The organism is Shimia sp. (assembly GCF_022448905.1).
Taxonomy (GTDB): domain Bacteria; phylum Pseudomonadota; class Alphaproteobacteria; order Rhodobacterales; family Rhodobacteraceae; genus Shimia.
The window spans coordinates 1-57,671 of record NZ_JAKVCW010000021.1 but is presented as its reverse complement, the minus strand read 5'-3'; the positions used below and the strand labels follow the sequence as shown (position 1 = coordinate 57,671).

45 protein-coding genes and 1 tRNA gene are annotated in these 57,671 nt (G+C 56.4%); 22 read left to right on the top strand and 24 right to left on the bottom strand.

Annotated features, from left to right (window positions below; all coding sequences use genetic code 11):
- Nucleotides 1-123 precede the first annotated feature (123 nt).
- The 4 genes from MK208_RS19400 (at nt 124) to MK208_RS19385 (ending at nt 3,948) form a co-directional block, all read left to right on the top strand.
- A complete protein-coding gene (locus MK208_RS19400; protein ID WP_294119282.1) occupies nt 124-744 on the top strand; it encodes a YitT family protein in 621 nt (206 codons plus the stop codon).
- A gap of 15 nt (nt 745-759) precedes the next feature.
- The gene (locus MK208_RS19395; protein ID WP_294119280.1) at nt 760-1,095 is read left to right on the top strand and encodes an SMR family transporter; all 336 of its coding nucleotides are present in this window, start codon (nt 760-762) and stop codon (nt 1,093-1,095) included.
- Between the two features lie 70 nt (nt 1,096-1,165).
- Nucleotides 1,166-2,983, top strand: a complete 1,818-nt coding sequence (gene typA / locus MK208_RS19390; protein ID WP_294119279.1) for a translational GTPase TypA — start codon at nt 1,166-1,168, stop codon at nt 2,981-2,983.
- A 107-nt stretch (nt 2,984-3,090) separates the two neighbouring features.
- Nucleotides 3,091-3,948, top strand: coding sequence for a hypothetical protein (locus tag MK208_RS19385; protein ID WP_294119278.1), 858 nt, complete (start codon nt 3,091-3,093; stop codon nt 3,946-3,948).
- Nucleotides 3,949-4,013: 65 nt separating this feature from the next.
- On the opposite strand, the gene MK208_RS19380 is transcribed toward MK208_RS19385, so the two are convergent.
- The 6 genes from MK208_RS19380 to recA all read right to left on the bottom strand — a co-directional run bounded on the left by MK208_RS19380 (nt 4,014) and on the right by recA (nt 10,445).
- Entirely contained in the window at nt 4,014-4,796 is a 783-nt protein-coding gene (locus MK208_RS19380) for a class II glutamine amidotransferase (RefSeq protein ID WP_294119276.1), read from the bottom strand.
- A gap of 241 nt (nt 4,797-5,037) precedes the next feature.
- Nucleotides 5,038-5,667: a hypothetical protein gene (locus MK208_RS19375; protein ID WP_294119274.1), complete on the bottom strand. Its 630-nt coding sequence runs from the start codon at nt 5,665-5,667 to the stop codon at nt 5,038-5,040.
- Complete coding sequence (locus MK208_RS19370; RefSeq protein WP_164642773.1) at nt 5,660-5,947, bottom strand: DUF1330 domain-containing protein; 288 nt, start codon at nt 5,945-5,947, stop codon at nt 5,660-5,662. The genes MK208_RS19375 and MK208_RS19370 overlap by 8 nt, the downstream gene beginning before the upstream one ends.
- A gap of 78 nt (nt 5,948-6,025) precedes the next feature.
- A complete protein-coding gene (gene alaS / locus MK208_RS19365) occupies nt 6,026-8,698 on the bottom strand; it encodes an alanine--tRNA ligase (protein ID WP_294119268.1) in 2,673 nt (890 codons plus the stop codon).
- A 131-nt stretch (nt 8,699-8,829) separates the two neighbouring features.
- Nucleotides 8,830-9,375, bottom strand: coding sequence for a hypothetical protein (locus MK208_RS19360; RefSeq protein ID WP_294119267.1), 546 nt, complete (start codon nt 9,373-9,375; stop codon nt 8,830-8,832).
- The gene (gene recA, locus MK208_RS19355) at nt 9,372-10,445 is read right to left on the bottom strand and encodes a recombinase RecA (RefSeq protein ID WP_294119266.1); all 1,074 of its coding nucleotides are present in this window, start codon (nt 10,443-10,445) and stop codon (nt 9,372-9,374) included. The genes MK208_RS19360 and recA overlap by 4 nt, the downstream gene beginning before the upstream one ends.
- Before the next feature lie 195 nt (nt 10,446-10,640).
- On the opposite strand from recA, the gene MK208_RS19350 reads away from it, so the two are divergent.
- The gene (locus MK208_RS19350) at nt 10,641-11,240 is read left to right on the top strand and encodes a sulfotransferase family 2 domain-containing protein (RefSeq protein ID WP_294119263.1); all 600 of its coding nucleotides are present in this window, start codon (nt 10,641-10,643) and stop codon (nt 11,238-11,240) included.
- Here the strand turns inward: MK208_RS19350 and MK208_RS19345 are convergent.
- Nucleotides 11,237-13,546 (bottom strand): ATP-binding protein, encoded by a 2,310-nt coding sequence (locus MK208_RS19345; RefSeq protein ID WP_294119261.1) that lies wholly within the window; start codon nt 13,544-13,546, stop codon nt 11,237-11,239. The two genes, MK208_RS19350 and MK208_RS19345, sit on opposite strands and share 4 nt — an antisense overlap.
- Nucleotides 13,547-13,636: 90 nt before the next feature.
- Nucleotides 13,637-14,785: an RsmB/NOP family class I SAM-dependent RNA methyltransferase gene (locus MK208_RS19340; RefSeq protein ID WP_294119259.1), complete on the bottom strand. Its 1,149-nt coding sequence runs from the start codon at nt 14,783-14,785 to the stop codon at nt 13,637-13,639.
- 291 nt (nt 14,786-15,076) lie between these two features.
- On the opposite strand from MK208_RS19340, the gene MK208_RS19335 reads away from it, so the two are divergent.
- On the top strand, nt 15,077-16,987 hold the full coding sequence (locus tag MK208_RS19335; protein ID WP_294119258.1) for a methyl-accepting chemotaxis protein: 1,911 nt from the start codon (nt 15,077-15,079) through the stop codon (nt 16,985-16,987).
- A 94-nt stretch (nt 16,988-17,081) separates the two neighbouring features.
- On the opposite strand, the gene guaB is transcribed toward MK208_RS19335, so the two are convergent.
- Nucleotides 17,082-18,530: an IMP dehydrogenase gene (guaB, locus tag MK208_RS19330; RefSeq protein ID WP_294119257.1), complete on the bottom strand. Its 1,449-nt coding sequence runs from the start codon at nt 18,528-18,530 to the stop codon at nt 17,082-17,084.
- A gap of 273 nt (nt 18,531-18,803) precedes the next feature.
- Between guaB and MK208_RS19325 the strand changes: the two genes are divergently transcribed.
- Entirely contained in the window at nt 18,804-20,849 is a 2,046-nt protein-coding gene (locus MK208_RS19325) for an ASKHA domain-containing protein (protein ID WP_294119256.1), read from the top strand.
- A gap of 50 nt (nt 20,850-20,899) precedes the next feature.
- Nucleotides 20,900-20,973: transfer RNA gene (locus MK208_RS19320), tRNA-Gly, on the top strand.
- Nucleotides 20,974-21,060: 87 nt separating this feature from the next.
- Here the strand turns inward: MK208_RS19320 and pgi are convergent.
- From pgi to zwf, 3 genes are read right to left on the bottom strand one after another with little or no spacing between them, the layout of a single operon-like run.
- A complete protein-coding gene (gene pgi / locus MK208_RS19315) occupies nt 21,061-22,662 on the bottom strand; it encodes a glucose-6-phosphate isomerase (RefSeq protein ID WP_294119254.1) in 1,602 nt (533 codons plus the stop codon).
- A 6-nt stretch (nt 22,663-22,668) separates the two neighbouring features.
- Nucleotides 22,669-23,340: a 6-phosphogluconolactonase gene (gene pgl / locus MK208_RS19310; protein ID WP_294119253.1), complete on the bottom strand. Its 672-nt coding sequence runs from the start codon at nt 23,338-23,340 to the stop codon at nt 22,669-22,671.
- Nucleotides 23,337-24,791: a glucose-6-phosphate dehydrogenase gene (zwf, locus tag MK208_RS19305; RefSeq protein ID WP_294119251.1), complete on the bottom strand. Its 1,455-nt coding sequence runs from the start codon at nt 24,789-24,791 to the stop codon at nt 23,337-23,339. Before zwf ends, pgl begins: the two co-directional genes overlap by 4 nt.
- 183 nt (nt 24,792-24,974) lie before the next feature.
- Between zwf and MK208_RS19300 the strand changes: the two genes are divergently transcribed.
- Nucleotides 24,975-25,916, top strand: a complete 942-nt coding sequence (locus MK208_RS19300; protein ID WP_294119250.1) for a radical SAM protein — start codon at nt 24,975-24,977, stop codon at nt 25,914-25,916.
- 78 nt (nt 25,917-25,994) lie between these two features.
- On the opposite strand, the gene MK208_RS19295 is transcribed toward MK208_RS19300, so the two are convergent.
- A complete protein-coding gene (locus tag MK208_RS19295) occupies nt 25,995-28,295 on the bottom strand; it encodes a CARDB domain-containing protein (protein WP_294119249.1) in 2,301 nt (766 codons plus the stop codon).
- Between the two features lie 224 nt (nt 28,296-28,519).
- Here MK208_RS19295 and gyrA point away from each other — a divergent pair, with 224 nt between their 5' ends.
- Both gyrA and MK208_RS19285 read left to right on the top strand, forming a co-directional pair.
- Nucleotides 28,520-31,255 (top strand): DNA gyrase subunit A, encoded by a 2,736-nt coding sequence (gyrA, locus tag MK208_RS19290; protein ID WP_294119247.1) that lies wholly within the window; start codon nt 28,520-28,522, stop codon nt 31,253-31,255.
- A gap of 139 nt (nt 31,256-31,394) precedes the next feature.
- Nucleotides 31,395-32,960 carry a YARHG domain-containing protein gene (locus tag MK208_RS19285; RefSeq protein ID WP_294119245.1) on the top strand — a complete coding sequence of 522 codons (1,566 nt, stop codon included), beginning with the start codon at nt 31,395-31,397 and terminating at the stop codon, nt 32,958-32,960.
- 94 nt (nt 32,961-33,054) lie between these two features.
- Here MK208_RS19285 and MK208_RS19280 read toward each other — a convergent pair whose 3' ends face one another.
- The 3 genes from MK208_RS19280 to MK208_RS19270 form a co-directional block, all read right to left on the bottom strand.
- Nucleotides 33,055-34,530, bottom strand: a complete 1,476-nt coding sequence (locus MK208_RS19280; RefSeq protein ID WP_294119244.1) for a carboxypeptidase M32 — start codon at nt 34,528-34,530, stop codon at nt 33,055-33,057.
- A gap of 16 nt (nt 34,531-34,546) precedes the next feature.
- Nucleotides 34,547-35,698: a heme A synthase gene (gene ctaA / locus MK208_RS19275; protein ID WP_294119243.1), complete on the bottom strand. Its 1,152-nt coding sequence runs from the start codon at nt 35,696-35,698 to the stop codon at nt 34,547-34,549.
- Between the two features lie 106 nt (nt 35,699-35,804).
- Nucleotides 35,805-36,548: an RNA methyltransferase gene (locus MK208_RS19270; RefSeq protein WP_294119242.1), complete on the bottom strand. Its 744-nt coding sequence runs from the start codon at nt 36,546-36,548 to the stop codon at nt 35,805-35,807.
- Nucleotides 36,549-36,673: 125 nt separating this feature from the next.
- On the opposite strand from MK208_RS19270, the gene MK208_RS19265 reads away from it, so the two are divergent.
- The 5 genes from MK208_RS19265 to MK208_RS19245 all read left to right on the top strand — a co-directional run bounded on the left by MK208_RS19265 (nt 36,674) and on the right by MK208_RS19245 (nt 40,370).
- Nucleotides 36,674-37,003, top strand: coding sequence for a TfoX/Sxy family protein (locus MK208_RS19265; RefSeq protein WP_294119241.1), 330 nt, complete (start codon nt 36,674-36,676; stop codon nt 37,001-37,003).
- A gap of 83 nt (nt 37,004-37,086) precedes the next feature.
- Nucleotides 37,087-37,710 carry a thiamine phosphate synthase gene (locus MK208_RS19260; RefSeq protein ID WP_294119239.1) on the top strand — a complete coding sequence of 208 codons (624 nt, stop codon included), beginning with the start codon at nt 37,087-37,089 and terminating at the stop codon, nt 37,708-37,710.
- A gap of 15 nt (nt 37,711-37,725) precedes the next feature.
- Nucleotides 37,726-38,631 carry a PfkB family carbohydrate kinase gene (locus tag MK208_RS19255; protein ID WP_294119237.1) on the top strand — a complete coding sequence of 302 codons (906 nt, stop codon included), beginning with the start codon at nt 37,726-37,728 and terminating at the stop codon, nt 38,629-38,631.
- Nucleotides 38,628-39,545 carry a pseudouridine-5'-phosphate glycosidase gene (locus MK208_RS19250; protein WP_294119236.1) on the top strand — a complete coding sequence of 306 codons (918 nt, stop codon included), beginning with the start codon at nt 38,628-38,630 and terminating at the stop codon, nt 39,543-39,545. The genes MK208_RS19255 and MK208_RS19250 overlap by 4 nt, the downstream gene beginning before the upstream one ends.
- Nucleotides 39,546-39,686: 141 nt before the next feature.
- A complete protein-coding gene (locus MK208_RS19245; RefSeq protein ID WP_294119235.1) occupies nt 39,687-40,370 on the top strand; it encodes a DUF502 domain-containing protein in 684 nt (227 codons plus the stop codon).
- A gap of 117 nt (nt 40,371-40,487) precedes the next feature.
- Here the strand turns inward: MK208_RS19245 and MK208_RS19240 are convergent, their stop codons facing one another.
- Together MK208_RS19240 and MK208_RS19235 are read right to left on the bottom strand one after the other, a co-directional pair.
- Complete coding sequence (locus tag MK208_RS19240) at nt 40,488-41,516, bottom strand: patatin-like phospholipase family protein (RefSeq protein WP_294119234.1); 1,029 nt, start codon at nt 41,514-41,516, stop codon at nt 40,488-40,490.
- Between the two features lie 15 nt (nt 41,517-41,531).
- The gene (locus tag MK208_RS19235) at nt 41,532-42,305 is read right to left on the bottom strand and encodes a 3-hydroxybutyrate dehydrogenase (RefSeq protein ID WP_294119233.1); all 774 of its coding nucleotides are present in this window, start codon (nt 42,303-42,305) and stop codon (nt 41,532-41,534) included.
- A gap of 396 nt (nt 42,306-42,701) precedes the next feature.
- Here MK208_RS19235 and MK208_RS19230 point away from each other — a divergent pair, with 396 nt between their 5' ends.
- Entirely contained in the window at nt 42,702-44,417 is a 1,716-nt protein-coding gene (locus tag MK208_RS19230) for an extracellular solute-binding protein (RefSeq protein ID WP_294119303.1), read from the top strand.
- 101 nt (nt 44,418-44,518) lie between these two features.
- Here the strand turns inward: MK208_RS19230 and MK208_RS19225 are convergent, their stop codons facing one another.
- The 3 genes from MK208_RS19225 to MK208_RS19215 are packed head-to-tail and all read right to left on the bottom strand — an operon-like array spanning nt 44,519 to nt 47,886.
- Nucleotides 44,519-45,865, bottom strand: a complete 1,347-nt coding sequence (locus tag MK208_RS19225) for a cytochrome P450 (RefSeq protein WP_294119232.1) — start codon at nt 45,863-45,865, stop codon at nt 44,519-44,521.
- A complete protein-coding gene (locus tag MK208_RS19220) occupies nt 45,862-47,079 on the bottom strand; it encodes a hypothetical protein (RefSeq protein WP_294119231.1) in 1,218 nt (405 codons plus the stop codon). The genes MK208_RS19225 and MK208_RS19220 overlap by 4 nt, the downstream gene beginning before the upstream one ends.
- 54 nt (nt 47,080-47,133) lie before the next feature.
- On the bottom strand, nt 47,134-47,886 hold the full coding sequence (locus MK208_RS19215) for a cytochrome c biogenesis protein CcdA (RefSeq protein WP_294119228.1): 753 nt from the start codon (nt 47,884-47,886) through the stop codon (nt 47,134-47,136).
- Nucleotides 47,887-47,979: 93 nt separating this feature from the next.
- Between MK208_RS19215 and MK208_RS19210 the strand changes: the two genes are divergently transcribed.
- Complete coding sequence (locus MK208_RS19210; RefSeq protein ID WP_294119226.1) at nt 47,980-48,201, top strand: sulfurtransferase TusA family protein; 222 nt, start codon at nt 47,980-47,982, stop codon at nt 48,199-48,201.
- Between the two features lie 610 nt (nt 48,202-48,811).
- Here the strand turns inward: MK208_RS19210 and MK208_RS19205 are convergent.
- The 3 genes from MK208_RS19205 to MK208_RS19195 all read right to left on the bottom strand — a co-directional run bounded on the left by MK208_RS19205 (nt 48,812) and on the right by MK208_RS19195 (nt 52,076).
- Nucleotides 48,812-49,120 carry a hypothetical protein gene (locus MK208_RS19205; RefSeq protein WP_294119223.1) on the bottom strand — a complete coding sequence of 103 codons (309 nt, stop codon included), beginning with the start codon at nt 49,118-49,120 and terminating at the stop codon, nt 48,812-48,814.
- Between the two features lie 374 nt (nt 49,121-49,494).
- Nucleotides 49,495-50,481, bottom strand: a complete 987-nt coding sequence (locus tag MK208_RS19200) for a linear amide C-N hydrolase (RefSeq protein WP_294119220.1) — start codon at nt 50,479-50,481, stop codon at nt 49,495-49,497.
- 383 nt (nt 50,482-50,864) lie between these two features.
- Nucleotides 50,865-52,076 carry an META domain-containing protein gene (locus MK208_RS19195; protein WP_294119218.1) on the bottom strand — a complete coding sequence of 404 codons (1,212 nt, stop codon included), beginning with the start codon at nt 52,074-52,076 and terminating at the stop codon, nt 50,865-50,867.
- Between the two features lie 316 nt (nt 52,077-52,392).
- Here MK208_RS19195 and MK208_RS19190 point away from each other — a divergent pair, with 316 nt between their 5' ends.
- From MK208_RS19190 to MK208_RS19175, 4 genes are all read left to right on the top strand, one after another.
- A complete protein-coding gene (locus tag MK208_RS19190; protein WP_294119216.1) occupies nt 52,393-53,433 on the top strand; it encodes a PLP-dependent cysteine synthase family protein in 1,041 nt (346 codons plus the stop codon).
- A gap of 212 nt (nt 53,434-53,645) precedes the next feature.
- Nucleotides 53,646-54,734: a choloylglycine hydrolase family protein gene (locus tag MK208_RS19185; protein WP_294119214.1), complete on the top strand. Its 1,089-nt coding sequence runs from the start codon at nt 53,646-53,648 to the stop codon at nt 54,732-54,734.
- 370 nt (nt 54,735-55,104) lie between these two features.
- Complete coding sequence (locus tag MK208_RS19180) at nt 55,105-56,718, top strand: arylsulfatase (RefSeq protein WP_294119212.1); 1,614 nt, start codon at nt 55,105-55,107, stop codon at nt 56,716-56,718.
- 92 nt (nt 56,719-56,810) lie between these two features.
- Nucleotides 56,811-57,485, top strand: a complete 675-nt coding sequence (locus MK208_RS19175) for a DUF333 domain-containing protein (RefSeq protein WP_294119211.1) — start codon at nt 56,811-56,813, stop codon at nt 57,483-57,485.
- Nucleotides 57,486-57,671 lie beyond the last annotated feature (186 nt).

Sequence of the window (57,671 nt, the reverse complement as noted above, 5' to 3'; positions counted from 1 at the left end):
TCCTAAGGCGCGAGTGGCGCGCCTTAGGACCATCTTCACCATCCGTCAGGTAGACCCCCAGCGCATAGCGGCCTTGCGCCGCCCCCTCTAGACAGCTTCGCTGCGCTGCGGCAAATCCTACACATGGTAAGTTTTATTGAATCCCCAAGCCCTGATAAACACAGCCCTTTTGACGACATTCAAGGGTTGATCGTTGGCACACTTCTTGTCTCCCTTGCAGTAGAGTTCCTGCAGGCATGCGATCTCTTCACAGGTCAAATTGCCGGCCTCTCTCTGGTCACGGCTAAGGCAACGGGTATGAGCTTTGGCTCCGTATTCTTTTTGATGAACTTGCCATTTTATCTCATCGCCTATCTTCGCATGGGGCTGGCTTTTACGCTCAAAACTTTCGCCGCCGTAGGTCTTCTTTCTGTCTGGAGCGCAATCCTGCCTCAGTTTTTTACCCTGACAAACGTCCATCCACTGCTTGGCGCAGCACTCGCAGGCGTGACCGCCGGCGCAGGCCTCATCGTCCTGTTCCGCCACGGCGCCACCCTTGGCGGTGTCGGCATCGTGGCCGTGTGGCTGCAGGACGCCAAAGGCATCAAAGCAGGTTGGGTCCAACTTGGCTTTGACGTGCTGGTCTTTGGTCTGGCCTTGTCGTTTTTTGACCTCAACGCGGTCGTCTTCTCGCTCGTCGGTGCCGCGATTACCAATATTATGATCGCAACAAATCACCGGCGCGATCGCTATATCGCGCGCTAACCTCCAGGGACGCGTATGCCCAAAGCCTATCTGATCCTTCTGGTCGCCGTTGTGTTTGAAACCATCGGCACCGCTGCGCTGCAGGCCAGTCAGCAATTCACCAAGCCCATTCCCTCAATCATCGTGGTGATCGGTTATGGCCTCGCCTTCTACATGATGGCGCAAACCCTACGCTATCTGCCCGTTGGCATCACCTATGCGGTCTGGTCCGGCTTGGGTATCATTTCGATCTCGATCATCGCATATTTCGCCTTTGGTCAAAAACTTGATCTAGCCGCGATCCTCGGAATGGGGCTGATTGTAGCCGGAATCCTCGTGATCAACCTGTTTTCCAAGACCGCCGTTCACTAACTGGCATTAAAGGGCTGGCCTTTTGCCACAACCCACGTTAGGGCGAGCGCGAACAGGAAAGGCTGCCCTTATGGATCTTCGCAATATCGCCATCATCGCCCACGTTGACCACGGCAAAACCACGCTCGTGGACGAGCTGCTGAAACAGTCGGGCGCATTCCGGGAAAACCAGGAAGTGGCGGAACGCGCCATGGACAGCAACGATCTGGAGCGCGAACGCGGCATCACGATCTTTGCCAAGCCAACCTCCGTGGAATGGAAAGGCACCCGCATCAACATCGTGGACACCCCAGGCCACGCCGACTTCGGTGGCGAGGTTGAGCGCATCCTGAGCATGGTCGACGGTGTGGTTCTGCTAGTGGACGCCGCCGAAGGCCCAATGCCTCAGACCAAGTTTGTGACCTCCAAGGCCTTGGCTCTGGGCCTGCGACCCATTGTGGTGCTGAACAAAGTGGACAAACCAGACGCCGAACCTGATCGCGCATTGGATGAGTGCTTTGACCTTTTTGCCTCTCTGGATGCCAACGACGACCAACTCGACTTTCCACACATGTACGCTTCCGGCCGCAACGGCTGGGCAGATGCAGAACTCGACGGCCCACGTCAGGACCTGCACGCGCTGTTCAACCTGATTGTGAACCACGTGCCGGAGCCAAAACAGGTTCACCAGCAAGAAGATGACTTCCGCATGCTGGCCACCACTTTGGGGTCCGACCCATTTGTGGGCCGCATCCTGACCGGCCGTGTGGAATCCGGCACCTTGAAAGTGGGCGCCACTGTTCAGGCGATCTCCCGCATTGGCCAGAAAATCGAACAGTTCCGCGTCACTAAGATCCAAGCCTTCCGTGGCCTCGCCCAGCAAGACATCGAAGAAGCGCAAGCTGGCGACATCGTCTCTATCGCAGGTATGGCCAAAGCCACCGTGGCAGACACCATCTGTGCGCTGGCCGTAGACGAGCCGCTGGAAGCACAGCCAATCGATCCACCAACCATCACCGTGACCTTTGGCATCAACGACAGCCCGCTGGCGGGCCGTGACGGCAAAAAGGTTCAGTCCCGCGTGATCCGCGACCGCCTTTACAAAGAGGCCGAGTCCAACGTGGCGATCAAAATCGCAGACACCCCCGGTGGCGAAGCCTTTGAGGTTTCCGGCCGTGGCGAACTGCAGATGGGCGTTCTGATCGAAAACATGCGCCGCGAAGGCTTTGAGCTGTCGATCTCCCGTCCACAGGTGATCATGCGCGAAGAAAACGGTGTCCGCATGGAACCAGTCGAAGAAGCCACCATCGACGTGGATGACGAATACTCCGGCGCAGTCATCGAGAAGCTCACAGGCTCCCGCAAAGGCGAGTTGGTTGAAATGCGCCCAGGTGGTGCTGGCAAAACCCGCATCATCGCCCACGTGCCCTCGCGTGGCCTGATCGGCTACCACGGCGAGTTCCTCACCGACACCCGCGGCACCGGCGTTCTGAACCGCGTGTTCCACGGCTGGACCGAATACAAAGGTGCCATCCCCGGCCGTCGCGCAGGTGTGCTGATCTCCATGGAGAACGGCCAGTCTGTGGCCTACGCCCTTTGGAACCTCGAAGACCGCGGCAAGATGATGATTGGCGCCCAGGCCGACGTCTACACCGGCATGATCATCGGCGAGCACTCTCGTGACAACGACCTCGAAGTGAACCCGCTGAAAGGCAAGAAGCTCACCAACGTGCGCGCGTCTGGTTCTGATGAAGCGGTACGCCTGACAACGCCCATGACGCTGTCTCTGGAAGAGGCCATCGCCTACATCAACGACGACGAACTGGTGGAAGTCACACCAAACACAGTGCGTCTGCGCAAACGCTACCTGGACCCGCACGAGCGCAAGCGGATGTCCAAACAAAACTAAGAGCGTCCTGCTTCCGGATTCCCGGAATTGATCGAATTACAAAAGAACAGGCAGAGTTCCCACGCGGGTTCTGCCTGTTTTATATTTTTTCGATTTCTGAGGGTACTATGGGATTTTTAAGCAAAGACAAAATCAAGCAACGCCGTCAAGACAGGCGTGAGCGGCGAAAAATTCGACTGGCCAATGCTGTTGGCACCTACAATGATCTGATGGACGAAGGCCAAGAACGTATGAAGCGTGTCGTCGAGGAAGGTCCAAGTTTAAGGCGACGTGAAGAGCGAATTGTGCGCCGCCATGAGAGGGTCCTTGTCGTTTTTTCCGAATTTATTGAGGAAAACGAAAACAAGAAGATCAAAGAACGTCTCTACGGTTTCATTGAAAAATCCGGCATAGCCCTGCCTTACGCGATCTGCCGAGTCGCCTATGATCGCATCCTTACGGTAACCGGGTCTGGAGCAACCCTTACCGAGCTTACCGAAACGCTTCGTGACGCACTTTCTGACGCTGATGTAGATGAGGTCGACTTAATCTGGCACGGGCATGGAGTTGAAAAGGAAGGAGGGGGCACAAAATACTCCATGGGCGGAGGTTATGTCACCCGCTCTGACATCTGCGCGGCCATTGATGGCCTGAACGCAGACGATCGACTGCGCATGTTCTATACAACCGCCTGCTACGGCGCGGCCTTGGCGGAAGAAATGGTTGATGCCGGCTTTTCCGTTGGCGCCGGCGCCATCGCTGTCAACACAAACTCGACAATCGAATTCCCTTTGTTTCTCAAGAACTGGGCTGCGGGCATGCCATTTGGTCTGGCACTAGCCGATGGGTTTAAACAGTCACGCTGGCGCGCCACGGATCACTCCATAAAGATCTTGGCACAAGGCACGGTTTTGGCGGACACAGACTCTGTCAAGGAAACCTTTGGCGACCGGGCGACCAATATTCGCAGCAACGGCGATTTCTAAAACAAACAGCGGCTGGCAATACCTGCAAAACTGATGCCCTAGTTAAGTATTGCCAGCTGAAATCATCAAGTGAGCGGCCGGAACGGCTCAATCTCATAGCTGCCATCCTTGTGGAACCGACAGAACGATCCGGCCGGTATGGCTTCCCAGCCATCTTCCGCCTCCACCAAAGGCTCACTCACCACAGCGCGGCCGCTGCGAGTGTCGCTGGCGCGATGGTACACAGTCGGCGCACGATTGTCGGAGGCGTATCGAATGGCATACAGCGTGTCGCCATCACTAAATGCCGCTGCCAGCCGCATATGCGGCGTGGTGCCCCGCTCGCGGCTCATGCGCTCCAGGATGCCCACGGCAATCTGCATGGATTCTTTTGGATGGTCATCCATGCCTTCGGTCAACCCCATGAGGAACAACACCTCACTGTCCGTCGCCCCCTTGCGCTCTGGATACAGCTCATCCGGGATCAACATATCCGCGCGCCGTCGAAAGGTCTCAAACCCACCAACCTGACCGTTGTGCATAAAAGACCACCGCCCCACCGCAAATGGATGACAGTTGTTGCGGCTGGTGGCGGTGCCAGTGGAGGCCCGCACATGCGCCAGAAACAGCCCGGACTCGACCTGTGCCGTAAGCGACCTCAAGTTCGGGTCAGACCACGCTGGCAAAATGTCCCGATACAGCCCTGGTTCTTGCCGGCTGCCATACCACGCCAAACCAACGCCGTCGCCGTTGGTCTGGGTTTTGCACTCTGTCGCTTGCATGCTTTGCTGGATCAACGAGTGATCTGGCCGCGTCACAACATCTTCTAAATAACACGGTGCCCCAATATAGGCGGCCCAACGACACATCTGATTAAGCTCCTAGCCTGCGGCGCCCTAATCAATACGAATAGGCCACCAGATTTCACGATCATATACGCGAGAGCAAAACGGGAAAAAAGCCCTACACAGCACCAAAAGACAGAACAGCCTCCTATTTCTTACACAATATTCAAAACATTCTATCCAAAAAGCGAAATTTGCCGCGTGCTTATCGGCCAAACCTTCAAATTCAGCCTCAGCCCTACCCCCCCCCCTAAACAGCAGACACCTAACCCAAAAGCAAAGTGCAGGCCCGCGCTCTGACAGCGACAATTGCCAAGCCGGTATTGGCGGCAGGAAGAAGGCGAACAGCTTTTATGTCTGTTTCTATGTCAGTTGCATCAAAACCCACGCGCGTAAGACCAACAAAATGCCTGTAGTTGCGCTGCCCAAGAACGCCGCCTTGTTCGTCAAGTAGCTGCACAACCACGGAAATGCCTTTTTGTGTTTCCCGCTTTGGGTCCTCTGCCCAGAACTCTATGCCAAGCTGACAAACCGGTTTTTCCAGCCAAACAGCAAGCGGGCGTGGTGTAAGATCGAAATCACTCCAATCCGTAGACGGCAAACGCGCTGACATTCCAGGTTTGGTATGAACTTTTGCATTTAGAGCAATCAAGCCACCGGGCGCAGTGGGTATGGCAAGACCGCCATCAACCACTACCAACTCAGTTCCAATCGCTATACCGGATGCATAGACCGGTTCGTCATAAATCTGACCACGGTACCAAAATCCATCAACCGGCAATCTCTGGGTCGCGGGGCCCTGAATGTCATCAATAGCTACATCTTTAACAGTATCAGCGACGCCAAAATTGGCGCCGCACAACCACATTGCTAGGGCCAGAACAGTTCTATTCACTAGTCTCGACAACCATCAACTCGCGCTCGCTTGCGCCGCGCGCATGATTTAGCGCCTCTTGATACTCAGGGCTGTGATAGCAAGCGACCGCCGTGTCAACATCCGGAAAACGGGCTACCACATTACGGGGCCGCTCTTTGCCTTCCAGCTGCACAAATTTGCCGCCACGGGCAATAAACTCACCACCGTGTTTGGCAATCGCCGGACCAGCCAGCTCCGCATATTTTCCGTAAGCGTCCGCATCAGTCACGGTCACATGTGCAATCCAAAGCGCACCCATTAGGCTCTCCAATACTGTTGTCCTGCCCGACACTCTACGTGAATTGCCGGACAGGCCAAGAAGATTTTGACCAAATGGTCAGCCTGCAATCACCGCTTCAGCTGCGGCAAAGGCTTCGTCTGCTTTGGAGGCATCTTTGGCGCCGCCTTGCGCCATATCTGGACGACCACCGCCGCCTTTGCCACCCATTGGGCCAACGGCAGCACGTACCAGATCGACGGCACTCAAATCGCCTTTGAGGTCATCCGTCACGCCAGCCGCCACGGCAACTTTGCCATCGGTGTCCGCCACCAATAGAACCGCGCCGCTTTCCAGTCGTGCTTTGTGCTCATCAATCAACGGAGGCAGGTCTTTACCAGACACGCCAGAGAGCACCTGTGCAAAGAACTTCACGCCATTAATCTCTTTTGCCTCAGGGCCAGCGCCCTGCCCGGCGCCACCAGACATCGCCAATTCGCGGCGCAGCGTCGCAACTTCGTTTTGCAGCGCTTTCCGCTCGTCAAGCAGCGCCTTCACGCGATCAACAATCTCACCAGGCTGCGCTTTGAGTGTGCCTGCCACTTCGGTCACACGTTTGGCTTCACGCTCCAGATGTGCAAAGGCCACCTCACCGGTCAGCGCCTCGATCCGGCGCACACCGGCCGAAGATGCGCTATCCGAAAGCAGCACAAACACACCAATGTCGCCGGTCTGTTTCACATGGGTACCGCCGCAAAGCTCGATGGAATAGGTGTCACCGTTGTGACCCTTGCCGGTGTTGGCGCGGCCCATGGACACAACACGCACCTCGTCGCCATACTTCTCGCCAAACAGTGCCTGCGCGCCAATCTCACGCGCATCATCCGGCGTCATCACACGGGTTTCCACCGGCGTGTTCTGACGGATATACGCGTTCACGTCCAAACCAACCTTGGTCAACTCTTCCGGGCTCAGCGCTTTGTTGTGGCTGAAGTCAAATCGCAGGCGATCATCCGCATTCAGCGAGCCGCGCTGTGCCACGTAATCGCCAAGCGCCTCGCGCAGTGCTTCATGCAGCAAGTGCGTTGCGGAGTGGTTCGCGCGAATGGACGTGCGGCGTGCGTGATCCACGATCATCGCCACCGGGTCCCCTTTGGAAATGGTGCCGCGCGCGACTTTGACCAAATGCCCAATCAGCTTGCCATCGGCAAACTTCTGCACCTCGGACACATGCGCCAGTTCATCGCGGTTTTCCAAACGCTCAACCAGGCCATGGTCCGCCACCTGACCACCGCTTTCCGCATAAAACGGCGTCTGGTTCATCACCAGCCAGCCTTCTTCGCCTTCCGCCAGCGCATCCACAAGCACCCCTTCTTTCATGACTGCCAGCACCTGCCCTTCGGCAGTCTCGGTGTCATAGCCGAGGAACTCGGACGATCCGGTCTCATCCGCAACATCAAACCAAACAGCATTCTCCGCGGTATCGCCAGAGCCTTTGTGGGCGGCACGTGCTTTGGCTTTCTGCTCGGCCATCGCCGCATCAAAACCGTCCGTATCCACGGTACGCCCCTTTTCGCGCAGCGCGTCCTGAGTCAGATCAAGCGGGAAGCCATAGGTGTCATAGAGTTTGAACGCAGCTTCACCAGCCAGCGGCGCGCCTTCCTCCAAACCATCCAGCTCGTCGTCCAGCAGCTTCAAACCACGGTCCAGCGTCTGCTTAAACTTGGTCTCTTCCTGCTTCAGCGTCTCTTCGATCAACGCCTGCGCCTGCCCCAACTCAGGGTAGGCCTGCCCCATCTGCTGAACCAAAGACGGCACCAGCTGATGCATCACGGGATCTTTCGCACCCAAAAGATGCGCATGGCGCATCGCCCGACGCATGATCCGGCGCAGCACATAGCCACGGCCATCGTTGGACGGCATCACGCCGTCCGCCATCAGGAAAGACGTAGACCGCAGGTGATCCGCAATGACGCGGTGATGTACATTCTGCTCCCCGTAGGGATCGGTCGAGGTCACATTGGCCGACGCCTCAATCAGCGCTTTGAACAGATCGGTATCGTAGTTGTCATGGCTGCCCTGCAGCAACGCACCAATCCGCTCCAGCCCCATGCCGGTGTCAATCGACTGCATGTCCAGCGCGGTCATCGAGCCGTCTTCGAACTGCTCGTTCTGCATGAACACCACGTTCCAGATCTCAATGAACCGGTCACCGTCTTCTTCCGGGCTGCCGGGAGGTCCACCCCAAATGTGATCACCGTGATCAAAGAAGATTTCGGTGCAAGGCCCACATGGACCCGTAGGGCCCATCTGCCAGAAATTATCCGAGGTCGCGATCCGAATGATACGATCCTCCGGAACTCCGACTTTCTTCCAAATTTCAAAGGCTTCGTCGTCGGTGTGATACACCGTCGTGTAGAGCTTGTCCTTTGGGATATCGAATTCCTTGGTGATCAGCTCCCAAGCAAACGGGATCGCGTCATCTTTGAAATAGTCGCCAAAGGAGAAGTTGCCGAGCATCTCAAAAAACGTGTGGTGACGCGCTGTGTAGCCAACGTTGTCCAGATCGTTGTGCTTGCCGCCGGCCCGCACGCATTTCTGCGATGTGGTTGCGCGGTTGTAGTCCCGCTTTTCAACGCCGGTGAAAAGGTTTTTGAACTGCACCATGCCGGAGTTCACAAACATCAGCGTCGGGTCATTGCGCGGCACCAGCGGGCTGGAATCCACCACCTCGTGGCCCTGCTTGGCAAAGTAATTCAGAAAGGTCGACCGGATGTCGTTTAGGCTGGCCATGGGCAGATCTCTTAACGTGGGTTTCGGTATCGAAGCGGGTTTATAACCCCCACGCGCGCCTGTCCACATGACAATGCGCCTAACCTAGTGGGACTTGGGCAAAATGCATACCTGACCAACCGTCAAGCCCCTCAAGCCTTGTGCAAAACATCCCCTGTGCGGATCACGCCATCCTGTTCCACGCTGCACAAAATACCCCGCAACCGGAGCGTGCGGTGATCCGGATTGCGGATCCAGTCATAAGCGGCCGGTCCATACCGCGCTTTCCACTTCACACAGGCATCATTGAACACCTCCGACACACGCAGCACAGCAGAGCCAACTTGCAGTACCTGACCGGTTGGTAAGTTCACCTCTGAGGTGTCAATATCGGCTGCAAAGGTATCACCAGGGTGCAAAACCTCGGCGCCAGGTGTCCACACCAAATCCAGCACACGTTGGGGAATGATGCACACCTGAATGCCCGGATGCGGCGCACCATCCTCCGTGCGCAACCACGGCTGCGTCATCCACCGCTCACCAGGAATGCCCCGCGCTTTTGTCAGCGTGATTTCATCCACAAACTGGCGCTCATTGCGCGCTGGACGCAGACACAAATGCGCAATGGCCGCCCCGTCTTTCGGAGCGGCCAACACATGCGGCAAAGCCCGCATCAAATCTTCGGAAGAAAGCGTCAATCTTCCAGCAACTCTTCATCACCGGGCGGCATGTCAAAGTCCAGCCCATGCGCGGCACGGATCTTGTCTTCGATTTCCAGCGCCATACGAGTGTTTTCCTTCAGGAAGGTGGTGGCATTTGCACGCCCCTGCCCGATCCGCTCGTCGCCATAACTGAACCAGCTGCCGGATTTCTCGACGACACCAGCCTTCACACCCAGATCAAGCAGTTCACCCATTTTGGAAATGCCCTCGCCGTACAGGATATCAAACTCAACCTGTTTGAACGGTGGCGCCACCTTGTTCTTCACCACCTTCACTCGAGTTGCGTTACCAACAACCTCATCGCGATCCTTGATCGCGCCAATCCGGCGGATATCCAGACGCACAGAGCTGTAGAACTTCAGCGCGTTACCGCCGGTTGTGGTCTCTGGCGAACCAAACATCACGCCAATTTTCATCCGGATCTGGTTGATGAAAATCACCATACAGTTGGAGCGCGCGATCGAACCGGTCAGTTTCCGCATCGCCTGACTCATCAGACGCGCCTGCACACCCACGTTGCTGTCACCCATGTCGCCTTCGAGTTCGGATTTCGGCGTCAGCGCCGCCACCGAATCGACCACAACCATGTTCACTGCGCCAGACCGTACCAACGTGTCGGTGATCTCCAGCGCTTGCTCGCCGGTATCTGGCTGCGAAATCAGCAGCTCATCCAGGTTCACGCCCAGCTTGTTGGCGTACTGAGGGTCCAGCGCGTGTTCCGCATCCACAAAGGCACAGACGCCGCCTTTTTTCTGCTCTTCAGCAATGCAATGCAGCGTCAGCGTGGTTTTGCCGGAGCTTTCCGGGCCGTAAATCTCGATGATCCGTCCCTTGGGAAGACCACCAATCCCCAGCGCAATATCCAGGCTCAGCGAGCCAGTTGACGTCGCTTCAATCTCTTGCGCGGGGTTGTCCGCGCCCAGCTTCATGATCGAGCCTTTGCCGAACTGCCGCTCGATTTGGGCCAGCGCACTGTCCAGCGCCTTCTGTTTGTCAGGGGATGAGGATTTCTTGGAGGTCATTGTCAAAAGATCTGCCGTTGCCATTTGCTTGCTTCCTTATTCCACACCCGCACGCGGGCGGCAATCACTGCCTGTGTTCACCTCTTGTTCCAAATTCTTATGAGATCAAAACGAGAACAAATCAAGAGAAAATAATAGGAACATTTTCCATCCCATTCCGTTAAGAAGTGGTTTACAAGAAGAAATCAATTTGAGTTCAACCACACCGAAGGCGCGCAAATGCTTGTTTTCTGGAAACAAAAACTGGTGTTTCTCTCTGTTCCAAAAACCGGAACAACCGCTATTGAGGAGGCATTAGCGCCCTCCGCAGACATGGTGATTTCCAACCCGCCAGAGCTCAAACACGCGCCGGTGTATCGATACAACCGCTTTTTCCGCCCCATGTTTGAGCGGGCTTGCAACACCGATGACCTCGAACTCATGGCCGTGATGCGCGAACCCGTCAGTTGGCTCGCCAGTTGGTACCGATACCGCCGCCGCGATTTTATGCGCGGGCATGCAAACTCTACCCATGAGGTGAGCTTTGAGGAATTTGTGCAGGAGTATATGAAGGGCGACAAGAAAGCGCCCTTTGCCAACGTTGGTAGCCAGGCCAAGTTTCTGGAGCCTCGCCCCAATGGCGTGAAAGTCAACCACATGTTCCGCTATGAAGACCAGCCGCGTCTGCTCGACTTTCTGGAGCAGCGCTTGCAACGCAAGATCCAGCTGGAACGCCGGAACAGCTCGCCAGACATCCCGCTCGATTTGCCCGAAGCCACTATGCAAAAGCTGCGCCGAAAATGTGCAGCCGAGTTTGAGCTCTACGAAAGCCTAACTTAAGAGCTGGAGATCCGCGCTTGAACCGCCTCCGTTAAGTCACTGAGAGAAAACGGCTTTGGCAAGAAGCTTGAGTTCTCAATTCTTGCCTGATCGTCAGAGAAACTGTCTTCTGCGTAGCCGGATACAAAGATCACCGGCACATTGGGATATTCCTCCCGCGCCTGACGCACCCAGCTTGGCCCGTCCATGCCTGGCATGATGACGTCGCTGACAAAAACATCGATCTTTGGGTGATCCATGTCCAGCACTTCCAGCGCCTCTTCACCAGACGCTGCCTCAAGCACGGTGAACCCGCGCATTTTGAGCGCACGCGTTGCAAAGGACCGCACAGGCGCCTCATCTTCCACAAGCAACACAACCCCGCTGTGCTCCACTTCCGGCAAATCCGGCCGTTTACCCGCCTCCGGCGCCACCACCTGCTCTGCGCCCGAACCATGGGCCGGGAACATCAACGTGAACGTCGTGCCTACGCCCTCGGTGCTGTCCACAAAAATATAGCCGCCTGTCTGTTTCACAATCCCATAAGCGGTGCTCAGACCCAAGCCAGTGCCCTCGCCGGTCTTCTTAGTGGTGAAGAACGGTTCAAACACCTTTTGCAACTTGTCCTGCGCGATGCCGATGCCTTGATCTGCCACGGTCACCGACACGTAATTGCCCACCGGCACCACCACGCGATCGCGCTCAAGCGGCGCATCGAGCTCTACACTTTCTGTGATCACACGGATTTCCCCACCATCCGGCATCGCGTCGCGTGCATTCACCACAAGATTCATCAGCACCTGTTCCAGCTGCCGCTTGTCCGCTCTGATCGCTGGCAACACCGGATCGTTGTTCAACGTCAACGTCACACGCTCGCCTACAAGACGGTTCAACAGGTGGGTCAGGTCAGCCAGGGTATTGCGTAGGTCTAGCACCTCAGGACGCAGGTTTTGTTTGCGCGAAAACGCCAGCAATTGGCCCACAAGCGCCGCTGCACGATTGGCGTTCTGATTGATCTGGATGAGGTCTGCATAGTCCGCATCCCCCTGATCGTGCCGCAGCAACAACAGGTCACAATGGCCTGAAATTGCTGTCAAAAGGTTGTTAAAATCATGTGCCACACCACCGGCCAACTGGCCAATCGCTTGCATTTTCTGGCTCTGAACAAACTGCGCCTCCAGCGACTTCAGCTCAGTAGCATCACTCAGCACCGCAATCAAAGAGGTCTCGCCCCCTTCCACCACGCGGTTCAGGCTGACCTGAACAATCACTTCCTTGTCTTCACGCTTCAAACGCAGAAACTCCGACTGGTTTACAGCCTTGCCCTGCGCCGCTTCCATCAGCCAATCTACTATCGAGCGCCCAAGCCCCTCCATCAGGTCGCCAATCACGGTTTTGGGGGTGATCTCCATATTGACCAAAGACCGCGCCGCGCGGTTCGCCAGTGCCACATCACCTGCTGGCGTCACCTTAAGGATCGCAACAGGCAGTTCGTCAAACTGCACCGCCCCGTCGCGCATCACCGGCACTTCCGTTGGCAATAGGTAGATCTCACGTCGTCCTGCTGTGGCTTCAAACTCCGCCACCAGGCACTGCTGCTCGCCACTTGAGGTGTGCACCACTGTGGCGCTGCGCAGATCGGTAACATCCGGACCAAACACATCGGCGATGGTCTTTTTACGCTCCCCCAACAGGTGCCGCGCGGCCGGGTTCATAAACAAAACTGTCCCGGATCGGCCCACGGTCAGCATCGGCAACCGCGGCGCCCCGCCCGCATGCTGCGCGTCTGCTACCGGATTAGACCGTTGGATGCTCCACAACAAAACGCCAAATTCCAAAGTCTTCACAGTCAACCGCATCATGCTGTCACGCAAGGACAGTTCTTCTTCGCATTGACCGTCCACAAGGCTGCCCGCAATCAAATCGCGCACCTTGCCCTCCGCATCGAGCACCTGATCGGCGAGCGCCTCAACCATCGTGTCACGCGCGCCCATACCCGCCTCCATGGCGGCTTTGTTGGCGTAGATCACCTGTCCTTCTGGGTTGGACACAAATGTCAGGTCAGAGGCATCTTCAAACATACGACGCAGCAAAGCGACCGCGCGCATTTGTGCGGCTTTCCGGCGCAGCGACACCATCAAGCTGATTGCCGCACCTAGGCCAAGAAGCCCGCTGGCAAACACCATCGCCACACGCATGGGACCGGGTTGCAAAAGAACAGCCGTCACCACCATGACCAAGGCTGCCAAGGCAAGCAATCCGGCATGATGAGGTGTGTGACCCAAATGGCGGGGAGAAGGCCCCTTGGCCTCTGTCGATTCGGACACGTCTGCACCTATTCTTTTACGTCTTCGTTAATATGCGTCAAATTATCTTAAACACGCCTTAACGAAGACAGAAGAAAAAGCGTAAGCCCTCTATATTTTACGCAAAATTGCCCCGAAGAATCCGTCGCCACCTTCGGAAAGCAAAAACTGGCGCTGCCAATCAATCTCCCAAGACGGATTGTTCTGCACAAACTGCTCAATCTGTGCTGTGTTTTCGGCTGTCAAAACCGAACACGTGGCATAGACAAGCGCGCCATCTGATGCCACGAGCTCTTTGGACTGCTCCAGGATCTCCGCTTGGACCCGCTCCAGCTCAGCCAGATCCTCAGGCCGAAACCGCCACTTCGCGTCCGGCGTGCGCCGCCAAGTGCCACTGCCAGAGCACGGCACATCGCAAAGCACCAAATCATACGGCGCTTTGTCCTTTGGCGTTTTCACGACCTGCACCTTTACGCCAGCTCTTTTGGCGCGCGCGGGCAGGTCCGTCATACGATGCTCCAGGGCGTCATGTGCAAAAAACTGTGCTTCGGCACGCCCCGCCATGGCCAGGGTTTTACCGCCTCCTCCTGCGCAATAATCCAGCACTTTCATGCCTTTAGAAAACGAAAGTGCCGCAACCGATGCCTGGCTGGAGGCATCCTGCAATTCCACCAAACCATCAAGATAGGCTGCATTGTTCTTGATCCGTCGCGCCCCTTCCGTGACCTCAAGGGCCGTGTCCACCAACGCCATTGTGAGCGTTTCGATGCCATCCTCGGCCAACAACTCTTGCGCCTGCGCCACAGTGGCTTTGCGCAAATTCACCCGCAGGATCACCGGCGCTCGCCCGCGCAGGGCTGCGACATTGTCCTCAAACGCCGCCCCCAAACTGTCGCGCATTGGGGTCTCAAGCCAATCAGGTACGTCCAGCGGCGGATCGCCGACTGGCACCGATTGCTCATCCGCTGAAAGCGCAGCCGGCGCATAGCCTTCCCCGGTGAAGACAGCGTCCAAATCCGCCTGATCCTGACGCAGCACGCCGATCATCAGCCCGCGCCCAGTCAGACCGCCCCCGACAAAGGCCGCCGAGTTCCGCCGACGCAACGCATCAAACACATGATCTCGCACCGCAGCCCGGTCTTTGGAGCCCGCAAAACGACTGCGCCTTGCCCAGCCGGTCAGCGCTTTTTCCGCCGGTGCTCCCACTAAAACCTGGTCCAAAATTTCAATCGCGGCTTGAACGCGTGCTGCTGGCGTCATGTGACCATCCCACTCAATTTCCCACCGTTCGGAACCAACATTCATGCCGTCTCGGATGGTGGCCTGCTCTACATCAATGACGACCTGAACTGCAACTCTTCGCGAATTGCCTAAATTTTAGGCGTAAATCAATTTTAGAGTGATTCCACGCTTCCCGAATCACGCCACGGGCGCAAAATGCCCTTACCCCTCACAAATAAGACGGGCGCATAAGGCTTCATTAAACTCGACCATTCTACCTCGACATCTGAAACGCCAACAACCAGAGTGTAGCCTGTCATGCCAGCCTTCTTGACGAAACTTTCTACGCGGATAAGCGCGATCGCCGTTGCGGCGCTTGCCCTCGCCGTTGTCCTGACCCTTTTGTTGCAAAACCACATGCGCAACACCGTGGAAACCATGTACAATAAAAAGCTCCTCGAGATCACCGAGACCGCCACAAGCCTGCTTGTGGCGCTGGAGGAAGGGGTTCAGTCAGGAAAATACACGCCAGAACAGGCGCGTGAGCTTGGCCGCGAACAGCTCGAAGCACTGTCTTATGGTGACAACGGATATATGTTTGCCTTTGACACCGACTATATCATGACCGCACACCCATTCCGCCCCCAATGGATCGGTCACAGCCAGGCAGAACTCGAAGACCCGAACGGTGTGAAAATCTTCCAGGAAATGCGCAAGGTTGCAGTGGAAAACGGCAGCGGCACCCTGATCTACCACTTCCAGAAGCCGGACAGCGACCTTCAGGAAGCCAAAATTGGTTTTGCCTTCCACTATGAGCCCTGGAACTGGATTGTTGGCACCGGTGCTTATCTCTCCGACATCGAGGCAGAGATGGCAAAGATTCGCAACAAGGCCCTGACCATTCTTGGCGGTATCCTTGTTGTGCTCTCTTTGGTCTCGTACTTCATCATCCGCAGCGTAACCGGCCCAATGGGCGCTCTGCGGACACGCATGGCAGATTTGGCCGAAGGCGACACCGATGCCGATATTCCTTTCACCGAGACCAAGAACGAACTGGGGGACATGGCCCGCACTCTCGATGTGTTCCGCACTGCGCTGCTGCGTCAGCGTGAACTGGAAGCCAACCAGAAAGAAGCCGCGGCGGCCCAGTCCGAAGTGGTCGAGACCCTGTCCGAGCACCTTGCCAGCCTGTCCGGCGGCGATCTGACATCGCAAATCAAGGTGGCCTTCCCGGAGGAATACGAAAAGCTGCGCGCAGACTTCAACGCCTCCATCACCAACCTCAGCACCACTGTCAACGACGTGGTTGACGCGTCTCAGTCGATCCACAATGGGGCTTCTGAAATCAGCCAGGCATCTGACGATCTGTCAAAACGCACGGAGAGCCAGGCCGCCACGCTGGAAGAGACTGCAGCTGCGCTGGATGACCTGACCCGCTCCGTGAAAGCCGCCGCGGACGGCGCGCGCGACGTGGAAGGCACCATGCAAACTGCCAAAACCGAAGCCGAGGAAAGCGGCGAAGTGGTGCGCAATGCCGTCTCTGCCATGACCGAGATCGAGCAAAGCTCCACCCACATTTCCCAGATCATCTCTGTGATTGACGACATCGCCTTCCAGACCAACCTCTTAGCCCTGAACGCCGGTGTCGAAGCCGCCCGCGCAGGTGACGCCGGTCGAGGCTTTGCGGTTGTGGCCTCCGAAGTGCGCAAGCTAGCGCACTCCTCCTCTGAGGCGGCCAACGAAATCAAAGCCCTGATCGACAAGTCATCCGAGCAAGTCGAGCGTGGTGTGAGCCTTGTGGGTCAAACCGGCGATGCGCTGAGCGTGATCGTGGAACGTGTGGTCCACATCTCCGGGATGGTGTCTTCAATCGCCGACGGTGCCACCGAACAGTCGCAAAGCCTGGCAGAAATCAACGCCGGCGTGATGCAGCTGGATCAGGTGACCCAGAAAAACGCCGCCATGGTAGAGGAATCCACCGCCGCGACGCACCTGCTGAAATCCGATGCCGTTGGCCTGGCCAACATGGTTGGTCACTTCAAGTTGGACGGCAAAGCCAAAGCCGACAAACCGGCGGCGCCTGCGAAGGTGACTGAGACGGATTGGCAAGAAGACAAACAGGCGGATCAGCCGAAGTCCAAGCCTGCCGCTAAAAAGCCGGAGGCCCCAAAGCCAGCCCCCGCCGCGCCGAGCTTCACATCAAACGGCAACGCCGCTGAGGAAACCTGGACGGATTTCTAATCCATCCCCTGAAAATCAATCAAAAAAGGGCTGAACCCGCGAAGGTTCAGCCCTTTCGTTTTGCGTCACTTAAACAGCGTCTCAGGCGGCAGTTTTATCCAACCCGGTAGTTTGGCGCTTCGCGGGTGATCTGCACATCATGCACGTGGCTTTCTTTCAAACCCGCGCCGGTGATTTTCACAAACTTACAGTTCTTACGCATCTCGGCCACGGTTGCATTGCCAGTGTAGCCCATCGCCGCGCGCAGACCGCCAACCAGCTGATGCACCACAGTGCCCGCAGGCCCCTTGTAAGGCACCTGCCCTTCAATGCCTTCTGGCACAAGCTTGTCGCTGGCCGCATCCTTCTGGAAATACCGATCCGCAGAGCCACGCGCCATGGCACCAAGAGAGCCCATGCCACGGTACGACTTAAACGAACGACCCTGGTACAGGATCACCTCGCCCGGGCTTTCATCGGTGCCTGCAATCATCGAGCCAACCATCGCACAGGACGCGCCCGCCGCAATCGCTTTGGCAAAATCGCCAGAGAACTTGATGCCACCATCCGCAATCACCGGCACATCGCCTGCAGCGGTTGCGCAGTCGTCAATCGCGGTCAGCTGCGGCACGCCCACGCCAGCCACCATACGTGTGGTACAAATCGAGCCAGGGCCGATGCCCACTTTCACCGCATCCGCGCCCGCATCGATCAACGCTTTGGTTGCTTCCCCTGTCGCAACGTTACCCGCAATCACCTGTACGGAGTTGGACAGGTTTTTCACGCGCTTCACAGCCTCCAGAACCCCTTCTGAGTGGCCGTGCGCGGTGTCGATCACCACAATGTCCACACCGGCATCAATCAGCATTTCAGAACGCGCAAAGCCGCTGTCCCCAACAGAAGACGCCGCCGCCACCCGCAGTCGGCCCAGATCGTCTTTACAGGCCGTTGGGTTCAGCACGGCTTGCTCTGTGTCTTTCAAGGTCAACAGACCGGTCAGCTTGCCGTTGCCATCATGCACCAACAGCTTTTCGATCCGACGCGCCCGCATCAGGCTTTTTGCCTCTTCCAGATCCGCAGGTTCCGCCAGCATCGCCAGATCCGCCGTGGTCATCATCGCATGCACCGGCGTGTCATCAGACTGCGCAAACCGCATGTCACGGTTGGTCACAATGCCCACCACACGGCCCTGCTCATCCACCACCGGGAAGCCGGTGAAGCGATAGCGCTCGATCAACGCCTTGGCATCTGCCAGCGTCTGGTTTGGGGTCAACGTTACTGGGTTATATACAATGCCACTCTCGAAACGTTTCACCCGGCGCACTTCCCGCGCCTGTTGATCTGCGTCCAGGTTCTTGTGGATCACGCCCATGCCACCGGCCTGCGCCATGGCAATCGCCATCCGGCTTTCGGTGACCGTGTCCATCGCGGAACTCAGCAGCGGAATGTTGAGATCGATGGATTTTGTGACCTTCGTACGCGTGTCCGCCGTGGACGGCAGAACTGCAGACGCGGCTGGAACCAGTAGAACATCATCGAAAGTGAGGGCCTCACGAATCTCCATCGCAAATCTCCTGTTGCGGGGCTTCATTTGGCACGTCCCTATCGCATGGCCTTGCGCTGTGGAAAACCCCTAAACCGCGCGGAAATGCACCAGTCTCCTCTTTCTGCCCAAAATAGCTTCGCCCAAGGCCCTTCATCAGACTTTCCTGACTCATCGATCAATATTTGCCTCTCCATATGCCGCGCATGAACCAACCCATGCCGTTCCTTGCCTTTCGCCGCAATTTTCGGCAGCTATGCTGCCAGCCAAGCGAACAGACTTGAGGCCTTCTCTATGAGCAGCGACCCACTTGTAATCTTCACCCCTTCCGGCAAACGCGGACATTTTCCGGCGGGCACGCCCATCCTGACAGCTGCGCGCCAACTTGGCGTCGATCTGGACAGCGTCTGTGGTGGCCGTGGGGTTTGCTCAAAATGTCAGATAACTCCTGCCTATGGCGAATTCCCCAAACACGGCGTGACCGTTTCAGAGGACGCATTGTCGGAATGGAATGCGGTAGAACAACGCTACGATGACAAACGCGGTCTGATCAAAGGCCGCCGTCTTGGGTGTCAGGCCACCGTGCAAGGCGATATTGTGATCGACGTGCCGCCAGAGAGCCAGGTGCACAAACAGGTGGTGCGCAAACGCGCCGAGGTGCGCGACATCACTCTGAACCCCACTGTGCACCTGACTTATGTCGAAGTCGAAGAACCCGACATGCACAAACCGTCTGGCGATCTGGAGCGCTTGCTGACCGCGCTCAAAGCCGCCACCGGTCATGCAAAAATCTCGGTGGACACCCATCTCCTGCGCCCGCTACAGCCAATCCTGCGCAAAGGCAATTGGGCGGTAACCGCCGCAGTTCACCAAGACCACACCGGAGCTCCACCCCGCCTGATCGCCCTCTGGCCCGGCTACTTCGAAGGGCCTGTGTACGGCCTCGCCGTCGATCTCGGCTCCACCACAATCGCGGGCCACCTCTGTGATCTGACCTCGGGCGAGGTCGTGGCTTCCTCCGGCCTGATGAACCCGCAAATTCGGTTTGGCGAAGACCTCATGAGCCGCGTCAGCTACGCCATGATGAACAAGGGCGGCGATCTGGAAATGACCGAAGCGGTGCGCGACGGCTTGAACCAGTTGGTCACCGACATCGCCAAAGAGGCCGACATCGCGCCCACACAAATCCTCGACGCGGTCTTTGTCATGAACCCGGTGATGCACCACCTGTTCCTTGGCATCGACCCGTTTGAATTGGGCCAGGCCCCCTTCGCGCTCGCCACATCAGACGCGCTCTCCCTGCCCGCATCCGATCTTGGCCTCAACATCGCCCCCGGCACCCGCGCCTACCTGCTGCCATGCATCGCCGGTCACGTCGGCGCAGACGCCGCCGGTGTGGCACTCTCTGAGGCGCCAGACAAATCCGACGACCTCGCGCTCGTGGTCGACGTGGGCACCAACGCTGAAATCCTGCTGGGTGACAAAAACGGCGTACTGGCGTGCTCCTCCCCAACGGGCCCAGCCTTTGAGGGCGCGCAGATCAGCGCCGGCCAACGCGCCGCGCCCGGCGCGATCGAACGTGTGGAAATTGATCCCGTCACCAAAGAGCCGCGTTTCCGCGTGATTGGCTGTGACCTCTGGTCAGATGACGACGGCTTCACAGCTGCTATCGCCGCAACCGGCATTACCGGCATCTGCGGCTCCGGCATCATCGAAGTCATTGCCGAAATGCGCCTCGCGGGCATCGTTGATGCCTCTGGCCTGATTGGCTCGGCTGAGCAAACTGGCACCTCCCGCTGCTTTGCGGACGGCCGCACCAATTCCTACACGCTGTGGGAAGGTGACGCCGACCAAAAACCTATCACCGTCACCAACGCCGACATCCGCGCCATCCAGATGGCCAAGGCCGCGCTCTACTCCGGCGCGCGCCTGCTGATGGACAAACGCGGCGTGGATCAGGTGGACCGCGTGGTGCTCGCTGGCGCCTTTGGCGCGCATATCTCTGCCAAACACGCCATGGTTCTGGGCATGATCCCTGACTGCCCGCTCGACAAAGTCACCTCCGCAGGCAACGCTGCCGGCACAGGCGCCCGCATCGCGCTTTTGAACCAAGACTCCCGTGGCGACATCGAAACCCTCGTGCGCAAAATCGAGAAGATCGAAACCGCCGTGGAGCCGCGCTTCCAGGAGCATTTTGTGAACGCCTCCGCCCTGCCCAATTCCGCCGATCCCTTCCCGATCCTGCGCGGCGTGGTCGACCTACCAGACGTCAGTTTCAACACTGGCGGCGGCGGAGATGACGCCGCGGGCGGTCGCCGCCGCCGCCGGCGTCGCGGCTAGGTAAATCGCGCTTGACCCTCCCGCAGCGCTGTCCTACCAACAGGCGTGCTGCGGGTATGGTGAAAAGGTATCACACGAGCTTCCCAAGCTCTGGTTACGGGTTCGATTCCCGTTACCCGCTCCACGAAATCAATGACTTAAATTGCAAATTTAAAGCAAAACGCCGCATCCCATAGGAACGCGGCGCTGTTAGCAGTTCTTTGAAATGCGCTTAATCACGCATGCTCAGTATGTGATCGAGCAACGCAATTGTCGACGCGCTTGATCCGTCCGGCGCGCCTTTGCCTTCTATCGCTGGCACCAAACCATTGGCCAGTTCTTTGCCAAGCTCCACCCCCCATTGGTCGTAAGAGTTGATGCCATAGATCACGCCTTCGACAAACACCCGATGCTCATACATCGCCACAATCTGCCCCAGCACGTAAGGCGTCAGGCGCGGATAGACCAAAGTGGTCGACGGGCGGTTGCCTTCAAACACGCGGTGTTTGGCCAACTGATCCAGTTTAGCGCCTGATACGCCCTTTTCCTCCAGCTGCGCTCGCGCTTCCGCCTCCGTGCGGCCTTTCAACAAAGCTTCCGACTGCGCCAGACAATTGGCCACCAAAGCGCGGTGATGCTCGCTCAAAGCAGGCTCATGCCCTTCGGCGCCCACCATAAACTCACACGGCACAACCTGCTGCCCTTGGTGGATCAACTGATAAAACGCGTGCTGACCATTGGTTCCAGGTTCGCCCCAGACCACCGGCCCGGCCACGCGATCCAGCCGCGCCCCATCCAAGGCCACGCCCTTGCCGTTGCTCTCCATCTCAAGCTGCTGCAGATATGCAGGCAACCGCGCCAACCGTTGCTCATAAGGCAAAACGGCCCGTGTGCCATGCCCACAAATTTGCTGATGCCAAATGCCAACCAACGCCAACAACACCGGCAGGTTTTCCTCAAGCGGCGCAACGCAGAAGTGTTGGTCCATCGCCTGGGCTCCCTCAAGGAAGCTCTCAAACGCCTTTGGCCCAATCGCCAGCATCAGCGAAAAGCCAATTGGTCCCCAAACCGAGTAGCGCCCGCCGACCCAATCTTCAAAGCCAAACACCCGCTCCGCCGGAATGCCAAACAACGCACAACGATCCACGGCGGAGGAAATCGCCACAAACCGCCTCAGCGCGTCCGGGCCACCGGCCCAATCCATCACCGTGCGCGCATTCATCAAAGTTTCTTGCGTGGTAAACGTCTTGGACGCCACAATCACCAACGTGCTTTCCGGATCAAGCCCTGCAAGCGTATCGGTCGCATCTGCACCATCGACATTGGAAATAAAGTGGCACTTTGGACCATCTCCATAGGGCTCAAGCGCCATAACCGCCATCAAAGGTCCAAGGTCAGAGCCGCCAATCCCGATGTTCACCACATCCGTGATACGCTTGCCGTTGCCCGGGAAGCTGCCATCGCGCACCGCGCTGGCCAGCTTAGCCATCCGCGCACGGGTTTCGCGAACCTCCGGCAACACATCCAGACCGTCCACAACCAAAGGATCGTCTCCCAGGTTGCGCAGCGCCGTGTGCAGCACGGACCGGTCCTCTGTGACGTTGATCCTCTCGCCCGCAAACATCGCCGTCCGTTTGGCCGCCACACCCGCAGCCTCCGCCAGTCGGATCAAGGCCGCCTTGGCATCGGCATCAATCGAGGTCTTACTGTAGTCAAACAGCAACCCATCTGTCTTCAGGGTAAATTCCTGCGCCCGGTTCTCATCGGCTTCAAAAAGCGCCGAAATCTGACGCGATGCCGCGCCTTCGCGTAGCGCGTCCAGTTCAGTCCACATACCCAATCACTCCGTCCAATGTACTTCAGCACCGGTGGAAATAGATTTGATCGGCGCCTCTTCTTTTGGCAGTTTCTGCGCGGCCTGCAAAGCTTCACGCTTGTCCGCACCTTTGATCAGAATATGCTTGCGCACCGCCGCATCCAGCACCCGCGCAGACAGCGTGATCCGCACATCCGGCAAATCTTCACGTCGGATGGGCACCAATACCGGCGCGTCCGAGGCCAATGCCGCCTTAAGCCCATCCGCTTTGGGGAACAATGACGCCGTGTGCATATCCGCGCCCATACCCAGCAAGGCCACATCCACCGGCAGCGCCCCCAGAATGGTGGTCTCCAACTCAGCCAACACGGCCTCTGGCGCCTCAGCTGGCGCATACAGCGGCAAATACCGCGCCGCCACAGCCCGGTTGGTCAAAAGGCGTGATTTCACCAACGCAGAGTTGGACCGCTCGTGATCCTCTGGCACCCAGCGTTCGTCCGTCAGGATCACATCCACGCGGTCCCAATCCAGATCCGCCGCACTCAGCGCATCAAAAATCGGCCCTGGCGTGGTCCCTCCTGGCACTGCAAGCACCACACGGTCTTTGTTGTGCAGCGCTTCCGCCAAATCATCCGCCAGCACGCTGGCAACATCCATCGCCATCATCTCTGCATCGGGGTAGGTGTTGAAGTTCATTTGCCCAATCCTCTCCAGTTTCGCCCGTCCCGGCGCATCATCACGGCCGCGTCATCCGGCCCATAAGAAAACGCGTCATAAGGCTTTGGTACATCGCCCCGCGCTTCCCATCCGCGAATGATCGGGTCGGTCCAGGCCCAGGCCGCTTCCACCTCATCATCGCGCATAAACAGTGTTTGGTTGCCACGGATCACATCCATGATCAGCCGCTCGTAAGCATCCGCTGTGCCTTGCCCTTTTGGCCCCAAAGCCTCGGCAAAACTCATATCCAGCGGCACATCCACCAACCGCATCCCCCCTGGCCCCGGCTCCTTGATGGTCACATTTAATGTAATTCCTTCATTGGGTTGCAGCTGAATGCTCAACTCATTGCGATGCCGTCCAGCTTCATCGCCAAAGATCGAATGGGGCGTATCTTTGAACACCACAGTGATCTCGCTATCGCGCTCAGACAACCGTTTGCCTGTACGCAGGTAAAACGGCGTGCCAGCCCACCGCCAGTTGTTCACCTGACACTTCAGAGCAATGAAGCTCTCGGTCTTGGAGCGTGGATTTTCAACATCTTCACGATAGCTGTCCGCCCCATCCGCGGCTGTATATTGCCCGCGTACAATGTGGTGCGGCGCAACTGTATCCAACGCACGGATCACCTTCAGCTTCTCATCACGCACCGCATCCGGCTCAAACTGCGACGGAGGCTCCATGGCAATCAAACACAGAAGCTGCATCAAGTGGTTCTGCACCATATCGCGCATTGCCCCCGAGCGCTCATAATACTCGCCACGTCCTGCCACACCGACGCTTTCGGCTACGGTGATCTGGATATGGTCGATGTATTGCGCGTTCCACAGCGGCTCAAACAGCATATTGCCAAAGCGCACCGCCATCAGGTTCTGCACCGTCTCTTTGCCAAGATAGTGGTCGATGCGGTAAATCTGGCTCTCGTCAAAATACTGCGCCAACTCGCGGTTCAATGCCTGCGCTGTTTCAAGGTCATGACCAAATGGCTTTTCCACTACGATCCGCGTGTCTTCTTGTGTTAAGCCATGCCGCTTCAACCCTTTGGCCAGATCCGAATACACACCAGGTCCAACCGAAAAATAGAACGCCCGCACCGACTCCGGCTTGAGCAGCGCCGCCAACTCGTTCCAGCCGCCCTCGCCGCGCGCATCCACGGCAACATAATGCAAATGGGCGCAAAAACCGTCCACGGCTCGGGCATCTTGCGCCGCCTCGCCTGCAAACTCGCGCAACGCTTCGGCGACAGACGTGCGATACGCATCTTCGGTCAATTCACTGCGCGCCGCACCGATCACTTGACTGCCGTCGGGCATCTGACCGGAACAATACCGCTTGAACAAGGCCGGCAGAATTTTTCGCCGCGCCAAATCCCCCGTTCCTCCAAAGATCACAAGATCAAACGTTTCCACGGGAATGATACGCGAAACCATGGGGCCTCTTTCCTTTTCGGCAGTCCGGGTTTTACCGGAATATCGTTAGCGCTAACGACCTCATAACACCGCCACTCTAACACCGCAACCTCACATCACAACTGTGTCAAACACCTCGTCACCGCTTTACTTGCCCATATCTGTCTGACTAGTACCGAGGAAGGACAGGAACATGGCAGGCACATGAAAGATCACGTAAATATCGGGAAGTTCAACGATCCCTTTATCACCGCCAAAGGTGAAACTCGCGCTCATGTCGCACTCACGGACCCGCAAACGCTCTGGTTCAACACCGGCACGCTCTGCAACATTCAGTGCGAGAACTGCTACATCCTTTCGTCTCCCACCAATGACGCGCTGCTCTACATCACTGCTGACGAGGTCTCCGACTACCTAGATCAGCTCGATACGCGCAATTGGGGTGTGCGCGAAATCGCCTTCACCGGCGGCGAGCCGTTTATGAACCCGGAGATGATCGACATCACACGCCGATCGTTGGAACGCGGGTACGAAGTGTTGATCCTCACAAACGCCATGCAACCTCTCATGCGAAAACGTGTGCGGGAAGGCCTCCTGGACCTGCGTGAAACCTATCGCGACAAGCTGACCTTCCGTATTTCGATCGATCACTGGAGTGCTGAACACCACGACACGGAACGAGGTGTTGGCTCGTTTGAGCGCATGTTACTCGGCATGCAATGGCTGCGCGATGAAGGCTTTCAGATGACTGCCGCCGGCCGCAGCATTTGGGGAGAAAGCGAAGCGGACGCCCGCCAAGGCTATGCCGAGCTTTTCAATAGTCTCAACATTCCAATCGACGCCCTAAATCCGGCGCAAACGATGTTATTTCCAGAAATGGATGAAAGCGTCGAAGTTCCTGAAATTACAACTGAGTGCTGGGGGATCTTAAACAAATCTCCAAATGAAGTTATGTGCGCAAGTTCCCGCATGGTCGTGCGTCGCAAGGGTTCAGAGCGCGCTTCGGTTGTGGCCTGCACACTGCTGCCATACGTCGAGGAATTTGACCTCGGCCCAACCTTAAAAGACGCGGAAAAGCCAGTGCTGCTCAACCACCCGCACTGCGCCAAATTCTGCGTCCTTGGCGGCGCGTCCTGTTCGGCCTAACAGGACGAGTAAAAATCCAAACACAAAAACGGCACAGCTCCACCAACGTATATTCTCTGGCGGAGCTGTGATCCTTTTCTACGCTAAGTCAAAGACTTCTGATCCAAAGTTGTTGAACTCATTGAATTCCTCGAGGCTATTGCTGTGATCAAGGATCGCTGTGAAAACATAGCTTTCATTCGCGTTCGCCCCCGCAGCGAACAGTGCCTCGCTAAGATCATCCAACTGAATGACTTGCGTATCTCCGCCTGCAAACAACGTGGTGTTGCCAGTTTCCAAAACCAAAACCGGGCCTCCGTTCTCTGCACTTGCGACGATCTGATAGTCCACTGGCCCACTCAACACATCGTTCCCGCCAAGAGACGCTTTAAAAACAAACGACTCACTTCCGTCAGCCTGCAGCACTGAACGCGCTTCGGTCACATACGCGTCCGGTAGAATGACCGGAGCGTAAAGCTCCGCTACCCCGGTATTGTTGTTTTCATTTGTCTCGCTGATCGTGTTCTGTGGATCAAGCGTCACGCGGAACTCATAGGTCTCGTTTAAAGCATCCTGCCCCAAACCATAAATCTGCGCAGCTACATCCGGAATAGTGATTGAACCTGAACTGTTGCCCACCGGGGCCGCGATCACGCCTGTCGCGAAAACGGTCCCTACCGTTTCGCCCGGCGCAATAAGTTCGACTTGATAGTTCACCGCACCGTGGAACGCGCGCAAATCAACAATTGAATAGTCAAATTGCAACGACGCCTGCATGACGCCATCCAACACCCCTTCCTCGGTGATCGACACCTGCTGAACAGCCAAGTCAGCAGGCATATCCGGCAACGGCTGGCCTACAAATGTCATTGTATTGTTCGTCTCATCCGTCTCTGCGATGATGTTCCCGCTGTCCAAACGGACTTCGTAAGTCAGGCTTTGCCCAATGAGCTCCGGGTAATTGGCGTATATTTCGTCGTGGTTGAACTGTGCCCGCACCTGCGCGCTCTGCCCTGGGTTCAACTTAGACAACCCGCCTTCCTTAACTTGCAAAAGCTCTGTCCCATCAGGGGCAAAGGCAACAATCGTGTATTTTGCCCCATAGCCCATGGAACCTACATCGTCGTTTGCATAGAAGAAGCGTATCTCGGCGATATGGCTATCGCCCTGCGTTCCTCTATCACCATAGCCGTTCGCGTAATTGTCGACGAACGCCAAATCTGGACCAATGACAGGCAGCGGATCTCCGACAAAAGTCAATGTGTTGTTGGTTTCGTCGGTTTCAGAGACAAGGCTACCACTGTCCAAACGCACTTCATACGTCAATCTTTGCCCTACAAGTTCTGGGTGATTGGCATAGATCTGATCATGATTGAAGTAGGCCCGGATCTGCTTGTTTTGTCCCGGGGCGAGCTTGCCCACGACCCCTTCTTTTACAACCATCAGCTCAGTACCGTCGGGAGCAAACGCAAGGATTGAATAGTGTGCAGAAGCTTCCATTGTTCCGACATCGTCATTTCTTGCAACGAACTGGATCTGCGCTGAATGCCGGTCACTGAAGACTCCCTTGTCTGAATAGCCATCAGAATATGTGGGTTGGAAGGTAAGGTCCGGACCAATGACAGGCAGCGGATCTCCGATAAAAGTCAATGTGTTGTTGGTTTCGTCGGTTTCAGAGACAAGGCTGCCGCTGTCCAAACGCACTTCATACGTCAAGCTTTGCCCAGCGAGTTCTGGGTGATTGGCATAGATCTGATCATGATTGAAGTAGGCCCGGATCTGCTTGTTTTGTCCCGGGGCGAGCTTGCCCACGACCCCTTCTTTTACAACCATCAGCTCAGTACCGTCGGGAGCAAACGCAAGGATTGAATAGTGTGCAGAAGCTTCCATTGTTCCGACATCGTCATTTCTTGCAACGAACTGGATCTGCGCTGAATGCCGATCACTGAAGACTCCTTTGTCTGAATAGCCATCAGAATAGGTGGGTTGGAACGTCAAATCAGGCCCAATCACCGGCAGCGGTTCACCCGCAAACATCATTTTATTGTTGGTTTCATCGGTCTCGGCAATTGCACTGCCCACATCGACCCGCACTTCATAGCTTAGCGCCTGCCCAATCAGCTCAGGGTAGCTTGTATAAATGTTCGCGTGATCAAAAGCCGCGGTGATGTTTTTGCTGGACCCAGCAGAAATCGCGCTGAAATTTGCATCTGCCATGACCATAAGTTCCGTGCCATCCGGCGCATAGGCAACAACTTGGTACCTTGCGGAACTCGGCATGGCACTTGTGCCATCGTTCGTCACCCAGAAGCGCACCTGCCCCCTATGGACATCGTTGGAAACACCCAGATCGCTGTACTGGTTTCCCGAATAAAGGCCGAGCCGAAGGTCTACACTCATCTCAAATTATTCCCGTTTAGATTTAACCTTCAGTTCAATTGCACCAAAACCGTTAATGGCTAGTTATCGCTAAACGGACCGAAGATACCTCAGTTTGCAACCTTAAGCAATCTATCAACCAATCCAGTCTGGAGAGGGACACTGCACCATTGCACCCTATATGATGCCTCTGATATAAGCGTTCCAACAACATATGGACCGCCAAATAGAAGCGAGACTGGGACTTGAGCGACACGCCGGAAACCCCTGAAAACGAAGAAGAAACCACACACGAGCGGATGATCCACGACGGTCCTTCTGTGACCATCGAGGAGGAAATGCGCGCCAGCTACCTTGACTACGCAATGAGCGTGATCGTCAGCCGCGCCATTCCCGATCTGCGTGACGGCCTGAAACCGGTGCACCGCCGCATCCTTTATGCCATGCATGAGACCGGCAACACCCACGACAAGGCCTACCGCAAGTCGGCGCGTCCTGTGGGCGACGTGATGGGTAAATACCACCCGCACGGCGACTCCGCGATCTATGACGCGTTGGTGCGTATGGCGCAGGATTTCTCCATGTCCCTGCCACTGCTGGATGGTCAGGGTAACTTTGGCTCCATGGACGGCGACAACCCGGCGGCCATGCGTTACACCGAAGTTCGCATGGACAAGCCTGCTGGCGCGCTGCTGTCTGACATCGACAAGGAAACCGTCGATTTTCAGGACAACTACGACGGCAAGGACCAGGAACCGACCGTACTTCCGGCCCGTTTCCCGAACATGCTGGTCAACGGCGCGGGTGGTATTGCGGTGGGTATGGCCACCAATATCCCGCCACACAACCTTGGCGAAGTCATCGACGCCACTCTGGCGCTGATCGACGATCCGGACCTGACCTCCGAACAGCTGATCGATTACGTGCCCGGTCCGGATTTCCCGACCGGCGGCATCTTGTTGGGTCGTTCCGGCGCCCGCAAAGCCTACCTAGAAGGCCGCGGCAGCGTCATCATCCGCTCCAAAACCAGCGTCGAAGAAATCCGCAAGGACCGCTACGCGATAGTCATCGATGAGATTCCTTATCAGGTGAACAAGGCCGCTATGATCGAAAAGATCGCCGAAGCGGCCCGCGACAAGCGCATCGAAGGCATCGCCCACGTTCAGGATGAATCCGACCGCGACGGCGTGCGCGTTGTTGTCGAGCTCAAGCGTGACGCCACCGCCGAGGTGGTGCTGAACCAATTGTTCCGTTTCACCCCGATGCAAACGCACTTTGGCTGTAACATGCTAGCCCTGAACGGTGGTCGTCCGGAGCAGCTCACCCTGCGCCGCTTCCTGACCTCCTTCATCGACTTCCGCGAAGAAGTGGTCGCCCGCCGCACCGCCTATCTGCTACGCAAAGCCCGCGAGCGCAGCCACATTCTCTGTGGCTTGGCCGTCGCTGTGACAAACGTGGACGAGGTGGTTGCGACCATCCGTGCCTCTGCGGATGCGGCTGAAGCGCGTGAAAAGCTGATGACCCGCCGCTGGCCAGCGGAAAGCATCGCCGCCTATATTCGTCTGATTGACGATCCAACCCACACCATGAATGAGGACGGGACCTACAACCTGTCCGAAACTCAGGCCCGCGCGATCCTCGAATTGCGCCTGCAACGTCTGACCCAGATTGGTGTGAAAGAAGTCACCGACGAACTTGAAGAACTGGCCTCTAAGATCAAGGAATACCTTGAAATTCTCGGATCTCGTGAGCGCATCATGGGCATCATCGGCGACGAGTTGCGCGAAGTGCGTGAAGCCTTCGCTGTGCCACGTCGCACGGAAATCGTCGACTGGTCCGGTGACATGGACGACGAAGATCTGATCGAGCGCGAGGACATGGTGGTGACCGTGACCTCCGGTGGCTACATCAAGCGCACCCCACTCGCCGATTTCCGCGCCCAGAAGCGTGGCGGCAAGGGCATTTCTGGCATGCAAACCAAAGAAGAGGACGTGGTCACCACGCTCTTTGTGGCCAACACCCACACGCAGCTTTTGTTCTTCACCACCGACGGCATGGCCTATAAACTCAAGACCTGGCGCCTGCCGCTGGGCGGCCGCACCGCCAAGGGCAAGGCCATTGTGAACATCCTGCCGATCCCAACCGGCGTCTCGATCGCGGCCATCATGCCGGTCGACCGTCCAGAGGATGAGTGGGACGATCTGCAGATCATGTTTGCGACCTCCGCAGGCACTGTGCGCCGCAACCGCCTGTCCGATTTCACCAACGTGAAATCCAACGGCAAAATTGCGATGAAGTTTGAGGACGACAACGCCGACACCAAGTTGATCAACGCGCGCATCTGTACCGAAGAGGACGATGTGATGCTGGTGACCAACTCCGGCCGCGCGATCCGTTTCCCAACCACCGAAGTGCGCGTGTTCAATTCTCGCGCCTCTGTGGGTGTGCGTGGCATCAAGCTCAATGGCGATGACGAAGTGGTCTCCATGTCCGTGATCCGCCACTTCCGCGCCGAAAGCGAAGAGCGCGCCGCCTACCTCAAAATGCGCCGCGCCGTGGCCGGTCTGGCCGATGACGCCAGCGATGACGAGGAAGCACCAGCCGGTGAACTCTCCCAGGAGCGCTACGCCGAAATGTCCGCAGCTGAAAACTTGATCCTGACCATCACCGCTGGTGGCGCAGGCAAGCTCAGCTCCAGCCACGACTATCCGGTCCGCGGCCGCGGAGGTCAGGGTGTGGCCGCCATGGACAAAAACATGCGCGGTGGTGCGCTGGTGGCCTCCTTCCCTGTGGAGATGGGCGATCAGATCATGCTGGCAACCTCCAAGGGCCAATCGATCCGTGTTCCGGTGGATGGCATCTCCTTCCGCTCCCGATCCGCCGGTGGCGTGCGGGTGTTCAACACCGGCAAAGGCGAAGAAGTGGTCTCTGTGGCTTGGATTGCTGAGCAGGACGAAGATGAGGTTGGCAGCGAGGAGTAATCTCGCCCCACATGTGACAAACGCCAAATGGCCCCGCACAACCGTGTGGGGCCATTTGCTTTTCTGAGGTCAGATTTATGTTGCCAGGCAATCCCTTGTATGACTTTCTTCAGCCACCAACACTCACCATGGCACCCAAATGACCAAACACTCTCTGTCTCGCGCTTTTGCCGTAGGAGCCGCGCTCTGCCTGCCCGCCAGCAGCGCATTCACAGCGAACCTCACCCTCAACACCACGTCGTCCCAATCTGAAATTGACGCCGAATACGGCGGTGCAATCCTAGCGCAGGAGCTCAGTGGGAAATACGCCAATTGCACTGTGCTTTATGAGGGCGGCGTCACGCGGGGCGATCTCCAGAGATTTCACGCGCTCTTTGGCTATGATGGCGAAAGCTTCTACAACGGCCTGCCCGACGGCGCCACGCTCTGCCTCAACAGCCCCGGCGGCGACCTGTACGAATCCTTGGTCATCGTAGACTTCCTGCGCGACGCCTTTGCCGACTTGCAAACCTATGTGGCTGACGGAGACCTCTGCGCGTCCGCCTGCTCCAATCTGTTCCTCGCTGGAGCACATACCTTTGAAGGCGAAAGCTACGAAACCATTGCCATGCGCGCCATCGCGCCCACCGCACGTCTTGGCGTGCATGCGCCCCGGATTGTCCTGCCAGATGACGGCGAAACTTATGACGCCGAAGAAGTGGCCGCCGTGTATGACGAAGCCATACGGGACTCCTCCCTCTTGTTTGCTTTTGCGCAAAAGGTCGACGACGAGGGCACACCTTACCTCACCCCATATCTCTACGCACGCAGCATCGAAACACCGCCACATGCGATGTACTATGTCGACACGGTTGGGGACGCGCTGTTTGCCAAAGTCGCAGTGATCGGTATCTCCTACAGCGTCACGCTCGACCGCCAGCTGATCAACACGATATGCGACAACGTTTTTCTGATGGATGACGGCGCGTTTTCCTGGGCCCTGGCGCCCACATGGAAGCCCCATCCGCTGGCCGGTCTCGCGGACATCTGGGCGGAGTTTATGGAAATTGTCTCACTGGAACTGCCTGAAAACCAATCCGAAGACGGGCCGTTTTACACCAGTGACCTCAAAATCGAGCAGCGGGACGGCGCAATCTACGGACACCGCCGCGGCTACCGCACCGGCGGCCCATACGGCGCTGAAGATTGTGTCGTACGCCTGGACACTTCCCGCGAAGTTGGGGAAACCGCCAATTTCGGGACACCCCGCACCGCTTGGGATGCCCGCAGCCGACACCCCATAGACGTGCGGATCGGCTATCAGGCGCCGCGCAGCCCCTACTCTGCCCCCGAGCCACAGCACGTGCGCTCCCCCTACGCGTACTGGCAGACCCTTCAACAAGACCAGGACAACCACCTGCACAGCTACGCCGCGCTGATGTTGTTTCCAATGATTCAGTTTCTCAGCGACCTTCCCGTCGCGCCAGAAGAACCAATAGAAGCAGCTGCGACCACAGAAAGCACCGACACGAAATCACTGACCTGCGATGATCTCTGGTACCATCGCAACCGTATTTTCCACGAAAACGGCTACTGTTTTAGCTCCGAGCGCGGCATTGCAACCTTTGGCAACGACAGCTGCTTCACAAAATCCCCCGAAATCTCAGGCCGTGACGCTGAACTACTGAAAATCATCAAACAAGGCGAGAAAGACCTCGGCTGCTGACCAAAGGTCACCTGCACTCAGGCAAAACAATTTCTCACGCCAAACAAAAAAGGGGCGCCAAAGCGTCCCTTTTCTATTTCAAAACCCGCAAGCGTTATAGCTTGTAAATATCACCAAACTTGGCTTCCAAGTAGTCCAGCAACGGCTCCCCAGTTGGTGGCTTGCCAATGGCATGCGCGATGGTATCGGCTGGTTTGCGCAACCCACCGTGCTGCTGCAGATTTTCCCGCAGCCAACCAGTCGCAGCCGACGTGTCCCCCTGCGCCAATTGCGCATCCAGATCTGGGACAGCCACGCGCAGCGCCTCATTCAGGCACCCGGCATAAACGTTGCCCAGCGAATACGTAGGGAAGTAGCCAAACAGGCCCACGGACCAATGCACATCCTGCAACACACCGTTGGAGGGCTTGTCCACCGCATAGCCAAAGTCTGCTTTGAAGCGGTCATTCCACGCCGCTTCAAGATCACCGACAGCCAAATCGCCTAGCATCAAGGCACGTTCCAGATCAAAGCGCAGCATGATATGCAGGTTGTACTGCACCTCATCGGCCTCGGTCCGGATGTAGCCATCATTCACGCGGTTCACGGTACCGTAAAACCCTTCGGCTGAGTCGATGCCAAAGTCGCCAAACTCCGCTTTCATCTGCTCAAACAGCCATCCGGTATAAGCGCGCGAGCGGCCCATCTGGTTCTCGTAAATCCGGCTCTGGCTCTCATGCACGCCCATCGACACACCACGGCCCAGTGGCGTCAAAAGATACGCGTCATCAATGCCTTGCTCATAAGCCGCGTGGCCCACTTCGTGGATTGTGGAATAGAAACAGTTAAACGGATCGCTCTCGCTGGTGCGCGTGGTGATCCGTACATCTTTGCCGGAGCCCGAGCAAAACGGATGGGTCACACAATCAATGCGCCCATGGTCAAAATCATAGCCAAAGCTTGCCGCCAATTTGCTTGTCAGCGCCATCTGCTTGTTCGCCGCGAAGGTGCCGGTCAATTTCTGCGGCGCCTCCGCAGCCAAAACCGCCGCCCGCAACGCCACCAACCGTGGCCGCATCGCGTCAAACATCGCTGCGATTTCTTCGGCGGTCATCTCCGGCTCATAGTCGTCGACCATGGCGTCATAGACATCACCACCGGCGGCCAGCGCCTGACCTTCCTGACGCTTCAGCCCGACAACCTCTTCCAAGGTTGGCAGGAAAGCCGCCACATCTTCATCCGAGCGCGCCTGCGCCCAAATGCCCTGCGCGCGGCTGGTCACCTTGGCAATCTCCGCCGCCAAGTCCGCCGGCACCTTGGAGGTTCGCTCAAACGACTTACGGATATGACGCACCTGCGCGCGACCCACCTCATCCAGCTGCGCCTCATCAATCGCCGCCAGCCACTCGCCAACTTTGGGATCAATCCGGCGCGCGTGCAGCACGCTTTCCATCGCCGCCATCTCTTCGGCGCGTTGGGGCGCGGCCCCGGCTGGCATGATCGCCTCCTGATCCCAGCCCAAACGTCCGGCCACCTCGCCCAACGCCTGCGTGGTGTGGGTAAAGGCCATCAACTGCTCATATGCAGACATTCTTATTTTCCTTCTCTCAGGATGCGTCACGCACCGAGGTTGCAATCGGATAGTGGCTCAGGAACCGCGCCCGCAGGATCAGAACCCAAACCACAACAGCAATGGCTTGGTGCGTAATCGCAATGTGCACCTGTGCTGCGTAGAGCACAGTGGCGATGCCAATCGCAATCTGCACCGCAATTGCGGCAAAGGCAGCATTAAATGCAAACCGCGTGTGCCCATGCGCGGAGCCTTGCCCACGCCGCCAGACCACGACGGCAAAAATCAACAGCAGATAGCCCCACATCCGGTGGATAAACTGCACAAGCCCTGCATTTTCAAAGAAGTTCCGCCACAGCGGCTCTACATAAAAGGCATCCGGTGGGAAAAACTGCCCCGCCATCAAAGGCCAATCGGTATAGCTGCGCCCCGCGTCAATTCCGGCAACCAAAGCGCCCAGCAGTATCTGCACGCCCGTCATATGCAGCAGGCCGGTGGACATGCCAAACAGCTTGGCCTCTTTGCCGCGCCGCGCCTGCATCAGGTCACGCTCACTGCGCCCCAACAGCAGGATGTACCAGGTGATGAAGCCCAAGATCACAAAGGCCAACCCCAGATGCGTCGCCAAACGATAGCTCGCCACCGTGGTCACACCTTCCCCAGAGGTCACGCCACTGGCGACCATCCACCAGCCCACAGCCCCTTGCAGCCCGCCAAGCGCGCCAATCAGGAACAAGCGCCCAGTCCACCCCGTTGGAATTTGCCGCGCAATCGCAAACCCGGCAAAGCCAAGCGCCCAGACAAGACCAATCACACGGCCCAGCTGACGGTGACCCCATTCCCACCAGTAGATGTATTTGAAGTCCTCAAGAGTCATCCAGTTGTTGTCGATCGCCCACTGGTCAATCTGCTTGTATTTGTCGAACTCACCTTGCCAATCCGCCTCGCTCATCGGCGGGATCGCCCCGGTCACGGGACGCCATTCCGTGATCGACAGACCACTGTCGGTCAGGCGAGTCAGCCCGCCCACGGCAATCATCACAAAAACCAGTGCAAACAGGATCATCAGCCAGATGCGAATGCCCCGCCGCGCGCCTTTGGCACCGCTGTCAATCACACCCACCGCACTGGGGGTGTCTTTGGGTCCGTCTTCGCTGACCTCTTCAAAAATGCTGCGTTTCTGGCTCATCGCTGTCTCCAAATCTTGGCGCGAGCCTAGTGGGGCCACGCCGAAGCTTCAACCACTCTCAGATACGATGTGAATGTTTGTTCAGCCTTGCGACAAAAGGCAAATCTCAGCCTTTTTCCTTCCAGCGGACCATCTGTCGCATCACCCCGTGCAACATCTGCACATCCGCGCGGGTCAGCCGCATCCGGCTCCACATATTGCGCAGATTGACCTTCATGCCTTCCGCCTTCTCCTCGGGGAAGAAAAAGCCCGCCTCTTCAAGACGTTCTTCATAGTGCCGCCCCAGCGCGTCCACATCGGCGTTGTTGGCCCAATCGGTCTTGGACATGTCCACGCGCTCATGCACGATGTCCGCGCTCTGACGCCGCCACTCATAGGCGGTCAGCAACACGCACTGCGCCAAATTCAACGAGGCATATTCCGGGTTCACTGGCACATTGATAATCGCATTGGCCCGCGCGATGTCTTCATTTTCAAGTCCAGCCCGCTCTGGTCCAAACAACACCGCAACTTTCTCGCCACGTGCAATCATCTCGGCGGCCTGCTTCATCGCCGTTTCAGGCGTCACCACTGGCTTGGTCAGCCCCCGCGCCCGCGCGGTGGTGGCAAAGACATAATGACAGTCTTCCAGCGCCTGCTCTGTAGTCTCAGTCAAAAACGCCGCATCCAACACCCGGCCAGCACCGGACGCCATCGCCACCGCCCGCTCATTGGGCCAGCCGTCGCGCGGGTCCACCACGCGCATCTTGTCCAACCCAAAATTCAACATCGCCCGCGCCGCGCCACCGATATTTTCCCCCATCTGCGGGCGAACAAGCACAAAGGCGGGCTGTGGCGTGGCACTGGTCATGACGGTCTCCTGAAAAATCCGCCCGCTGATAACGCCCTCACCCTTTCAAAACAAGCCACCCTGCTTCATCTTGCTAAAAATACTCGCGCCGCAGGCAAAAAATCATTTCAACAGGAGAAACCTCAATGGCTTACGACGAAGGACACGCCACCTTGATGCGCGAAGACCTCGCCGACATCGACGGCATCACAGAAAAGAAAATGTTCGGCGGGCTCTGTTTTCTGCATTACGGCAACATGGTTTGCGGCGTGCACAAAGACGGCGGCATGGCCCGCGTGGGCAAACCCCGCGAGGCAGAGGCCCTGGAAATCGAGGGCGTCGACCCGCTCTCCTTCACCGGCCGCAAGATGGGCGGCATGGTGGATCTGTCCGAAGATCTCTTGGGCGACGATACCCGCCGCGCACAGGTGATCGCGCTGGCCTTAACCAACGCACAAAGTCTTCCGCCCAAATAGCCAACTCCCGATAGCCAAGCGCAAAAATCCACGTTATAGCGACGCGATCCAAACCTTCGCACACGACCATCTGGAGCCCGAGCATGTCCGACACAGAGCTGCCGCAGATCTACCTGATCACCCCGCCGGAAATCGAACTCTCCCGCTTCCCTGATCAACTCGCCTCCGTGTTGGACGCCGCCGACATCGCCTGTGTCCGCATGGCGCTGGCCACCAAAGACGAAGACCGCCTGTCACGCGCTGCCGACGCGTTGCGCGAAGTGGCCCATGCCCGCGACGTCGCCATTGTGATCGACGAGCATGTACAACTCTCCGAACGCCTTGGTCTGGATGGCGTACACCTCACCGACGCGGCCCGCTCCGTGGCGAAAACCCGCAAAGAGCTTGGCAAAGACGCCATTGTTGGCGCTTTCTGCGGCGCGTCTTCCCATGAAGGCATGACCGCCGGCGAAAACGGCGCGGATTACGTGGCCTTTGGCCCGGTTGGCAGCACGACACTTGGCGACGGCACCCTTGCAGAAAAAGACCTGTTTGAATGGTGGTCCGCCATGATCGAGGTGCCTGTAGTGGCCGAGGGCGCGCTGAATGCCGACATTATTGCAAAGCTCGCGCCTTTCACCGACTTCTTTGGCATCGGCGAAGAAATCTGGCGCAGCGACGATCCTGTAGCCAGACTCCAAGAGCTACACGCCGCCTTTGGCGCCTAACCTACCGGAGCGCGCATGACCGCACAGGCCCCCTCTCAGCCAGACATCCTCTGCATCGGCTCCGTCCTCTGGGATATCATCGGCCGCGCGCCCAGCCACATGCGTCAAGGCTCCGACGTGCCCGGCCGCATCACCCGCCTGCCGGGTGGCGTGGCCTGGAACATCGCCATGACGCTGGCCCGCTTTGGCCTGCGTCCCGCAGCGCTGTCGGCCATCGGTCAAGATGTGGAAGGCGACGAGCTGATGACCGCCTGCACCGAGATGGGCGCCATTATGGACTACGTCTATCGCTCCGCAGACCTGCCCACCGACACCTATATGGCGGTCGAAGGCAAAAACGGGCTTATTGCCGCCATCGCCGACGCCCACAGCCTTGAGGCGGCAGGCGACAAAATCCTGTCGCCTCTGGAAGACGGCACCCTTGGAAGCGAGGCCGCACCCTACCCCGGCCTCATCGCGCTCGACGGCAACCTGACTCAGCGTCTGCTCGATCAGATCGCCCGCAGCCCGCTGTTCTCCGCCGCCGACCTGCGCGTCGCGCCCGCGTCCCCGGGCAAAGCGGAACGCCTGATGCCCTTCCTGATGCACTCCCGTGCCGTGCTCTATGTGAACCTCGAGGAAGCGGGCTACCTCTGCCAAACCGAGTTCACCTCCTCCGCCGAAGCCGCCGAAGGTCTGCTCGCCCGTGGCGCTGCCCGCGCGCTTGTCACCGATGGCGGCAACTCCGCCTCTGACGGCACGGCGGACGGCGTGATCACCCAACAACCACCTGCCGTTCTGGTGACCCGGGTCACCGGCGCTGGCGACACCTTCATGGCCGCGCATATCGTAGCCGAATCCCAAAACGCCAGCCGCGAAGACGCGCTTGATCGCGCCCTCACCGCTGCCGCCAAATACGTCTCCGGAGAACACGCCACATGAGCCTCATTTCCCTCGATCTGGTCCTTTCCCCCGAAGTGGAAGAGGCCAAGAAAAACGGCACGCCCATCGTGGCGCTCGAAAGCACGATCATCACCCATGGCATGCCATATCCGCAAAACCTCGAGGTGGCGAAACAGGTCGAAGCCGACATTCGTGCAAAAGGTGCCGTGCCCGCCACCATGGCCGTTTTGAATGGCACCTTGCATGCCGGGCTGACCAACGATCAGCTTGAAGAGCTCGCGCAGGCCAAAAACGTCGCCAAAGTCTCCCGCGCAGACATGCCGGTGATCATGGCGCAAGGCCGCACCGGCGCCACCACCGTGGCTGCCACTATGATTGCAGCGCATTTGGCAGGCATCGACGTCTTTGCCACTGGCGGCATCGGCGGCGTACACAAAGGTGCGGAAGACAGCTTTGACATCTCCGCCGACCTCACTGAATTGGCCCACACCCCGGTCACCGTGGTGGCGGCTGGTGCCAAAGCCATCCTCGACGTGCCCAAAACCCTCGAAGTGCTGGAAACCAACGGCGTGCCAGTCATCACCTACGGCCAAGACAGCTTCCCGGCCTTCTGGTCCGCCACCTCCAATCTCACTTCACCGCTGCGCATGGACAACGCCGCTGACATCGCCGCAGCTCATAAAACACGGGGCGCAATGGCCTTACCAGGCGGTCAGCTGGTCGCCAATCCAATTCCAGCAGCCGACGAAATCCCGGCCTCTGAACTGGCCCCGGTGATTGCCCAAGCCACCGAAGAGGCCGAGGCCCAAGGCGTGACCGGCAAAGACGTCACGCCTTTCCTGCTGGCCCGCATCTTTGAGCTCACCGATGGCAAATCGCTGGTCGCCAATATCGCACTGGTGCGCAACAACGCCCGCCTTGCCGCGGACATCGCCGCCGCCCTCAAGGCTTAAGCCCAAATCTTGCGCAAATAACAGGCTGCCACGGCGTTGTGACACGTCGTGACAGCCGCAAAATGTGGCCCCCAAACAATCGTCATTGCAGCGCCACACACAAATGCCTAACTAAACATCAGGCTGACCCTAGGACCCCTCATGACGACACCTTTTGACGAAAACGAAACACCGCACAAATCCGGCTTCTTTGCCCGCCTGCGGTCCAGCTTTCTCACGGGGATTGTTGTCATTTTGCCCATCGCCATGACCATCTGGCTGGTCTGGACCTTTGTGGGCTGGGTAGATGGATTTGTCCTGCCGCTAATCCCTTCGACAATTCAGCCGGAAAAATACATCGGCATCAACCTGCGCGGCGTAGGGATGATCATCTTCCTGATCTTCACCATCCTTGTAGGCTGGATTGCCAAAGGCCTGATGGGCCGCTCCCTGCTGCGCTTTGCCGAAAACCTCGTCTCGCGCATGCCGGTGGTGCGCTCGATCTACTCCGGTGTGAAACAGATCGCCGAAACCGTTTTTGCCCAAACCGAGCGCAGCTTTGAGAAAGCCTGCCTGATCGAGTACCCGCGTCGCGGAATCTGGGCGATTGGTTTCATCTCCACTAACGCCAAAGGCGAGGTGGCTTACACTGCAGCCACCACCAGCCCATTAATGAGTGTATTTGTACCAACCACTCCGAACCCAACCTCCGGCTTTCTGCTGTTCTTCCCCAAAGACGACATCATCGAACTCGACATGTCCGTGGAAGACGCGGCCAAATTGGTGATTTCCGCTGGATTGGTTTACCCAAACCCCAAAGACCCGACCCAGCCGCCGGAAGAGTGAGATCACTTCATTTAGCCTCAACTCTCACGGGAAATCTCATCTGTGATGGGACGGACGCAGCGCCCCAATCCTGTCGCGCAGCGCCACATCAAGCACGTTCCGCAAGAGACGCTCCGCTTAACTGCCGTACATCTCCGCCAAATCCAGGGTTCCGCGTTCGTTTAGGTCCGCCTTATGCGCACTAAGGAAGTCCTTAGCCGCCGCCCGCCCAGCCTCTTTCAAATGATGCAACACTGACGTCACTGGCCAGCTTTTGGTCGCCACCGACAAGCGGGTCATCAGCGCATCATCGGCAATCATATGCACCTTCACCTCCCGCTTTTCTTCCCGGCTCAGCGCGCCTTGCTCGATCAACCTTTGCACAAATGCTACGGCCCGTAGCTCGCTTAACAACGATGAGTTAAAGCTGATCTCATTGATCCGGTTAGTGATTTGCTGTGGCGTCACCGGCAATGTACCCCGCCGCAGTGGATTGATGTTCACAATCACCACATCCTCCGGCAAATCGCGCCGATACAGCGGCCAGAGCGACGGATTGCCGGTATAGCCGCCATCCCAAAACGCCTCGGTTTTGCCGGTGGTCTCGTCATACACGTTCACCGCCTTAAACAAGGTGGGCAAACAGGCCGAGGCAAGCAAGGCATCGGTGCTGATCTCTCGTCCTTCAAACACCCGCGCCTTGCCCGAACGTACATTGGTGGCACAGACAAACAGTTTCGGTCCGTCCTCGGCACAGACCTGATCAAAACTAAACTGGTCGACAATGTCGCGCAGCGGATGCTCATACAACGGCCCCATGGCATAGGGTGACGTCAGCCGCTGCATCATATCCGCCGCCATAAATGGCCAGCTGTACTCCATCGCCCGGCTCACCAAACCTGGCGGTACCGCCGCAAACCAGGCATCCATGCCCGGCACCTGTGCGGCGCCCATTTGTTGCCAGAACCAATCGAGATTGGCCCGTGCCCCGTCACGCCCATCCTGGAGCAGCCCGGCCTTCAAAGCCGCGCCATTCATCGCGCCCGCAGAGGTGCCGGTGATTCCGGCAATCTCGATGTCTTCGTCTTGCAACAGGACGTCCAACACGCCCCAGGTGAAGGCCCCATGCGCGCCGCCACCCTGCAAGGCCAGATTGATGCGCTTCATGAGGCCATCCTCCCTTTACAACGCGGTCCAGCCGCCATCCACGCTGATCGTGGTGCCGGTGATCTGCGCCGCCGCATCAGACGCCAGGAAGCACACCGTTCCGCCCAACTGCTCCACTGTGGCAAATTCGCGGCTAGGTTGACGCTCCAGCATAACCTTCTTGATCACCTCTTCCCGACCCATGTTGTATTTCTCCATGGTGTCCGGGATCTGCGCCTCCACCAGCGGCGTCAGCACATAGCCCGGGCAAATCGCATTACAGGTGATCGGCTCTTCCGCAGTTTCCAACGCCACCGTCTTGGTCATGCCCACCACGCCATGTTTCGCTGCAACATAGGCCGCCTTATAGGGGCTCGCAGTCAAACCATGCGCACTGGCGATGTTGATCACCCGGCCCCAGCCGCGTTTGCGCATATGCGGCAGCGCCGCCGCCGTGGTGTGAAACGCCGAGTTCATGTTGATTGCGATAATCGCATCCCACTTGTCGACCGGAAACTCGTCAATCGGCGCCACATGCTGAATACCGGCGTTATTCACCAGCACATCGCAGCCGCCCGCATCCTCGATCAGCTTCCGACATTGATCGCCTTTGGACATATCCGCCGCGATGTAGCGCGCGGTGACGCCAAACTCTGCCGCGATTTCCGCTGCCAACGCATGATCTTCCTCGCGATCCGTAAACGAGTTCAGCACCACATCCGCCCCGGCCCGCGCCAATTCCCGCGACACGCCCAGACCGATTCCCGAATTGCTGCCCGTCACAATCGCCGTTTTGCCCTGCATAGTCATCTGACTTCCCTTCTCATCTCGGTTGAGCGCAGCATATCATGCTGCACCCGCAAAATAAGGGGAATCCGCACCACCCGTAATCTTACGTAAGTCTGCCACTTGGCCAAAAAAAACGCCCGCGCGAAGCGGGCGTAAAGTTATTGAGGCAGGTTTCATACAGGCAAGAAACCTATCGAGCAGTGACTCCTTTATAGGCGTTACCGCGCCGGTCTCCAAGCTAAAAGTTTGATAAGCCACCAATCCGCCGTTACTTTTTGGGTAAGTAAAAAATCAACCAACAGGATTGTTCAGGCAATGACACCAATACGTTTCCCCAAAGTCACCAGTGCCGCCGCCGCGCTAGCGCTCACACTGGTCGGCACACAAACCCTCGCGGAACCCCAACATGGCATTGCTATGTATGGCGCCCCCGCTTTGCCACAGGATTTTGTGTCCCTGCCCTATGCCAACCCCGACGCCCCCAAAGGTGGCCGTGTGGTCACGGGCAATGGCGGCAGCTTTGATTCCCTGAACCCGTTTGTGCGCAAAGGTGAAGTGCCTTGGCAGCTCCGCTTCTTTGCGGTGGAATCCCTTATGGGGCGCAACTGGGATGAGCCATTCGCCCTATACGGTCTTTTGGCCGAATCGATTGAAACCCCCGAGGACCGCTCTTGGGTCGAATTCACCCTGCGCGAAGAAGCCCGATTCTCTGACGGCAGCCCGGTGACCGTCGAAGACGTGATCTGGTCTTACGAAACCCTCGGTACAATCGGCCACCCGCGGTATCGCGGCTTCTGGGGCAAAGTGGACAAGATCGAGGCCACCGGCGACCGTTCCGTGCGCCTCACCTTTAACACCGAAGACCGGGAACTGGCCCTGATCGCCGGTCTGCGCCCGATCCTGAGCAAAGCGCAGTTCGAGGGCAAATCCTTCGAGGACGCGACGCTCGAAAACTTCCCCATCGGTTCTGCGCCCTACGCCATCTCTGATTTTGAGGCAGGTCGCTATGTAACCCTGACACGCAACGAAGACTACTGGGGCAAAGACCTGCCGTTCCGCAACGGAACTCACAACTTTGACGAGATCAAAATCGACTTCTTCGGCGACAGCTCCGTGATGTTTGAAGCCTTCAAGGCCGGCGAAATCTCCTACGTGCGCGAATTCAACGCGGAAAAATGGGCCTCAAACTACAACTTCCCACTGGCGCAATCCGGCGACGTGGTGAAATCCGAAATCCCGCACCAAAAACCCTCTGGCATCACCGGTTTTGTGATGAACACCCGCAAAGCCCCGCTGGATGACATCCGTGTGCGTGACGCGCTGATGCATGTCTTCAATTTTGAGTTCATCAACGACACGATGACCGGTTCGCGCCAGCCGCGCATCACCTCCTTCTTCTCCGGCTCCCTGCTGGGCATGGACGACGGCCCGGCCCAAGGCCGCGTCGCCGAACTCCTGCAACCCTTCGCGGATGACCTGCCGCCTGAGGCGCTCGCAGGCTACACCCTGCCCACCTCCGACGGCTCCGCCCGCAACCGCGCCAACCTGCGCAAGGCGCTCAACCTGATGGAAGAAGCTGGCTACTCCGTGGTGGACGGCAAATTGCAAAACGCAGATGGCGAAGTGCTCGCGCTGGAAATCCTGCTCAAGCAGGGCGACACAGAGAACAAAGCCATCATCGACATCTATTCCAAGGCGCTCGAAGGGCTTGGCGTGGAGCTGACCGTCACCCAGGTGGACGGCCCGCAATTCACTGAACGCACCGCGGCCTTTGATTTTGACATCACCAACTACCGCCGCGCCCTGTCTCTGTCCCCTGGCAACGAACAGAACCTGTACTGGGGCTCTGCGGCCGCCGATCAAAACGGCTCGCGCAATTTGATGGGTGTAAAATCCCCGGCCATCGACGCGATGATCAACGAGATGCTGACCGCGACATCGCAGGATGATTTTGTCGCCGCCACCAAGGCGCTCGACCGCGTCCTGACCTCTGGCCGCTATGTGATCCCAATCTGGAAATATGCCGTGGGTCGCATCGCGCACCAGAAAGACCTGCACTACCCCAAAGACACTCTGCCGATCTATGGCGACGGGGTGGACTGGCTGCCAGGTGTCTGGTGGCACGAAGAGTAAACGCAACACAGGGCGCCTTCGGGCGCCCTGTTCGTTAACGGGTCACTTACCGGAAAACCGCACCTCCGCAAAACAGTCGCGATACAGACGTAATACAGACGTCAATTTCGCCGCTCGAGTCGAAGGTTAATCCCGTCCCGCGACCGAACCGTCAAATGGGCAATCGGCACCGGCGCATCACCCACCGGCGTGATCCGGAAGTGCTTTAAAATCATCGACAACATCAACACTCCTTCCACCATGGCAAAGCCCGCGCCCGTGCAAACCCGACTGCCTGCTGAGAAAGGCACATAGGCCTCCCGCATACACTGTTTGCCATTGGCCGTTTGCCAACGCATCGGGTCAAAACCGTCCGGATTGTCCCACAACCGCTCCTGCCGATGCAGATGCCAGGGAGAGATAACCACCTGAGATCCCTTGGCAATATCACGATCCCGAAAATGCTCGGGGCAAGTCGCCTCACGCACCATCATTGGCACCGGCGGATACAACCGCAGCGCCTCCCGGAACACATCTCGGCTGATTTTCAACTTGCTGACCGCGCTGAAATCCTCGGTCAAATCCGCGGCTTCTTCCGCGATTCTCTCCTGCCATTCCGGGAACAACGCACAGAGGTACAACGTCCAGGCCAAAGCCGAGGCACTGGTTTCATGTCCCGCCAGGAAAAAGATCGCCACCTGGTCAACCATCTCCTTGGTATCAAAGGCTTTTCCGGTTTCTGGATCAACCGTGGTCATGATCTTTGTCGCCAGATCATCCGGCGCCTCGCCTGCCTGAATGGCCTGCATCCGCTCCTCGGTGAGCAGGGTAATCAAACCTCGAATACTGGCGGCTGTACGCTTGGTGTCCTTTCGGAAAAACCTTGGAAACCAACGCGGTAAAGGCAGAAACGCCCCCAAGTTCACAATCGGCGCGCTACGCTGATAGGTGCGAAATTCTTCAAAAACCCTACCGGCCACCTCATGTTCAATCGGGATGGAGAACAAAGTTCGAAAAATTACATCCGCCGCTGCGTGGCTGGTTTCCTCTTCAATCTCAACAACTTGCCCAACATGGGCGTCCAGACGCGCCACCGCGGCTTCGCTTGCCGCCCACATCGCAGGAAGCGTGTCGCGCAGCCGTCCGCCCTCAAAAGCAGGATCAATAATCCGCCGCTGCCGCTTCCACACCTCGCCATTGGTTAGGAACACCGACTCCCCCAAAAGCGGTTTCAGCCCTTCGCTAACACGTTGAGACTTTGGGAAATCATCCGGCCGTTCCTTGAGAACAGTTTTTATTAACGAAGGCTGGTTGATCATGTAGGAGCGGAAAAACGGCGTGCGAAACTCCGCCATCCAGGCGCGATACAACTTGGCAGGCTGCGCCGACAAAAGGTCTTTGCGGAAGAGCTTCACATACTGCCGCAACGTGACTTTTTCAGGCCGCGGCGTTGGTTTTGGAGGAATCATGATGCCACCGAGGTGAATTTATTCACCGGTTTTTCTATGCGAGAGCCCGACGCCCTGCGCCCTTCGTAGCGCTCTTCCAATGTTTTTGGCCCCGCCGTGATACGGAAGTAGTCGTAGTCTCTTGGCCGATCAAAGGCGCAAAGGTACTGAAAATGCAGCCGAAAAAACCGCCACCGCAGTTCCGCCCACCGCTCTTCCGACAGGGTTTGTGTGAAGGCCGCGGAGAACACCAATGGCCACCGCTTGCCCTCTTCGGGCGCGACACCAGATACAGCCACCGGATCACACAGCGCAAAAGCACAGCCATCTCCAGGCGCTGTCACATCAACCCACGCCAATTCAGTACGCTGGCACAAATACTCCAAGTCCGCCCGCAACCGCTCCGCCTTGGGCAGGAAAGACACCATGGGAACCACTTGTCCCAACGACAGAAATCCAAGCGCAAGCCCATCCTCTGGCACACGCCCATTCCGGATCAAATCAGCCAAAACGGACACCGCCAGATGCGCGCCACTGGAATGACCCACCACCAAAACTTCGTCACAGTCCGACTTTAAGGCTTCGGCAATGCGGTCCGCAAACTCCCCCATCCGCGCTTCCAACTCAGGAGGATTTGCGCCCTTGGTGGAGGCCGAATAGGCGTAGTCATGCATCAGATAATAGGCAAAGAATTTGCCATCATGTTTTTGAAACCATTGCAGAATTGGCAAAACCACGATCAGCCCAAACACCGCCGTCCACTCTGGCAAAACCATCGCCAGTCCTTTGCCAATGCCCCAAGCAACAAGCAACGCCAACAGCAGCTGCACCAACAAAAACACCACCGGATAGAGCGCCGCGATCACCGGCCCCTTGCGCAGCTGCATCAGTCGCCACAACGCGCCAGATCCAATATATGTCCAGGCTGTCCGCAGAAGCTGCCCGTAGGTCGACACAATGCCCTGCTCCATGCTGTCGCGCACAATGTCGGACCACACCAGCACCTCTACATCGCTCTGCGTCTCCTGCCCCTCTATATGGCCTGTCACATGCCAGCCATACGGCCCGCCGTCCGCCTTCTTGGGAGACAATGCAATCTCATAGTCAGAAATTCCGGCCTGCGCCGCGCCTTCCTTGCGGTACAGCTCGCGGTAACGGCGCGGGTGAATCGGATCATAGCCCGGAATGTAAAACACCCGACGCGTGCGCACCTGCCTATGTTGGGGCTCTTCCATGGCCTGCCTCTCCTTTGAGAGGAGTGTAACCGCTCACTTTGGCAAAATTAAGCCTTATCCGAGGGTTGCGAGCGCCGGAAAGGTCTCCAGAAGCCAATAAGAGAACGTCGAGAACGCCCCGGTAACCAACATGACACCCACGAACAGCAGCAAGCCACCCATGACCTTCTCGATTGTGCCCATGTGGCGCTTGAGTTTGTTCATCACCCCCATTGCCCGATTGAGGAAGATCGCAGCCAGCAGAAACGGAATGCCAAGACCTGCGGCGTAGACGCCAAGCAAGACTGTCCCGCGTGTGATCGACGCTTCCCCAGCCGCCAATGACAGAATCGCGCCGAGCTGTGGCCCGATGCAAGGTGTCCAGCCAAAGGCAAACGCGAGACCCAGAACATAGGCCCCAAAGGCAGATCCGCCGGACTCCCCCGTCTCAATGCGTGCTTCGCGATCCAGGAATGGGATACGAAACACGTTCAGAAAATGCAGACCAAAGACGATCACAACGCCGCCTGCGCTCTTGCTGAAAAGCTCCTGATTTTGTAGGAAAAACGCCCCAAACGCCGAGGCTGTAAAGCCGAGGAACAGAAATACCGTCGACAAGCCCATCACAAAGAATAAGGCCGCTACAATCGCCTTGCGCCGCGCCTCTTGTTCTGTGGTGAGCTCTGACATGCTGACGCCGCTCATATAGGCCAAATAGGGCGGCACAATGGGCAGAACACAAGGACTGAGAAACGAGATCATTCCCGCCGCCAGCGCCACAAACATCGCAGGCAAAAGCCCCGCGTCGATGATATCGATTCCAAACATGTCCCACCCTTAGACCACCCTCCAAAGAAGGTCACGTGCACAGGTGGTCACATCCCTGTGGACAGACCGTAACATCCTGCCTATGTCCGTCTTATGGATTTGGAAGTTGATGCAATTGGCCTGTTGTGCCCCCTGCCTGTTTTGCGCCTGCGCAAACGTATGGAACCCCTAAAGTCTGGCGCGAAAGTGCTGCTGCTGGCAGATGATCCGGCGGCCATTGTGGACGTGCCACATTTCTGTAACGAGGCCGGACACGCCTTTGTCAGCATGACAGAAGCAGATGGTCAATTGCAGTTCATCGTGCAAAAAGGCTGATTTGGATCAGCAACTTACGACAAAATCAACGCGAACGCGCAGTTTTGATCTTCACCGGAATGCTGACTTAAGGGTTTGTGGCGGTGGTGCCCGTCTTGCAAACGAACCGGGGATCGTTTCATGGCTGAACGCCCTTTCGCATCTCTTACGAGGTGCTGCCGGTTGACGCCCAAGGTGAAGACGTGTCGGTGATCTGCTATCAACGACTGTTTTAGGTCCTCCTCTCCTGCCAACTACAACTAGACATTGGTCGCGAACGAAACGATGTCCATTGCGGACTCGAAGCAGTCATCTGAGTATTTTTGTCAAATGACTGGTTTGGAACGTTAAGCCGCCATTGAGAGAGCGCGATCAATCGGAGATCAAATCCTCGATTTCCTTCTCGATCCGCACCAGATCGTTGATCACCTTGCGCATTTCTTGCCATTCTCGCGTCCGCATGCCGTGCCTGTACGCTGGATTGGCCTTGCCAGGGCCGTGATCGCCGCGGGCACCATGGAACCGGCACACCGTCCATCCTTTCACAGCCGGGCCTTTGCAGCGCTCTCCGGTTCGTTTTGAGGTCGCTGTGCATCTCGGAGCTGCATGCTCCTTGCTCATGGGGTTGTCGTCACATTTCATCTTCAACCATCCCCCGGGTGGTGACGTCGCCGACGATCGCCTGTCCGCCGCTCTCAACGTTCACCCGCTCGACACGCACAGTTTGCTTGCCTCCATTGCGATGCTTGCGCAGCGTCTCAACCTGTGCCGCATAGGTCCGCGCCAGCTTGTTGTACCCCGTGTAATGGGCGTTCACTTGATCGACGTTTTCGGCATTCGCCAACCATCGAGCCGACCGCACCATTGCCACATGTGTTGCCGCCATCTGCACTGCCAACAGGCGTTCAACGGTGTCGCGCGGTTTAAACTCGGCAACCATAAAAGCCGGAAGAATGTCGAAGCAAGAAAATTGACAGAGAAACAAAGCCCAAGGCTATCTTTACCTATCCGATAGAACTGAAAGAACAGCGCAAGTGGCGGAGGTATCGGAACTGGGATCTGAATTTTTCTGGTCTCAAGTATCTAGTGGGACGAATGTCGTTCAAAGGCTGCTTGCCAGCAATCAAACGAATTATGAACTCACTCGTCACCCTAGCTTTTCCCGTCGGTCGCGCATGCTGATAAGCCAAAAGTATCCATTGCATTCCCTAGTGTCGCCGCATCACGAAACTCGCGACCCAAAATTAGCAGTGCGATTTGGGCTCGGTCTAGAAACGCCCAATACAAAATCAGCCCGTGTAAGAGACCAAAATATCAGTGTGCAAGCCATCGAAATGGTTGAGCTGGAGTGAACTCTTTGGAAACGTCTCCGGCCAAAATTGGATGATCTTTCAAGCATAGCTTCATAGGCTTACTGCGTTCCGCAAGATCCAAGTTCTCTATATCTACCCAGAACGCATTCGGGCTGACTGCAGACTCGTAATAGTAACGTCCTGCGTCATGGTCCGCTACCGAGCGCCAGATTGTACTTGCGATGTTTGGTGCATTTGCATCTGTTATGCCGAGCGGAACAGACGCGTTTCGTATAATCGAGAATGCCGCAGACGTCGCCAGCCTCGGATCTTCGAATTTGGGCACCGATTGCAGATAGAACGAGGTTCTTACAAATCTGTCAGCCGCACGGTTTGTACCCGGCAACATCGACAACCCACCAATTTGTCCCCAATAGGCCGTGAGCGCGAGTTGTTCATCGTAAGTTGGAGAATTGGTCATAACCGCGTACTCGCCACCATGATGTACAACGAGTTTGCCGTTAACGTATTCAAAAATCGCCGATCCCCCAATTTTGTCTGACAACGAAAGGTGCAAACCCGCGGCTTTTCCATTGGGAAGCGCTGGGTCAATCATTTGAAAAGGTTCATCGGAAAGACCCATGACCGCTTCGGCGACGGTTGCATAACTGTCTAATGCGTATTGTGCCCAGGCACCCACTGAGAGCTTTGGTTTTCCATCGCTGGTCTCGGTGGCATAATCCGCCTCGGCCAAGTAGAGCAGATTTGCAACCAGACCGGCTTCGTTCATACCGTCCGCCGTTCCCACGTCGTAGCCTGAAAGAGTGATTGATCCATACTTTGATGTCCACTTGATCGACCCTTCCCCAAGGCCACCATCCCTTTCCATACCCTTAGGAAAGGCCCACAAATCAGAGCCAAGATCCTCATACCAATCCATACTTCTTGCTGTAATGAAGGCTTTTTTAGCTGTTTCGTACAAAAGGCGAGTGCACATGTTCCACCCCATTCCCTTTTTGTTTCAAACCACCATTCCCAAATTCACGAAAACGTTTTGTCCTAGGAATGTCTGTTTACTTACACGTCGATTGAAGGTGCAAGCTGTTCGTCTTGCAAGCGCAGCGTCCACGATGAATGGCTGTGGTATAAACGAAATCGTTGGTAAAATCGCATGACAGGCGGTCCGTTGCAAGTGCTTTTCAGGCTTCATACGCTGTGTCTTCGCAAAACAGAGGATGGAACCCAGTGGTCAACCGCTAGCCTAACAATTGCATTTTGGGACAACCCTTAGGACCACCTCATGGTCGCTAAGTGAAGCGCTAAAAACTCGAAAATACCACTGGTTGATTCAATGATCTGATTTTCCAGACCCTCGTCCTCAACTTGAAAAGCTCATTGGAAGTGAACAGCTTCTAAGTTGGCTAGAATGACCCCATCGGCATCGACCAAAACGAGTTTCTCGTGGTCAATTTCAAATTTCACAACGCGATCAAGCAGCTTCAGAAGATCTTGTTCCGCATTCGCCAGCGGCTCCACGCATGCCATCTTGGTTGAAGCCACGGCTTCAATCTTTAAAGTGTCACCGTCTTGCGCGAACCCAGCCGAAATCTTGTTACAACCAACCGTTGCCACCAAGCCGTTGCCTTCACCGCTACGGAAAATGATGTGCGGTTCCCGGCGGTTATTAACCACGACCACGTCTTTTCCAAAGATCGAGGTTATTTTCCAGTAAGTATTTACCAGGGGCATATCAGGCATCATACCCTCACAGACCAACGTACCGTCTATTTGCGCAGTTTCATCACCAGACTTCAGGTCACATCCTGTCGTTGCGCTTATCCAATCACGCAGTTTGTTTACATCGGTATACCTGATGTTTTCGGTCTCTTCGATGCCGGTTGCGTTCGCCTTAACGCCCCCTTTCACGATACCCGCTATAAGATAATCATCACCATCGACCCCACCAAGGACAAACAAAGGGCCGCCGGAATCGCCGTAGCCTGCTCTTTGAGTTGAACCCGGGATACCAACGCAAAAATCATGAAGATCATCGTAATCAACCCGTGGCGAGTTGCACAAAGAGGTTTCTGTCACTTTGGAACTATAAAATAAAAGCGGGTCTCCCTCATGGCCTTGCCCAAGACCTACAGTGGTTGTTGCAGTCCCAACTGCAAGGTCGCCATCAAAGATATGCGCTATCTGAGCACCATAGAGCGTTGCGTCGGCTTCCAACTCCAGTAGAGCTGCATCCACGCGCTCATGCCCCAGCTTGGCAGGTGCAAGAATATAGTCCACGACGCGTAATTTCTTTTCGAACAGGCCGTCAACGCCCAAGTTTACGCCCACAAAGACCGGTTCACCACCGTTCAAGACCGCCTGGTAGGCAGGCCGACAATGGTTGGCGGTCAACACCCAATTCGGCGCAATCAATGTGCCACCGCAGGCGTTAATTTCTTTTCCATTTTGGCTTGGAAAGGGGCTGATAGCACGGATCGAGACGTAGGATCGAAATGCTTCTGTATCTGCTTCAGTCCCGTCAATGATAGCCATTGCAGGCGTACACAGCCACATCATGGCTACATAGATCAAATGCCTGACACTCATGTTCAACACCCCTCCTATCCACCGTAAGCATATTGGGAGTAATTTTGCTGATACAATATTTTGTGACGCTTCGTCATCGTTGCGATGTTTGGCCTTCCACCGCTGAAATTGTTGACAGATTTTACGCCGGGCAATTCATAAGCGCGCAGCACAGGTCGTTGGCCCAGCGAGCAAACGATTGCAATGCCTGCCCCGGCTTAGCCCCACTTCAGAGGTCATGGTAGAAGGTGCTGAATAATTAAAATATGCCCCTACTATCTTGTGCCTACCGAATGCTATGGTCGCTCTAAAGCATATTTTTGAACAGGAGATAGCTGTGCGTGATTGGGTTTCAGAAGCTGTCAGGAAGATTGAAGCCGACTACCAACGCTCCGCAGACACGCATCTTTTCAAGTTGGATATCCCTAAACTCAAGGATGTCGATATCTACCTCAAAGATGAAAGCACTCATCCGACGGGGAGTTTAAAACATCGCCTCGCCCGTTCCTTGTTTCTTTACGCATTGTGCAACGGCAAAATCTGCAACACCACGACCATTGTCGAAGCGTCCTCTGGAAGCACAGCAGTTTCAGAGGCCTATTTTGCGCGCATGCTTGGCTTGCCGTTCATCGCTGTCATGCCAAGGAGCACCGCAAAAAGTAAGGTCAAGAATATCACTCTGTTCGGTGGCCAGTGTCATTTTGTAGACAGTGCAACCCAAATGCACGATGCGGCTACAGCATTGGCAAACCAAACCGGCGGCTATTTCATGGACCAATTCATGTTTGCCGAACGGGCAACGGATTGGCGCGGCAACAACAACATAGCGGAAAGCATTTTTCTGCAGATGGAAAGAGAGCCGCACCCAATCCCGCACACTCTCGTCATGAGCGCAGGGACAGGCGGGACATCAGCAACCCTTGGCCGCTATATTCGATATCGCGGTCACGAGACACGCCTGGTTGTCGTCGACCCTGAGGACTCTGTCTTTTACGACAGCTACGTTCAGAAACGTCCTGATCTCCACATCACTTCCTCAAGCCGGGTCGAGGGAATTGGGCGACCCAAGGTCGAAAAATCTTTTCAGCCTGATGTCATCGATTCCATGATCAAAGTGCCCGATGCCGCCAGTGTGGCAACCATACTGTGGCTGGAAAAACTTATCGGCCGAAGAGCCGGCGCATCAACAGGCACTAATCTTTGGGGCGCCCTGAATGTTGCAAGAGAGATGATGGAAAAAGGCTTGTCGGGATCAGTTGTATCGATCATGTGTGATGGTGGTGATCGCTACATGGACACCTATTACAACCCCGACTGGGTCCATGAAAGAATTGGAAAGACTTGCCTTTACGTCAGTGAACTTGAACAGTGGCTTTGATCATGCCGACCCGTTTCTAAATTTAAAAACCAATACCCATGCTATTTTTACTAATCAGAACAAACAGCACAGAAGATGAATGCAGACTGGACGGGGCAGAAGACACTTCCAGAACGCAGTATTTGACATTGAAAGGACCTATCAAAGCGGAAGCTTCTAGTGACTTGGAGCAAAATTAATCCGCGAAAGCGGTAAAGGAGAGAGACAAAGAAATGCCAAAATCGAATAACCTTTTTGTCGCTGCTATTGCGGCACTCGCCCTTAGCTCTCAACATGTGTTGGGTTGCACAGGCATCGTCCTCGACTCTGCTGACGGCGCGACCGTACCCGCCCGCACTATGGAGTTCAGCTTTGATATTCACTCGAACATTTTTGCTGTGCCGGCTGGCACAGAGATTGAAACCCTCGCACTGAACCCTGACAAAACCGGCTTCACCTTCGAAGCAAAGTACGGCTTTCTCGGTGCGAATGGGCTGGATATGCCAATCGTCTTTGATGGCTTAAACACCGAGGGGCTATATTTTGGCGCATTTTATTTTGCCGGGGATGCGGTTGTCCAAGAACTCACAGATGAAAATATTGGCCGCGCCGTATCGTCTGAAGAAATAGGCAATTGGATTCTGGGTCAGTTTTCAACCGTTGAGGAGGTCAAGGCAGCGCTCCCAACCATTGATGTCGTCGGAACATATGTGGCCGAGATCGACGGATTTGCTCCTTTTCACTATGCCGTCACTGATGCCTCCGGCGCGTCCATTGTCATAGAGTATACGGACAAGGGCCTGAGCATTTTCGATAACACTGTGAATGTGGTCACAAACAATCCAACCTATGATTGGCATCTTACCAACTTAAGAAACTATGTTGGTCTACAAAGCGAAAATCGTGGAAAAATGACAGTGGGCAGACAAAGTGTTACGCCTTTTGGCCAAGGCAGTGGTTTGCTGGGCATGCCGGGTGACCATTCATCCCCTGCGCGCTTTGTTCGCGCTGTGGCATTTGCAAACACGTCTCTACCCTCCGAAACAGTAGATGACGCCGTCTTTAAGGCGTTTCACATTCTGAATGCTTTTGACATTCCTAAAGGTTCGATACGTGAGGCCGACGGAAGCGCCGAATTCGCAGATTACACAATTTGGACTTCGGCTGCCGATACCAATAACGTGCGCTACTACTACAAGACATACCTCACTCAGAGTGTTGAGGTAATTGACGTGAAAAAGGCAATAGAAGCGATTGCTGAACCAACAACGCTGATCATGGAAAGCGGTTTTGTGGCCCGGGACAGAACCGGCGATTTCTGAGGCGCGGGGCCAAAAACCATGGTGATGGTTGGCGCGCCAACCATCACAAAAATCAGTACTGCAGCATTCAGAGAACTGATGGCTTTGCGTTCTGCAATACGGCAGCATGATGCTTGTAAATTCAATTTGACCGAATTTACCGCCCAGGTCGGCAACCTGAGTGTGAAAGTCTTATGGTCGTAGCTCAAGCTGAACAAAGCAATTTCTTCCCCTCAAATGCCAGCGCGGTCAAAAACAGATCAGCACCCGTGAGAGCAGCGTGGCCAGCCTGAAGATCCTACAAATAAATTTATGAGAATACGCAAAAATCTTCTCAAAGGCGAATAATCTGTTATTGTATGATGATCGTATTTAAATCGGGGAGCGCGCTATGAAGTATGGCCTTTCGCTGAGTATATTTGCAATTTTCTCAGCCTTAAACTCTGGTATCCTCTATGCCAGCGACACTGAAGAAGCAGCAATCAGTCAAGGTGCAGACAGACCAAATATTTTGGTGATATGGGGCGACGATATCGGCTGGTCGAACCTGTCTTCCTATAACCATGCAGTGATGGGGTATAGCACGCCCAATATTGATCGTATTGCCGAAGCTGGCATGATGTTTACGGATCATTATGCGCAGCCAAGTTGCACCGCGGGGCGGGCCGCTTTCATTACCGGCCAATATCCAATCCGGTCGGGAATGACCACCGTTGGTCAACCGGGATCACCGCTTGGCTTGCAGGTTGAATCGCCTTCATTGGCCGAACTGATGAAAGATCAGGGCTATCGCACCGGGCAGTTTGGAAAGAACCATCTGGGTGATCGAAATGTACACTTGCCCACGATGCATGGTTTCGATGAGTTCTTTGGCAACCTGTATCACTTGAACACGCAGGAAGAGTCTGAACAGCGAGATTATCAGCGATTTGGGGTCGAATTTTCAGGTGATATCGAAACTTATGAAGCACAATTCGGAACCCGTGGTGTTTTGCATTGCTTCGCGACTGACGTCATGGACGAAACAGAGGACCCACGCTTTGGCGTTGTGGGCAAGCAAAAGTGTGAAGACACAGGGCCGCTCACCCAAGAACGTATGAAAACGTTTGATGGCGAAGAGATGATTCCACGTGCCATCGAGTTCATGAACGCGTCCAAAGAAGCAGACGAACCCTTCTTTGTTTGGATGAACACAAGTCGTATGCACCTTTATACGCGACTGAGCGATGAATCGCGGTACCTTGCAGAGACATATACATTCGAAGGCGATTATCACGGATCTGGCATGATCGAGCATGACAACCAGATCGGTGATGTGCTCGACTTTTTGGATGAGTCAGGTTTGGCGAAAAACACGATCGTCTGGTACTCAACCGACAATGGTCCAGAACATTCTTCATGGCCCTACGGCGGAACGACACCTTTCCGTGGCGAAAAGATGACCACCTATGAAGGCGGTGTACGTGTTCCATCAATGATCCGGTGGCCGGGTGTGTTGCCTGAAGGTTCTGTCTTGAACGGCATGCAAGCGCACCAGGATATGTTCACAACATTGGCAGTGGCCGCTGGGGTCGAAGATCCTGCCGCACAAGTCATGGAGCAGAAAAATCAGTATATCGATGGTCTCAACAATCTACCCTACTGGCTGGGCGAGGAGGAGCGTTCAGCGCGCACACATATCTTCCATTACTACGAAAGCAAACTGACAGCTGTGCGGATGGGACCGTGGAAGTTCCATTTCTCGACAAAGGAAGATTACTACGCAAACGTAATCCCACGCACCGTTCCATTGGTATTCAACATCAGGTCAGACCCGTATGAAAGCTACGACACCTCAGACTCCTACGGTCACCTGATGCAGAAAGTATCCTGGCTGATCCAACCGATGGGTGTATTGATGGGCAAGCATTTGCAAACGTTGAGCGACTATCCACCAGTGCAAGGCGGATCGTCTTTCGACATGTCGAATGTTGTCGAAGAGTTTATCAACAAAGCCCAGCAGTAAAAGCGTACGACAATTCGCAAAACAGCAAGATGCCGCAAGTGCCAGGTGCGTTTGCGGCATCACTTTTTGCCCCAGTTGGTCTAGTGTCGAACATGCTTGTTTTCACGATCAAGGAGGCAGACCAAATGGTCATCCAAACAAATGCCGCTGCATTTCAAGACGCGCTGTCTACGCAGCTGAAGTTGAAACTCGCGACACTGGCCCGAGTTGGACGCGGCCTGAAAGGTTTAACGACTTGGTCGATTGCCGTAGCCTTTGTGTTAACTGCTGGCGCGTCTGTTTCTCCCAATCCCTCGATGGCATCAAGTTTGGGCCTCACCAATCCAGCAGCAGAACACTGCGTGTCGGAAGGCGGGTTCTACGGAATGCGCAATGATGACAATGGCAAAAGAGGTGTGTGTATTTTGGCAAATGGGGATGAGGTGGACGCTTGGGATTTCTTGCGAGACAAGGCGGAAAGAGATCGTGAACCGAACCAGGTGGGTATTGCGAACCCGGCGGTCTCGTTCTGTATTCTCAATCAGGGAGAATACGATTTAAAGACATCAATCTGCAGCTTGCCAGATGGAACAAAAGTAAACGCCTGGGAGTTCTACCGAGAAGCGCACGCGGCCTCTAACCAGATAGCGAACCCGGCTGCCACCTACTGTATCGAAATTGGTGGCAGCTATGAAATCCGCGACGGAGAAGTGGGACAATTTGGTGTTTGTCGCTTGCCAGATGGCACGGAGGTCGACGCGTGGACGTTGTATCGAGAGCACAACTAGGGTCCGCGCGTAAAATTGGCAAAATGCAAATGTCGCGTGTGAGCCCACGGTGACCTGACTGGTGCGTCATTCAGAGCGGGGGGGGGGGGGGGGGCAGCGCCCCCCCCCCCCCCCCCGGAGCAGGCCGGGGTTGGAAATTGTGGGGGCCCCCAAACACCCGGAAGCGGTTGGCCCGTTTTGGGGGCC

Excerpts from the sequence above, each read along its gene's own strand:
- MK208_RS19400 (WP_294119282.1), top strand. The coding sequence starts at position 124 with ATGGTAAGTTTTATTGAATCCCCAAGCCCTGATAAACACAGCCCTTTT.
- MK208_RS19395 (WP_294119280.1), top strand. The coding sequence starts at position 760 with ATGCCCAAAGCCTATCTGATCCTTCTGGTCGCCGTTGTGTTTGAAACC.
- typA (WP_294119279.1), top strand. The coding sequence starts at position 1,166 with ATGGATCTTCGCAATATCGCCATCATCGCCCACGTTGACCACGGCAAA.
- MK208_RS19385 (WP_294119278.1), top strand. The coding sequence starts at position 3,091 with ATGGGATTTTTAAGCAAAGACAAAATCAAGCAACGCCGTCAAGACAGG.
- MK208_RS19380 (WP_294119276.1), bottom strand. The coding sequence starts at position 4,796 with ATGTGTCGTTGGGCCGCCTATATTGGGGCACCGTGTTATTTAGAAGAT.
- MK208_RS19370 (WP_164642773.1), bottom strand. The coding sequence starts at position 5,947 with ATGGGTGCGCTTTGGATTGCACATGTGACCGTGACTGATGCGGACGCT.
- alaS (WP_294119268.1), bottom strand. The coding sequence starts at position 8,698 with ATGGCCAGCCTAAACGACATCCGGTCGACCTTTCTGAATTACTTTGCC.
- recA (WP_294119266.1), bottom strand. The coding sequence starts at position 10,445 with ATGGCAACGGCAGATCTTTTGACAATGACCTCCAAGAAATCCTCATCC.
- MK208_RS19350 (WP_294119263.1), top strand. The coding sequence starts at position 10,641 with ATGCTTGTTTTCTGGAAACAAAAACTGGTGTTTCTCTCTGTTCCAAAA.
- MK208_RS19340 (WP_294119259.1), bottom strand. The coding sequence starts at position 14,785 with ATGACGCCAGCAGCACGCGTTCAAGCCGCGATTGAAATTTTGGACCAG.
- guaB (WP_294119257.1), bottom strand. The coding sequence starts at position 18,530 with ATGGAGATTCGTGAGGCCCTCACTTTCGATGATGTTCTACTGGTTCCA.
- MK208_RS19325 (WP_294119256.1), top strand. The coding sequence starts at position 18,804 with ATGAGCAGCGACCCACTTGTAATCTTCACCCCTTCCGGCAAACGCGGA.
- pgi (WP_294119254.1), bottom strand. The coding sequence starts at position 22,662 with ATGTGGACTGAACTGGACGCGCTACGCGAAGGCGCGGCATCGCGTCAG.
- pgl (WP_294119253.1), bottom strand. The coding sequence starts at position 23,340 with ATGAACTTCAACACCTACCCCGATGCAGAGATGATGGCGATGGATGTT.
- zwf (WP_294119251.1), bottom strand. The coding sequence starts at position 24,791 with ATGGTTTCGCGTATCATTCCCGTGGAAACGTTTGATCTTGTGATCTTT.
- MK208_RS19300 (WP_294119250.1), top strand. The coding sequence starts at position 24,975 with ATGAAAGATCACGTAAATATCGGGAAGTTCAACGATCCCTTTATCACC.
- MK208_RS19295 (WP_294119249.1), bottom strand. The coding sequence starts at position 28,295 with ATGAGTGTAGACCTTCGGCTCGGCCTTTATTCGGGAAACCAGTACAGC.
- MK208_RS19285 (WP_294119245.1), top strand. The coding sequence starts at position 31,395 with ATGACCAAACACTCTCTGTCTCGCGCTTTTGCCGTAGGAGCCGCGCTC.
- MK208_RS19280 (WP_294119244.1), bottom strand. The coding sequence starts at position 34,530 with ATGTCTGCATATGAGCAGTTGATGGCCTTTACCCACACCACGCAGGCG.
- ctaA (WP_294119243.1), bottom strand. The coding sequence starts at position 35,698 with ATGAGCCAGAAACGCAGCATTTTTGAAGAGGTCAGCGAAGACGGACCC.
- MK208_RS19270 (WP_294119242.1), bottom strand. The coding sequence starts at position 36,548 with ATGACCAGTGCCACGCCACAGCCCGCCTTTGTGCTTGTTCGCCCGCAG.
- MK208_RS19265 (WP_294119241.1), top strand. The coding sequence starts at position 36,674 with ATGGCTTACGACGAAGGACACGCCACCTTGATGCGCGAAGACCTCGCC.
- MK208_RS19260 (WP_294119239.1), top strand. The coding sequence starts at position 37,087 with ATGTCCGACACAGAGCTGCCGCAGATCTACCTGATCACCCCGCCGGAA.
- MK208_RS19255 (WP_294119237.1), top strand. The coding sequence starts at position 37,726 with ATGACCGCACAGGCCCCCTCTCAGCCAGACATCCTCTGCATCGGCTCC.
- MK208_RS19250 (WP_294119236.1), top strand. The coding sequence starts at position 38,628 with ATGAGCCTCATTTCCCTCGATCTGGTCCTTTCCCCCGAAGTGGAAGAG.
- MK208_RS19245 (WP_294119235.1), top strand. The coding sequence starts at position 39,687 with ATGACGACACCTTTTGACGAAAACGAAACACCGCACAAATCCGGCTTC.
- MK208_RS19240 (WP_294119234.1), bottom strand. The coding sequence starts at position 41,516 with ATGAAGCGCATCAATCTGGCCTTGCAGGGTGGCGGCGCGCATGGGGCC.
- MK208_RS19235 (WP_294119233.1), bottom strand. The coding sequence starts at position 42,305 with ATGACTATGCAGGGCAAAACGGCGATTGTGACGGGCAGCAATTCGGGA.
- MK208_RS19230 (WP_294119303.1), top strand. The coding sequence starts at position 42,702 with ATGTATGGCGCCCCCGCTTTGCCACAGGATTTTGTGTCCCTGCCCTAT.
- MK208_RS19225 (WP_294119232.1), bottom strand. The coding sequence starts at position 45,865 with ATGATTCCTCCAAAACCAACGCCGCGGCCTGAAAAAGTCACGTTGCGG.
- MK208_RS19220 (WP_294119231.1), bottom strand. The coding sequence starts at position 47,079 with ATGGAAGAGCCCCAACATAGGCAGGTGCGCACGCGTCGGGTGTTTTAC.
- MK208_RS19215 (WP_294119228.1), bottom strand. The coding sequence starts at position 47,886 with ATGTTTGGAATCGATATCATCGACGCGGGGCTTTTGCCTGCGATGTTT.
- MK208_RS19210 (WP_294119226.1), top strand. The coding sequence starts at position 47,980 with ATGGATTTGGAAGTTGATGCAATTGGCCTGTTGTGCCCCCTGCCTGTT.
- MK208_RS19205 (WP_294119223.1), bottom strand. The coding sequence starts at position 49,120 with ATGGTTGCCGAGTTTAAACCGCGCGACACCGTTGAACGCCTGTTGGCA.
- MK208_RS19200 (WP_294119220.1), bottom strand. The coding sequence starts at position 50,481 with ATGGGGTGGAACATGTGCACTCGCCTTTTGTACGAAACAGCTAAAAAA.
- MK208_RS19195 (WP_294119218.1), bottom strand. The coding sequence starts at position 52,076 with ATGAGTGTCAGGCATTTGATCTATGTAGCCATGATGTGGCTGTGTACG.
- MK208_RS19185 (WP_294119214.1), top strand. The coding sequence starts at position 53,646 with ATGCCAAAATCGAATAACCTTTTTGTCGCTGCTATTGCGGCACTCGCC.
- MK208_RS19180 (WP_294119212.1), top strand. The coding sequence starts at position 55,105 with ATGAAGTATGGCCTTTCGCTGAGTATATTTGCAATTTTCTCAGCCTTA.
- MK208_RS19175 (WP_294119211.1), top strand. The coding sequence starts at position 56,811 with ATGCTTGTTTTCACGATCAAGGAGGCAGACCAAATGGTCATCCAAACA.